Annotated in this window: 51 protein-coding genes and 1 other RNA gene (2 of these 52 only partly in view); 40 read left to right on the plus strand and 12 right to left on the minus strand. The window is 72.5% G+C overall.

The window, feature by feature from the left end; all coding sequences use genetic code 11:
* Positions 1-937: the 5' portion of an FHA domain-containing protein gene (locus AC3ET3_RS19035; protein ID WP_435612527.1), read on the minus strand. 3,221 nt of this gene lie to the left of the window's left edge; 937 of the gene's 4,158 nt are visible here — the first part of the coding sequence; the start codon lies at positions 935-937; its stop codon lies off the left edge, out of view.
* A gap of 400 nt (positions 938-1,337) precedes the next feature.
* On the opposite strand from AC3ET3_RS19035, the gene AC3ET3_RS19040 reads away from it, so the two are divergent.
* The 4 genes from AC3ET3_RS19040 (at position 1,338) to AC3ET3_RS19055 (ending at position 9,905) form a co-directional block, all read left to right on the plus strand.
* Entirely contained in the window at positions 1,338-3,077 is a 1,740-nt protein-coding gene (locus AC3ET3_RS19040; RefSeq protein WP_435612528.1) for a serine/threonine-protein kinase, read from the plus strand.
* A 136-nt stretch (positions 3,078-3,213) separates the two neighbouring features.
* Positions 3,214-4,461 carry a serine/threonine-protein kinase gene (locus tag AC3ET3_RS19045; RefSeq protein WP_435612529.1) on the plus strand — a complete coding sequence of 416 codons (1,248 nt, stop codon included), beginning with the start codon at positions 3,214-3,216 and terminating at the stop codon, positions 4,459-4,461.
* 622 nt (positions 4,462-5,083) lie between these two features.
* Positions 5,084-9,460 carry an RICIN domain-containing protein gene (locus tag AC3ET3_RS19050; RefSeq protein WP_435612530.1) on the plus strand — a complete coding sequence of 1,459 codons (4,377 nt, stop codon included), beginning with the start codon at positions 5,084-5,086 and terminating at the stop codon, positions 9,458-9,460.
* 10 nt (positions 9,461-9,470) lie between these two features.
* Positions 9,471-9,905 carry a hypothetical protein gene (locus tag AC3ET3_RS19055; protein WP_432157340.1) on the plus strand — a complete coding sequence of 145 codons (435 nt, stop codon included), beginning with the start codon at positions 9,471-9,473 and terminating at the stop codon, positions 9,903-9,905.
* A 12-nt stretch (positions 9,906-9,917) separates the two neighbouring features.
* Here AC3ET3_RS19055 and AC3ET3_RS19060 read toward each other — a convergent pair whose 3' ends face one another.
* On the minus strand, positions 9,918-10,544 hold the full coding sequence (locus AC3ET3_RS19060) for a DUF7848 domain-containing protein (protein WP_435612531.1): 627 nt from the start codon (positions 10,542-10,544) through the stop codon (positions 9,918-9,920).
* 113 nt (positions 10,545-10,657) lie between these two features.
* Here AC3ET3_RS19060 and AC3ET3_RS19065 point away from each other — a divergent pair, with 113 nt between their 5' ends.
* From AC3ET3_RS19065 to AC3ET3_RS19085, 5 genes are all read left to right on the plus strand, one after another.
* On the plus strand, positions 10,658-11,602 hold the full coding sequence (locus tag AC3ET3_RS19065; protein ID WP_432157338.1) for a helix-turn-helix domain-containing protein: 945 nt from the start codon (positions 10,658-10,660) through the stop codon (positions 11,600-11,602).
* Positions 11,565-11,678 carry a DUF397 domain-containing protein gene (locus tag AC3ET3_RS19070; protein WP_435612549.1) on the plus strand — a complete coding sequence of 38 codons (114 nt, stop codon included), beginning with the start codon at positions 11,565-11,567 and terminating at the stop codon, positions 11,676-11,678. Before AC3ET3_RS19065 ends, AC3ET3_RS19070 begins: the two co-directional genes overlap by 38 nt.
* Positions 11,675-11,869 (plus strand): DUF397 domain-containing protein, encoded by a 195-nt coding sequence (locus AC3ET3_RS19075; RefSeq protein ID WP_435612532.1) that lies wholly within the window; start codon positions 11,675-11,677, stop codon positions 11,867-11,869. The genes AC3ET3_RS19070 and AC3ET3_RS19075 overlap by 4 nt, the downstream gene beginning before the upstream one ends.
* A 52-nt stretch (positions 11,870-11,921) precedes the next feature.
* Positions 11,922-13,028, plus strand: coding sequence for a peptide chain release factor 2 (gene prfB, locus AC3ET3_RS19080; protein ID WP_432133316.1), 1,107 nt, complete (start codon positions 11,922-11,924; stop codon positions 13,026-13,028).
* 280 nt (positions 13,029-13,308) lie between these two features.
* Entirely contained in the window at positions 13,309-14,115 is an 807-nt protein-coding gene (locus AC3ET3_RS19085; RefSeq protein ID WP_435612533.1) for a hypothetical protein, read from the plus strand.
* A 124-nt stretch (positions 14,116-14,239) separates the two neighbouring features.
* On the opposite strand, the gene AC3ET3_RS19090 is transcribed toward AC3ET3_RS19085, so the two are convergent.
* On the minus strand, positions 14,240-14,425 hold the full coding sequence (locus AC3ET3_RS19090) for a hypothetical protein (protein WP_432133314.1): 186 nt from the start codon (positions 14,423-14,425) through the stop codon (positions 14,240-14,242).
* A 256-nt stretch (positions 14,426-14,681) separates the two neighbouring features.
* On the opposite strand from AC3ET3_RS19090, the gene ftsE reads away from it, so the two are divergent.
* The 5 genes from ftsE (at position 14,682) to ssrA (ending at position 18,853) form a co-directional block, all read left to right on the plus strand.
* Positions 14,682-15,371, plus strand: a complete 690-nt coding sequence (gene ftsE / locus AC3ET3_RS19095) for a cell division ATP-binding protein FtsE (RefSeq protein ID WP_399134684.1) — start codon at positions 14,682-14,684, stop codon at positions 15,369-15,371.
* Between the two features lie 61 nt (positions 15,372-15,432).
* Positions 15,433-16,350: a permease-like cell division protein FtsX gene (ftsX, locus tag AC3ET3_RS19100; protein WP_435612534.1), complete on the plus strand. Its 918-nt coding sequence runs from the start codon at positions 15,433-15,435 to the stop codon at positions 16,348-16,350.
* A gap of 67 nt (positions 16,351-16,417) precedes the next feature.
* Positions 16,418-17,623: a S41 family peptidase gene (locus AC3ET3_RS19105; protein WP_432133312.1), complete on the plus strand. Its 1,206-nt coding sequence runs from the start codon at positions 16,418-16,420 to the stop codon at positions 17,621-17,623.
* Positions 17,624-17,818: 195 nt separating this feature from the next.
* The gene (gene smpB, locus AC3ET3_RS19110) at positions 17,819-18,364 is read left to right on the plus strand and encodes an SsrA-binding protein SmpB (protein ID WP_435612550.1); all 546 of its coding nucleotides are present in this window, start codon (positions 17,819-17,821) and stop codon (positions 18,362-18,364) included.
* 102 nt (positions 18,365-18,466) lie between these two features.
* Positions 18,467-18,853, plus strand: a transfer-messenger RNA (tmRNA) gene (ssrA, locus tag AC3ET3_RS19115).
* A gap of 68 nt (positions 18,854-18,921) precedes the next feature.
* On the opposite strand, the gene AC3ET3_RS19120 is transcribed toward ssrA, so the two are convergent.
* Positions 18,922-19,791, minus strand: coding sequence for an NmrA/HSCARG family protein (locus AC3ET3_RS19120; RefSeq protein WP_432133311.1), 870 nt, complete (start codon positions 19,789-19,791; stop codon positions 18,922-18,924).
* Positions 19,792-19,918: 127 nt separating this feature from the next.
* On the opposite strand from AC3ET3_RS19120, the gene AC3ET3_RS19125 reads away from it, so the two are divergent.
* Positions 19,919-20,398 (plus strand): MarR family winged helix-turn-helix transcriptional regulator, encoded by a 480-nt coding sequence (locus tag AC3ET3_RS19125; protein WP_432133310.1) that lies wholly within the window; start codon positions 19,919-19,921, stop codon positions 20,396-20,398.
* Positions 20,399-20,650: 252 nt separating this feature from the next.
* Here AC3ET3_RS19125 and AC3ET3_RS19130 read toward each other — a convergent pair whose 3' ends face one another.
* A complete protein-coding gene (locus AC3ET3_RS19130) occupies positions 20,651-21,982 on the minus strand; it encodes an MFS transporter (protein WP_435612535.1) in 1,332 nt (443 codons plus the stop codon).
* Positions 21,983-22,093: 111 nt separating this feature from the next.
* On the opposite strand from AC3ET3_RS19130, the gene AC3ET3_RS19135 reads away from it, so the two are divergent.
* The 10 genes from AC3ET3_RS19135 to AC3ET3_RS19180 all read left to right on the plus strand — a co-directional run bounded on the left by AC3ET3_RS19135 (position 22,094) and on the right by AC3ET3_RS19180 (position 34,408).
* Positions 22,094-23,071: a LysR family transcriptional regulator gene (locus tag AC3ET3_RS19135; protein ID WP_432133308.1), complete on the plus strand. Its 978-nt coding sequence runs from the start codon at positions 22,094-22,096 to the stop codon at positions 23,069-23,071.
* Between the two features lie 444 nt (positions 23,072-23,515).
* Positions 23,516-24,397 carry a hypothetical protein gene (locus AC3ET3_RS19140; RefSeq protein WP_435612536.1) on the plus strand — a complete coding sequence of 294 codons (882 nt, stop codon included), beginning with the start codon at positions 23,516-23,518 and terminating at the stop codon, positions 24,395-24,397.
* Between the two features lie 165 nt (positions 24,398-24,562).
* On the plus strand, positions 24,563-25,948 hold the full coding sequence (locus AC3ET3_RS19145) for an MFS transporter (RefSeq protein WP_432133305.1): 1,386 nt from the start codon (positions 24,563-24,565) through the stop codon (positions 25,946-25,948).
* A 117-nt stretch (positions 25,949-26,065) separates the two neighbouring features.
* Complete coding sequence (locus tag AC3ET3_RS19150) at positions 26,066-27,217, plus strand: uroporphyrinogen-III synthase (RefSeq protein ID WP_432133304.1); 1,152 nt, start codon at positions 26,066-26,068, stop codon at positions 27,215-27,217.
* A gap of 283 nt (positions 27,218-27,500) precedes the next feature.
* The gene (locus tag AC3ET3_RS19155) at positions 27,501-28,109 is read left to right on the plus strand and encodes a CGNR zinc finger domain-containing protein (RefSeq protein WP_432133303.1); all 609 of its coding nucleotides are present in this window, start codon (positions 27,501-27,503) and stop codon (positions 28,107-28,109) included.
* 218 nt (positions 28,110-28,327) lie between these two features.
* On the plus strand, positions 28,328-28,909 hold the full coding sequence (locus tag AC3ET3_RS19160) for a sigma-70 family RNA polymerase sigma factor (protein WP_432133302.1): 582 nt from the start codon (positions 28,328-28,330) through the stop codon (positions 28,907-28,909).
* 50 nt (positions 28,910-28,959) lie between these two features.
* Positions 28,960-29,733 (plus strand): anti-sigma factor family protein, encoded by a 774-nt coding sequence (locus tag AC3ET3_RS19165; RefSeq protein ID WP_432133301.1) that lies wholly within the window; start codon positions 28,960-28,962, stop codon positions 29,731-29,733.
* A 64-nt stretch (positions 29,734-29,797) separates the two neighbouring features.
* Entirely contained in the window at positions 29,798-32,092 is a 2,295-nt protein-coding gene (locus AC3ET3_RS19170; protein ID WP_432133300.1) for a HelD family protein, read from the plus strand.
* Positions 32,093-32,418: 326 nt separating this feature from the next.
* Positions 32,419-33,834, plus strand: a complete 1,416-nt coding sequence (locus AC3ET3_RS19175; protein ID WP_432133299.1) for an NAD-dependent malic enzyme — start codon at positions 32,419-32,421, stop codon at positions 33,832-33,834.
* 292 nt (positions 33,835-34,126) lie between these two features.
* Positions 34,127-34,408 (plus strand): HU family DNA-binding protein, encoded by a 282-nt coding sequence (locus AC3ET3_RS19180; protein WP_004000874.1) that lies wholly within the window; start codon positions 34,127-34,129, stop codon positions 34,406-34,408.
* Positions 34,409-34,520: 112 nt separating this feature from the next.
* Here the strand turns inward: AC3ET3_RS19180 and murA are convergent, their stop codons facing one another.
* On the minus strand, positions 34,521-35,867 hold the full coding sequence (murA, locus tag AC3ET3_RS19185) for a UDP-N-acetylglucosamine 1-carboxyvinyltransferase (protein ID WP_432133298.1): 1,347 nt from the start codon (positions 35,865-35,867) through the stop codon (positions 34,521-34,523).
* A 302-nt stretch (positions 35,868-36,169) separates the two neighbouring features.
* On the opposite strand from murA, the gene AC3ET3_RS19190 reads away from it, so the two are divergent.
* The 8 genes from AC3ET3_RS19190 (at position 36,170) to AC3ET3_RS19225 (ending at position 47,699) form a co-directional block, all read left to right on the plus strand.
* Positions 36,170-36,742: a YqgE/AlgH family protein gene (locus tag AC3ET3_RS19190; protein ID WP_432133373.1), complete on the plus strand. Its 573-nt coding sequence runs from the start codon at positions 36,170-36,172 to the stop codon at positions 36,740-36,742.
* 29 nt (positions 36,743-36,771) lie between these two features.
* Positions 36,772-37,056 (plus strand): DUF3039 domain-containing protein, encoded by a 285-nt coding sequence (locus AC3ET3_RS19195; protein WP_432133297.1) that lies wholly within the window; start codon positions 36,772-36,774, stop codon positions 37,054-37,056.
* 108 nt (positions 37,057-37,164) lie between these two features.
* Positions 37,165-38,784, plus strand: a complete 1,620-nt coding sequence (locus tag AC3ET3_RS19200; protein ID WP_432133296.1) for a beta-N-acetylhexosaminidase — start codon at positions 37,165-37,167, stop codon at positions 38,782-38,784.
* A gap of 289 nt (positions 38,785-39,073) precedes the next feature.
* Positions 39,074-39,967, plus strand: coding sequence for an FAD binding domain-containing protein (locus AC3ET3_RS19205; RefSeq protein WP_432133295.1), 894 nt, complete (start codon positions 39,074-39,076; stop codon positions 39,965-39,967).
* Positions 39,964-42,225, plus strand: coding sequence for a 2Fe-2S iron-sulfur cluster-binding protein (locus tag AC3ET3_RS19210; RefSeq protein WP_435612538.1), 2,262 nt, complete (start codon positions 39,964-39,966; stop codon positions 42,223-42,225). Before AC3ET3_RS19205 ends, AC3ET3_RS19210 begins: the two co-directional genes overlap by 4 nt.
* A complete protein-coding gene (locus AC3ET3_RS19215) occupies positions 42,222-44,531 on the plus strand; it encodes a xanthine dehydrogenase family protein molybdopterin-binding subunit (protein WP_432133293.1) in 2,310 nt (769 codons plus the stop codon). Before AC3ET3_RS19210 ends, AC3ET3_RS19215 begins: the two co-directional genes overlap by 4 nt.
* A 374-nt stretch (positions 44,532-44,905) precedes the next feature.
* Positions 44,906-46,090, plus strand: coding sequence for an SUKH-4 family immunity protein (locus tag AC3ET3_RS19220; RefSeq protein ID WP_432157326.1), 1,185 nt, complete (start codon positions 44,906-44,908; stop codon positions 46,088-46,090).
* A 112-nt stretch (positions 46,091-46,202) separates the two neighbouring features.
* A complete protein-coding gene (locus AC3ET3_RS19225) occupies positions 46,203-47,699 on the plus strand; it encodes an MFS transporter (protein ID WP_432157325.1) in 1,497 nt (498 codons plus the stop codon).
* Positions 47,700-47,768: 69 nt separating this feature from the next.
* Here AC3ET3_RS19225 and AC3ET3_RS19230 read toward each other — a convergent pair whose 3' ends face one another.
* Both AC3ET3_RS19230 and AC3ET3_RS19235 read right to left on the minus strand, forming a co-directional pair.
* Positions 47,769-48,224 (minus strand): hypothetical protein, encoded by a 456-nt coding sequence (locus AC3ET3_RS19230; RefSeq protein ID WP_432157324.1) that lies wholly within the window; start codon positions 48,222-48,224, stop codon positions 47,769-47,771.
* A 107-nt stretch (positions 48,225-48,331) separates the two neighbouring features.
* The gene (locus AC3ET3_RS19235) at positions 48,332-49,051 is read right to left on the minus strand and encodes a GntR family transcriptional regulator (RefSeq protein ID WP_432157323.1); all 720 of its coding nucleotides are present in this window, start codon (positions 49,049-49,051) and stop codon (positions 48,332-48,334) included.
* A gap of 53 nt (positions 49,052-49,104) precedes the next feature.
* Between AC3ET3_RS19235 and AC3ET3_RS19240 the strand changes: the two genes are divergently transcribed.
* From AC3ET3_RS19240 to AC3ET3_RS19265, 6 genes are all read left to right on the plus strand, one after another.
* A complete protein-coding gene (locus AC3ET3_RS19240) occupies positions 49,105-49,920 on the plus strand; it encodes a class I SAM-dependent methyltransferase (protein ID WP_432157322.1) in 816 nt (271 codons plus the stop codon).
* Between the two features lie 97 nt (positions 49,921-50,017).
* Positions 50,018-50,218 carry a ribbon-helix-helix domain-containing protein gene (locus AC3ET3_RS19245; RefSeq protein WP_432157321.1) on the plus strand — a complete coding sequence of 67 codons (201 nt, stop codon included), beginning with the start codon at positions 50,018-50,020 and terminating at the stop codon, positions 50,216-50,218.
* The gene (locus tag AC3ET3_RS19250; RefSeq protein ID WP_435612539.1) at positions 50,215-50,589 is read left to right on the plus strand and encodes a type II toxin-antitoxin system death-on-curing family toxin; all 375 of its coding nucleotides are present in this window, start codon (positions 50,215-50,217) and stop codon (positions 50,587-50,589) included. The genes AC3ET3_RS19245 and AC3ET3_RS19250 overlap by 4 nt, the downstream gene beginning before the upstream one ends.
* A 149-nt stretch (positions 50,590-50,738) precedes the next feature.
* The gene (locus tag AC3ET3_RS19255; protein ID WP_432133282.1) at positions 50,739-52,541 is read left to right on the plus strand and encodes a DEAD/DEAH box helicase; all 1,803 of its coding nucleotides are present in this window, start codon (positions 50,739-50,741) and stop codon (positions 52,539-52,541) included.
* Between the two features lie 316 nt (positions 52,542-52,857).
* Positions 52,858-53,499: an IclR family transcriptional regulator gene (locus AC3ET3_RS19260; RefSeq protein ID WP_432133281.1), complete on the plus strand. Its 642-nt coding sequence runs from the start codon at positions 52,858-52,860 to the stop codon at positions 53,497-53,499.
* Positions 53,500-53,671: 172 nt separating this feature from the next.
* Positions 53,672-54,472 (plus strand): S16 family serine protease, encoded by an 801-nt coding sequence (locus tag AC3ET3_RS19265; RefSeq protein WP_432133280.1) that lies wholly within the window; start codon positions 53,672-53,674, stop codon positions 54,470-54,472.
* A 55-nt stretch (positions 54,473-54,527) separates the two neighbouring features.
* On the opposite strand, the gene AC3ET3_RS19270 is transcribed toward AC3ET3_RS19265, so the two are convergent.
* From AC3ET3_RS19270 to AC3ET3_RS19280, 3 genes are all read right to left on the minus strand, one after another.
* Positions 54,528-54,713, minus strand: a complete 186-nt coding sequence (locus AC3ET3_RS19270; protein WP_432133279.1) for a hypothetical protein — start codon at positions 54,711-54,713, stop codon at positions 54,528-54,530.
* Positions 54,714-54,725: 12 nt separating this feature from the next.
* Positions 54,726-55,313, minus strand: a complete 588-nt coding sequence (locus AC3ET3_RS19275) for an ArsR/SmtB family transcription factor (protein ID WP_432133278.1) — start codon at positions 55,311-55,313, stop codon at positions 54,726-54,728.
* 95 nt (positions 55,314-55,408) lie between these two features.
* Positions 55,409-55,885, minus strand: a complete 477-nt coding sequence (locus AC3ET3_RS19280) for an Lrp/AsnC family transcriptional regulator (protein ID WP_432133277.1) — start codon at positions 55,883-55,885, stop codon at positions 55,409-55,411.
* A gap of 121 nt (positions 55,886-56,006) precedes the next feature.
* On the opposite strand from AC3ET3_RS19280, the gene hppD reads away from it, so the two are divergent.
* Positions 56,007-57,152 (plus strand): 4-hydroxyphenylpyruvate dioxygenase, encoded by a 1,146-nt coding sequence (gene hppD, locus AC3ET3_RS19285; RefSeq protein WP_432133276.1) that lies wholly within the window; start codon positions 56,007-56,009, stop codon positions 57,150-57,152.
* A 36-nt stretch (positions 57,153-57,188) separates the two neighbouring features.
* Here the strand turns inward: hppD and AC3ET3_RS19290 are convergent, their stop codons facing one another.
* Positions 57,189-57,259, minus strand: the final stretch of a protein-coding gene (locus AC3ET3_RS19290; RefSeq protein ID WP_435612540.1) for a tetratricopeptide repeat protein. The gene runs 1,675 nt beyond the window's last position; the window shows 71 of its 1,746 coding nt (coding positions 1,676-1,746); its start codon lies beyond the right edge, outside the window; its stop codon occupies positions 57,189-57,191.

A 57,259-nucleotide genomic window follows, 5' to 3' on the forward strand; every position in this document is an offset into this window, starting at 1 on the left:
CGGGACGCGCGCCTGTCGGCGTACCGCCGGTGTCCGTGCCCGTCGCCGTGCCGCCGGGACGTCCGCCGGCCGGCGCGCCCGCGCTGCCGGAACCCGTCGCCGTACCGCCGGGGCGCGTACCCGCCGCCGTACCCCCGAGGTCCGCCTCGGCCCGCGTACCGCGGCCGCCGGGGCAGGCCCCGGTGCCGGCACCAGGGGCGCTCGCCCCCGCAGCCGTACCGTCGTTCCCCGCCGTAACGCCGTCCCCTGCCGTAACGCCGTCGCTCGCCGCGCCGCAGGGCACGCGTATGTGCCCCTCGCCGTCCGGGGCCGTCGGCACGCGGGCCTCCGGGCCGCCGGGGGAGGCCAGCCGCAGGGTCGATTCGCCGATCCGCAGGAGCGCGCCCGGCGGGAAGGGACGCGGGCGGTCGCGGACGGGGGTGCCGTCCAGGGTGGTGCCGTTGGTGGAGCCGAGGTCCACGACCGTGACCCGGCCGTCGGCGGCGAGGGTGACCGCGCAGTGCAGCCGGGAGACGTCGGGGTCGTCGAGCGGGACGTCGGCGTCGGCGGAGCGGCCGACCCGGACCTGCCCGCCGTGCAGCAGGTGGACCCCGCCCGCGTCCGGCCCCGCGACCACGTGGAGGCGGGCCGGGGCGTCGTCGACCTCGGGATGCGGCTCGGGGTCGGCGGGCGTGCCCAGGGACAGCACGGCGCCGTCGGTCAGCGGGGGCTCGCCGAGTGTGGCGCGCCGGGTGTCCAGCCGTTCCGCCCCCGCGTACAGCACCACCGCGCCGCCGCCGGACCCCTCGCCGCCGGCCGCCGCGGCGAGCGCCGTCGCCACCGCCGCCAGGGCCGTGCCCGCGGGCGCCGTCACGAGCACGTCCCGGCGCACTGCACGCCCCCGGGCCCGGTCCCCGGGCGGGCCCTGCGGGTCTACGACGGTCAGCCGGATCTGCATCGCCGTCAGCGGTCCCTTCTGCGCGGGCGGCGCGGAACTCCCCCCACCCCGCACGAGCACGTCGGCCAGTACTCCCCTACCCCCCGCATCCTCGCACCTGTCACCGACAATGCGCCCGCCGTCCGGTGACAAGTGATCTTGATTGGTCGGCTCTGCCCGTAAAAGTGCCTGACCGGGACCGCCCGGGTGATCGCTCAGGACCGGTGTTGAGATCGGTCACGTCCGTATCGGGCAACCGGCGGACCGACCCGAGCGTCTTTCCTCCGAACATGCCCGGGAGGCGGTTCGAACGTGAACGGGGGACGGTACGTAAGACGCACAGAATGACGACAGGCCGGTACGACGGTCTCCGGCACTACAGTGGTTCGGAACGTAGGGCAAGCAGCAGGGAGCGCATGACGTGCGGCCGGTAGGGAGCAAGTACCTCCTTGAGGAACCGCTGGGGCGCGGCGCCACGGGGACGGTGTGGCGAGGACGTCAGCGCGAGACGGCGGGCGACGAGGCGGCCGTCGCGGGCCGGCCCGGCGAGACCGTCGCGATCAAGGTCCTCAAGGAGGAGCTGGCCGGCGACCCCGACGTCGTGATGCGCTTCCTGCGGGAGCGCTCCGTGCTGCTCCGGCTGACCCACCCCAACATCGTCCGAGTGCGCGACCTGGTCGTCGAGGGTGACCTGCTGGCGCTGGTCATGGACCTCGTCGACGGCCCCGACCTGCACCGCTACCTGCGGGAGAACGGCCCCTTCACCCCGGTCGCCGCCGCCCTGCTCACCGCCCAGATCGCCGACGCGCTCGCCGCAAGCCACACCGACGGCGTCGTCCACCGCGACCTGAAGCCCGCCAACGTGCTGCTCCAGCAGCAGGGCGACCAGCTCCACCCCCTGCTGACCGACTTCGGCATCGCGCGCCTCGCCGACTCCCCGGGACTGACCCGCACCAGCGAGTTCGTCGGCACGCCCGCGTACGTCGCGCCGGAGTCCGCCGAGGGCCGCCCGCAGACCTCGGCGGTCGACGTCTACGGCGCCGGAATCCTGCTGTACGAGCTGGTCACCGGCCGTCCGCCGTTCTCCGGCGGCTCGGCCCTGGAGGTCCTGCACCAGCACCTGAGCGCCGAGCCCCGCCGCCCCTCCACGGTGCCCGACCCGCTGTGGACGGTGATCGAGCGCTGCCTGCGCAAGAACCCCGACGAGCGGCCCAGCGCGGTCAGCCTCGCGCGCGGGCTGCGCATCGTCGCCGAGGGCGTCGGCGTGCACGCCAACCCCATGCAGATCGCCGCCGCCGAGGGTGTGGGCCACGTCCTCGCCCCCGACCCGGCCCCGACCGCCGTCCCCGGCTCGGGCAGCGGCGCCGACGCCACCCAGGTGCTGCCGCACGGCTCGGCGGCGGGAGCGGGCGGACCGCAGGGGGCGTACGACCCGAACGCCGCGACCAGCGTGCTCCCGCACACCTCCGGCGGCCCCGGCGGGGCCGATCCGACGGCCGTCATGCCGCCCGTGCCGCCGCACCGGCCCGGCGGACAGCAGGACCAGTACGGCCAGGACCCGTACGGGCAGCAGGGCGGGGAGCCGGAGCAGCCGCACCCCTGGCAGACCCAGCTGCGTGCCGCCCGGGACCGCAACGAGCAGACCCAGATCCAGTACCTGGACCCGGACGAGGACCCCCTGCGCCGCCGACGCCCCCAGCGGCAGGTCGCCCGGCCGCAGCAGCCGCCCCAGGGCGGCTACGGCTATCCGCAGCAGGCCCCGCAGCGGCAGCCCCAGCGGCAGCAGTACGCGCCCCCCGAGCACCAGCAGCCGCACCAGCAGCCCCAGCGGTACGCGCCGCCGCCCGCTCCGGAGCCCCGGCCCCGCCAGGCGCAGCGCCCCGCCCCCGAGCCCCGGGAGCCGCGCGCGCCCCGGCAGCGCGGCGCCAACCCCATGAAGATCCCGGGGCTGGGCTGCCTGAAGGGCTGCCTGTTCTCGATCGTCATCATGGTCGTGGCCGGCTGGATGATCTGGGAGTTCACCCCGCTGCAGGACTGGATCGGCACGGGCAAGGGCTACTGGGAGCAGCTCGGCGACTGGTTCACCACCGTGACCGGCTGGATCGAGGACCTGGGCAGCAGCGTCTCCGACGGCGGCGGCGCGAGCACGGGGACGGGCTGACCAGCCCTCACCCGGGGTTCGATCCCGGCGAGTTTGCGGATTTGTCGACATCTGACGGGTGATTTACGTCCCCGCGGTGAAGGTTGGCTCGTCCGACGCGTACTTTTAACGACAACACGCGTCGGTAGGAGCAGCCTTGGCACGGAAGATCGGCAGCCGGTACACCGCCCACCAGATCCTCGGGCGGGGCAGCGCCGGCACGGTGTGGCTGGGCGAGGGCCCCGAGGGTCCCGTCGCCATCAAGCTGCTGCGGGAGGACCTCGCGTCCGACGAGGAGCTGGTGGGCCGCTTCGTGCAGGAGCGCACCGCGCTGCTCGGCCTGGACCACCCGAACGTCGTCTCCGTGCGCGACCTCGTCGTCGACGGCAACGACCTGGCGCTGATCATGGACCTGGTCCGGGGCACCGACCTGCGCACCCGCCTGGACCGCGACCGGCGCCTGGCCCCGGAGGCCGCCGTCGCGATCGCGGCCGACGTCGCGGAGGCCCTGGCCGCCGCGCACGCCGCGGGCGTCGTCCACCGCGACGTCAAGCCGGAGAACATCCTGCTGGACATGCAGGGCCCGCTCGGCCCCGGCGGCTCGCACCACGCCCTGCTGACGGACTTCGGCGTGGCGAAGCTCATCGACATCCCGAAGCGGACCCGCACCACCAAGATCATCGGCACGCCGGACTACCTCGCCCCGGAGATCGTCGAGGGCCTGCCGCCGCGCGCCGCCGTCGACATCTACGCCCTCGCGACCGTCCTCTACGAGCTGCTGGCAGGCTTCACCCCCTTCGGCGGCGGCCACCCCGGCGCCGTGCTGCGCCGCCACGTCACCGAGTCCGTCGCGCCCCTCCCCGGCATCCCCGACGAGCTGTGGCAACTGGTGATCCAGTGCCTCGCCAAGGCCCCCGCCTCCCGCCTGCGCGCCTCCGAACTGGCGGCCCGCCTGCGCGAACTCCTCCCCCTGCTGGCCGGCATCCCCCCGCTGGACGTCGACGAACCGGACCCCGAGGCCGACGACGACTCCGAGGACCCGGACCGCACCGCCGCACCCACACCCCCCTCCGCCCCCCGGGCACGCCGCGGCGCCGTCCCCCTCGTCCCCGGCGCCCGGCCGGACTCCAACCGCGACACCCACACCTCGATGCGGGTCCCGGCCCCCGACGAACTCGCCGGCGGCGCCCACGGCACCGCCCGCGTCCCCCGCCCCACCGGCGCCCCCCGCCCCGGCTCGGCCCGCGCCCGCGCCGCGGCCCGCCGTCGCCGGATCACCCTGACCGTGGCGGGCACCGCCCTGGCGGCGGCCCTGGGGGTGGGGGCCTGGCTGGCCACCTCGGACGACGGCTCCACCGACCAGCCCGAGAACGGGACGACCACTTCGGCCCCGGCACGGCCGTAGCGTGCGGCGCGTTGTTCCCCCTCGTCCCCGGCGTCGCCCTCGCAGCGGCCTTGGGGACGAGGGCGTGGCTGGCCCCTTCATGGACGACGCTTCCGACGACTCTCCACCGGCCCCCGCCACGACATCGGTCCCGGCCGCGCCGTAGCGGCCCTGGCGACGCTCAGTCACCTCACCGGGCCGACCGGCGTGAAAAACCCTTGCCCGCACTCGAACGTGTGTGCGTACGATGATCGCTGCGCTCGGCGGAGGAGCCTGACCACTCCCGCTGACGAGCGCGTCACCGGCGACCGGGGGAACACCGTCGCCAAGGGGGAATGCGTTGTCATGCCGTCACACCGATCAGCCCTGAGCCGGCCTGGATCCGGCCAGGCGCTGCTGACGTCTGCTCTTCCCACTCAAGGCCACAGGCAGTTCCCAAACGCTTCGTCGGGTTCAACACCCGTGTGCCAACGAAGGAAGGGGAGTCCTGTTGCGTCCGAAGCCGTGGCCGAGCAGGTCACGTTCACGAAGGCCTCAAGTCCTCACGTCTCTTGTCTCGTCCACCGTGGCCGTAGCGGTCCTGAGTACCTTGGCGGTCCAGTCCGGACCACGGGAAGGAAACTCGCAGGACGCCACTGTTCCGGTGGCGGACAGCTACGACGGCTACGACGTCAAGGCGGCCGAACAGCTCCGTCTGGACCAGTGCACGGCCGTCGACGCCATCCGCAAGGGCGGACCCAACCTGTCGGCTCTGGGCCGGAACGCCGTCGCGCTTCCGGCCAACCAGCTCCACGAGGCCCTCGGCTGGGACCCGTTCGACGGCGACAGCCCGATACACAGGGCCTTCGACGCGGATGACGACGCCAACTCGGCCTGGCTCAAGAAAATCAATGACACCTCGTACGACATCTCCAGCTCCGTCACCGGACTCGACGACTACCCCGGTGCCCCCGAGGGCGGAGACGAGACCTTCGACCGGATCGGTCTCCTGCCGTGGCTGTACCAGTCGTTCCTGAAGCCGGCCGACATGCTGTCCCTGTTCTACGACCCGTCGCCCCAAGCCGACCGGAAGACCAAGGACGCCGCCGTGGCGGTCGGCGACGCGCTGTACGCGTCGGGCGGGACCTCGCAGGAGCAGGCGGCGTGGAAGCTGTGGAAGAAGAACTCCGGGGAGATCGAACCGAACAAGCTTTTCGTCCCCCGGGTGTTCGCTGACGACGCCCGCATCTTCCTCGCCTCCGGAGGCTTTCCCCGCACCGCTGCTGCAACCGGCACTCCCGAGTTCCGTATCGCGGTGGAGGATCTCAAAGCCCGCTTCGCGTCCTGCAACTGGCATGACCCGATCGACCCGAACCGAGTCCTCGGCAAGGAGGTCGCTGCGGCGTCGGCGGAGTGGCAGCAGGAGATGGCCTCGCAGGCCGACCAGCGGCAGCAGATCCTCGATGCCGGCGCCACCGCTTCGAAGGCGCTGCAGGACGGTACGTTCGCTTTGGGGCAGTTGTTGGGCCAGGCATGGGTCGCCGATTACATCACTCGCTGGAAGGACTACTGGACTGAGGGCGGTCTCGGCTGGATCGGTGACGCGGACCTCGTGATCGAGGCCGCCGCCGACTCCGGGCAGTGCCTCGACGTCCAGGGCGGCAGGAGGAACAACGGCACCCCGGTGCAGCTCCACGCCTGCAACGGGTCGGCGGCTCAGAAGTGGCGGCTTTACCACCACGGCGGTGGCTTCGCCCTCTCCAACGTCAACTCCCAGAAATGCCTCGACGTCGGGGATGGCGGCAGCGCCAACGGGAACAAGGTTCAGATCTGGTCGTGCGACAGCGCGAAGGCGCCTCAGTGGGCCTTCGACGTACGCGCCGTGACCGCGTTGCGCAACGTAGACACAGGCAAGTGCCTGAATTTCGGGGCGCTGGCCGGCGGCCAGCTCGCCGAGCTCTACACCTGCAACAAGACGCAGGGACAACACCTTCGGATCGTCCCGCAGGGACACACTGGCACAGCTCCGTCGGCCGATCAGCTCTTCGGCGCCAACAGAAGACTCATCAAGGCGCGGACGAAGGCAACGGTGCACTTCGTCGCGCTGAAGAATCAGTTGGAGACGGCGAAGGAGGCTGCTGCCACTTCCGACACTGCTGTGCAGGCCGCCTACGCAATCGCCGACAGTAACGGCACGCCCCGCGGCCGGGGGCTGATCGCCGGACAGCAGAAGGCTCAGGTCACCAAGGGCACGGTCGCCGCACTGGAAGCGATGGTGAAGGCCGGCGAGACCGCCCAGGCAGCTGCCAGGGCCTCCGCCGCCGACAGCGAAGCCATCACACAGCGCGCTCGCGCGCAGGCCGCTCAAGTGCGTGCGGAGTTCCGCAGGGAGGCCGCCGAGGAGGCGGAGCGACAGGCCAAGGCCGCCCGTGACGCGGCGAAGCTGCACCGCGACAACGCCCAGAGGGACGCGGCGACGGCGAAAGCGAAGCTGAACGATGCCCTGAAGGCGGAAGCCGACGCGAAGGCGGCTGCCGCAGATGCTCACGCCAAGCGGCTCGCCGCCGAAGCGGAGGAGCAGACGGCCAGGGCCGAGAAGGAAACCGCCGCCGCCAGACAGGCGGAAGCGAACCAGCACAAGCAGAACGCCCAGGCCCAGGCGGCCAAGGCGAACGACGCGAGAGCCAAGGCAGAGGCCGCCGAGAAGACGGCCGCCGAGAAGCGTGACTCCGCGGTCAAGGCCCGCGACCACGCCCAGGCCATGCGCAACGACGCGTGGGACGCCGAGCAGAAGGCCAACGCCGCCCGCGCGAAGGCTGACGCCAAACAGGCGTACGCGGATTCACTCGACGCGGGGGAAGCGGCAGATGCCGCTCGCACGGCCGCGACCGACGCCGACAAACACGCGACCGATGCGGAGAACGCCGCCGTCACAGCGCGTTCCGAGGCGGACGCCGCCACCAGAGCCGCGGCCGAGGCGGACGCCGCCGCCACGAGGGCGGAAGCCGCGGCGAAGCGCGCACGGGCCGACGCGGACGCCGCGAACGCGGCGAAGCTCAGAGCTGATGCCGCTGTCGCGACCGCCACGTCCGCGGCCGCCGACGCGATCACGGCGTCGGAGCACGCCGCCCGGGAGGCCACGACGGCGGTGAAGCTCGCCGACGAGGCGGAGCAGCACGCCAAGGACGCGCAGAAGCAGGCCGACGGGGCCAACGCGGAAGCGGGCAAGGCCCGAGCCGCCGCCGCGAAGGCCGCCGGCTTCGCGTACAGCACCGCCCAGGCGGCGGCGGACGCGTCCACGGCAGCCGCCCAGGTAGCCAAGCCGGCTAACGACGCCATCGAGATCGGCGCTCCGTACGTGGACACCGACGCCGTCGCGGGTCTGGTCGTCCTCACAGGGCAGGGGGCGAAGACGGTCGCCGAACGGCAGCAGGCCGTCGCGCAGGCGCATGCAGCGAATGCCAAGGCCGAGGCAGAGGCGGCGCAGCACCTAGCCGACCAGGCCGCCGGTGACGCGAAGCAGGCGTACGTCCATGCGGCGACCGCAGCGAGTTACGCGGCGACTGCCCGCCAGTATGCCAAGGAAGCCCTCGCCTACTCGGCCGAGGCGGCAGGCTACGCGGCACAAGCCGCCACCAGTCTTGCCCGCGCCGTCGAGTACGACCGTCAGGCAGCAGCGGACGCCGCAGCGGCGGACAAGGCAGCCGGCCGTGCCGAGGGCTACGCCAAGGATGCCCGCGCCTCCGCCGACCAGGCCGCCCTTGATGCTGAGGCCGCCCGCACAGCGGCATCCCAGGCCGAGCAGGCGGCGAAGGACGCCCGTGCTGCGGCGGACCGTGCGGCCACCTTGGCTACCGAGGCCGAGCAGGCTGCGAAGGACGCTGACAAGTACGCCGAGCAAGCGCAGGAAGCGTACGAATCGGCATTGAAGAAGGAGGCCAACCGACAGGTCGCCACAGGAGGGGCCACGGGCGTCGGAGGCGTGTTCTATGTCCTCGACGAGGACACAGCCGAGATGGTCAACGGCAAGCAGATCGGTACATGCCCGTCCAACGCCGTCATTGTCGGTTGCGACGCCAGGTACGAATTCATTCTGGACGTCACCGCCGACTTCTATCTGTGCAGCGACGTGGCTGCTCTAGCCACGGCTGAGGGCTGCCCGAAGGCCGCCTGGACTTACCTGACCACCGAGCGGATCCGGACTGACCCCTTCGAGTGGGACCACCACTTCACGGGCCAGGACATCATCAAGGCCGGATGGCAGGCGTTCTTCGGCGACAAGCTCGGCGCCGTCCTGTTCGAGATCGTCCTTGGTGACGTCTTCGCATGCTGGCACGGCAGCAAGAAGGCGTGCGCCTGGACTGCGGCGATGTTCCTCCCCCTCGAAAAGCCGCTCGGCGCCCTCGCCGACGCTGTCAAGGCCCTCGACGCCGCCGCCAGAACAGGCATCGGCTTCGAAGACGCCTGGAAGGGCTTGCGCGCCCTCAGCCTGTCCGATGAAGCCCTTGCTGGCATCGGAACCAAGGCTCTCAGTGACCTCGAAGAGGCATGCGCGAAGGGGAGTATTCGTACTGCCGCCTTCAGCGTACGTGTCGCAGCTTCCGGTGCGCGCGTCTGCCCCAACTGGGCTCAGCTAGGAGGTCCGGGAAGATGGAGGTGGGAGAGGGAGGCAATGAAGTCTGATGCCCCAGAATTCCTGTACCAGTACGAGGTCACGGGCAAGGTCCCGTATGGTTTCGTGTACAAGGTCCCCGCAAAAACCCCGAGCGGATATGTCAAGTTCGACGGCTTCCAGAACGGAACTCTCATCGATGCCAAATACCAGGGCTTCGGCAAAATCATCGACGACAGTACCGGAAAGTTCAAACCGTTCGTAACGAAGCCGATCAACGAAATGAAGAAGCAGGTCGAAGCAGCAGGGGGTATTCCCGTCGTGTGGTATGTGGCTACACAGAGAGGTGCCACCGCTCTTCAGCATGCGGTCGCCGACCACGGGATCAAGGGGATCAAGATCGTGTACCGGCCCGCCTCATGGCAATAGGGGAACATCCGTGAGCTACCAAGTGTGGATTTACAAGTTCGTCGATGGGGCAGCAGACCCTGTCCCGGTTGACAAGGACAAGGTGCGGGAAGTCCTTGCACCGTACGATGCGGGGGTGCAGGGTCTCACGGTCGACGAGGATGGAAACCTGCAATTCTGGGTCCGTGCTGCCGACGGAAGCTCCGCCGACGTCACCACTGACGAGTACTGCGTTTCCTTCGACCGCCCAACTCGTGGCGAAAGCGGCAGCGTGACAGGCGTCTTCGGCATCGTTGCTGAAGTGGTGAACAGGCTGGGAGCCGTGATTCTCGACCTGAGTGCCGGCAGAGCCTTGTGCCGGGAGGAAGAATTGACTCATCTCCCTTCGGACATGCGGGAGGACGCCGTTGTCATAGAAATGACAGGCGAGCATGTCGAGGCGGCCCTGGTCGGATCCTCGCGCTGACTTCGCCGTTGATCACCGGAAGCCTGGTACCTCTTCCTGAGGTTCCAGCACCGCGTAGTCACCGAAGGTGCGGCGGTAGCGCAGGTGCCGTGTTTGTTGGGAGTGCCTGCGCTGCCACTCCTCCACCTGGGACGGATCGTGGTGTACGCCGGACCCGGCGCCGCAGTCCTTCTCGTCGCCGGAGACGCAGCGGGCCTCGTACTCGGGCATCGCCGCGGGGTCCTGGACGATCGAGTACGGGACGTAGCGGAAGACGCGGCGGGTCCGCGTGGCCGGGTGGGCCTGCTCCTGGTGGCGGCGGATCAGGACGTTCGCGTCCGTCACTGCGCTGGCATCGTGGCGGGCGCGGGCCTCGTCGCGCCGGGCGGCGAGTCCCGCGCACGTCTCGCAGCCGGGGGAGGGGATGGGAGGGCCGGCCGGGTCCTCCTGGCCCGTGCGGCGGTTCGCCGCCCGTACGCCGGCCCGGATCCGCTCCTCCTGCGTGGCCGGGCGGACCCGCGCCGGATCGGCCTCCCACTCCCGGCCGCCGCCGACCGGCCGCAGCATCACGTACGGGCCCGCCTGCCCGCGGTACTCCCCGACCTTCCGCGCCACCGGGTCGAAGACCTGCATACCGGGCTCGAATGCCGTCGTTTCCATCCTGGCTCCACACCTTGCCAATTACTCTGTGTATATCGAGCGTTGCTCAGTGCGGCGTCCGGTCGCAAGGGCGGACGAGTGTCATTGATCGACTGACACAGGGGGGGCGGGGCATGAGCCGACGCAACGCGGACGGGGGCGCCGGGGTCACCACGGCAGCCGTCTTCGGTGAGGTGCTGAAACATTTCCGGGAGGCTGCCGGTCTCACGCAGGGCGCGCTGGCCGCGCAGATCCCGTGCGACCGGTCCCACGTGGCCCGTATCGAGGCGGGCACTCGCGTACCGACGGACACGTTCGCCAAGCAGTGCGATGAGTTGCTGGGCACGGGCGGGGTGTTGGGGCGTCTCTGGGGGAAGATCGACTGGTATCCGGAGGTGCAGCATCCGGACTGGTTCCAGCGGCGGGCTGATATGGATGCGGAGGCGGTGGAGCTGCGTGCGTACCAAGAGCGGGTTGTCCCGGGCCTGCTGCAGACGCCTGACTATGCGTGGACGCTGTTCTCGCGTGTCTTGAGCGATGACCAGGCCGAGGTGCGCGTCCGTGCTCGGCTGAGTCGGCAGCAGCGCTTCTTGTCCGGCGACGGTCCGCTGTACGTCGTGCTGCTGGACGAGAGCTGCCTGCGCAACATGGTGGGAAGCGCAACAGTCATGTGGGACCAGTACGCACACCTGCTGGAGGCCGGGCGATGCCCCAACATCTGCATCCAAGTGGTTCCGCCGGATGCCCCGGACATCCGGCGCCCCAACGGCTCCATGTCGCTGATCACGCTGCCGAAGGGTGAGCGCTGGGTCTACTCGGAGTCGCTCGACCGTGGCCACTTCAACAACGATCCGGCCGTCTACCTGCGTCACCTCCGGGCCTATGATGTGCTCAGGGCGGACGCTCTGTCAGCCCGCGATTCCGCCGCTCTGATCAGTGACGCAATGGAGAGGTGCGAGCATCATGAACAGGCCCGGACTCGGCGCGGCGACCTGGATCAAGAGCAGCTACAGCGGGGACAACGGCGGCGACTGCATCGAAATCGCCCCCGGTATCCCCGGCGTCGTCCCCGTCCGTGACAGCAAGTGTCCCGACGGCCCGGTGCTCGTTGTTGGCCGGTCGGCATGGTTGGCGTTCGTTCGGGCCGCTCGGTGAACAGGCCCGAGCGCGGCGCGGCGACCTGGATCAAGAGCAGCTACAGCGGGGACAACGGCGGCAACTGCGTCGAAATCGCCCCCGCTATCCCCGGCGTCGTCCCCGTCCGTGACAGTAAGAATCCCGGCGGCCCGGTGCTGACCGTCAGCCGCGCGGCCTGGGTCGCGTTCGTGGCGCGTTACGGAGCGTGACCGAGGGCGACGTCGGGGCACGCCGGTTGGCGGAGCCGTTACGCTGGGAGGCGTGGCAGTCGTCGATGTATCCGAAGAGCTCAAGTCCCTCTCCTCGACCATGGAGTCGATCGAGGCCGTTCTGGACCTCGACAAGCTGAGGGCAGATATCGCCGTGCTCGAGGAGCAGGCGGCCGCGCCGTCCCTGTGGGACAACCCGGACGAGGCGCAGAAGATCACCAGCAAGCTGTCCCACCTCCAGGCCGAGGTGAGGAAGGCCGAGGCCCTGCGCTCGCGGATCGACGATCTCGCCGTGCTCTTCGAGATGGCCGAGGAGGAGGACGACCCGGACACCCGTGCCGAGGCCGAGTCCGAGCTGGCCGCCGTGAAGAAGGCGCTGGACGAGATGGAGGTCCGGACCCTGCTGAGCGGTGAGTACGACTCCCGCGAGGCGCTCGTCAACATCCGCGCCGAGGCCGGTGGCGTGGACGCCGCCGACTTCGCCGAGAAGCTGCAGCGGATGTACCTGCGGTGGGCGGAGCAGAAGGGCTACAAGACCGAGCTGATCGAGACGTCGTACGCGGAGGAGGCCGGCATCAAGTCGACCACCTTCTCCGTGCAGGTGCCGTACGCCTACGGCACGCTGTCCGTGGAGCAGGGGACGCACCGGCTCGTCCGCATCTCGCCGTTCGACAACCAGGGGCGGCGGCAGACCTCATTCGCGGGTGTCGAGGTGCTGCCCGTGGTGGAGCAGTCCGACCACGTCGAGATCGACGAGTCCGAGCTGCGCATCGACGTCTACCGGTCCTCCGGGCCGGGCGGTCAGGGCGTCAACACGACCGACTCCGCCGTGCGCATCACCCACCTGCCCACCGGCATCGTCGTCTCCTGCCAGAACGAGCGGTCGCAGATCCAGAACAAGGCCACCGCGATGAACGTCCTCCAGGCCAAGCTGCTGGAGCGGCGCCGCCAGGAGGAGCAGGCCAAGATGGACGCCCTCAAGGGCGACGGCGGCAACTCCTGGGGCAACCAGATGCGGTCGTACGTCCTGCACCCGTACCAGATGGTCAAGGACCTGCGGACCGAGTTCGAGGTCGGCAACCCCGAGGCCGTCTTCAACGGCGAGATCGACGGCTTCCTGGAGGCCGGCATTCGCTGGCGCAAGCAGCAAGAGAAGTAGCTTTGTCGACATGGCAACCGCCCCCAACTCGGGGGCGGTTGTTGTGTGTCTGGGTTTTACATCACACTCACAGGCCGGAGATCCGGCATAGTGACCGGACCTGGACATTGCGCACGCAACGGCCTTGACGATCCTTTGAAAACTCGGAAGGGTGAAGGCTGGCATGCGTATCTCTGGGGCGCATGTGAACCGGGGGGATTCGCTTCATCTCAGCTACCTCCGTTGATCACGGCCCCGAGCGCTGCCTCTTCGACGAACAGCTACTGGGGGTAGCAACCATATGACCAAGAAGACGCGGATCCGGGTCGCGCGCATCGCCGCCGGCGCCGTGATCGCCGCGGGTGCCTCGCTGACCGTGGCCGGCGTGGCCCAGGCCGTCGACGGCAACGAGGGTGGCGAGAGCGGGCTTGTCTCCACCCTGGACGGCGAAGAGCCCGGCGATGTCTGCGAGCTCTTCCCGACCAACCCTGAGTGCACGGACGACGGCGAGAACCCGGACAACCCGGGTGGTGAGAACCCCGACAACCCGGGTGGTGAGAACCCGGACAACCCCGGTGGTGAGAACCCCGACAACCCGGGCGGTGAGAACCCCGACAACCCGGGTGGTGAGAACCCGGACAACCCCGGTGGTGAGAACCCCGACAACCCGGGCGGTGAGAACCCCGACAACCCGGGTGGCGGTTCCGGCAACGGCGGCAACGGCAACGGCAACGGCAACGGCGGCAACGGCAACGGCGGCTCTGGCAACGGCGGCTCGGACAACGCCAACGGCGGCGGTTCCGGCAACGCCAGCGGCGGCTCGAACAGCAACTCCGGCGGTGGCAACTCCAACACCGACACCAACGGCGGCGGCAACGACAACTCCGCCCAGGAGGCCGGTACCTCCGCGCTGACCGACACCTCCGAGACCTCGGGCTCGGGCGGCGGCTCCTCCAACACCAACGCCCAGGGCGGTGGCAAGGAGCTCGCCGAGACCGGTGCCGGTGAGACCACCTTCCTGATCATCGGTGCCGCCACCATGATCGCCGGTGGCGTCGGCTTCCGTGTCCTCCCGCGCCTCGCCGCGGGCCGGGGTGCCGCCGCCTGACGGTCGACGTACCGTAGGCGGTCCCTTACGGGACGTAGACGCGCCTCAGTGTGAAAGACATGAAAGAAGAGGCCCGGAGCAGCCGGCTCCGGGCCTCTTCAGCGCTCTTGCGTGGCCGTGGGCGTCACACGTGCGCCAGCAGGGCCACCGCCGCCACCAGCACCGCCAGCAGCGCGATCAGGGCCATCGGGTTCAGCCCCGCGAAGAAATTCTCCTGCTGCAGCCGCTCGCGGTTCGCACGGCACACCGGGCACCGGCCCTCGCTCACGGGCGCCGCGCAGTTCGCGCACACCAACCGGTCGTACGTCATGCGCCTCGCCCTCCTCGCACCGGTTCTGCTCCGTACAACGCCGACGGAAACCCGAACGTTCCCCTACCACTGTGCCAGGTTCCCGCGGAGCGTGCGCGGGGCCTCGGTCAAGGGGGCGAGGGGCCTTCCTCACCCCGGACGGGTACCCCGCCGACAAATGCGCACAACCCGCCCCCAACCCCGTACGGCGCCTGCGCTCGCGTGCCCAGGTCGCGTATGGTCACGCCATCTACCCCCGGCGACCCGTGGTGCACCCGTGATCCGATTCGACAACGTCTCCAAGGTCTACCCCAAGCAGACCCGTCCAGCCCTCAGGGATGTCTCCCTGGAGGTCGAGAAGGGCGAGTTCGTGTTCCTCGTCGGGTCCTCCGGCTCCGGAAAGTCCACCTTCCTGCGGCTGGTCCTCCGCGAGGAGCGGGCCAGTCACGGGCAGGTGCACGTCCTGGGCAAGGACCTCGCCCGCCTCTCCAACTGGAAGGTGCCGCAGATGCGCCGCCAGCTGGGGACCGTCTTCCAGGACTTCCGGCTGCTGCCGAACAAGACGGTCGGCGAGAACGTCGCCTTCGCGCAGGAGGTCATCGGCAAGTCCCGCGGTGAGATCCGCAAGTCCGTGCCCCAGGTCCTCGACCTCGTCGGGCTCGGCGGCAAGGAGGACCGGATGCCGGGCGAGCTCTCCGGTGGTGAGCAGCAGCGTGTCGCCATCGCGCGGGCCTTCGTCAACCGGCCGAAGCTGCTGATCTGCGACGAGCCGACCGGCAACCTCGACCCGCAGACCTCCGTCGGCATCATGAAGCTGCTGGACCGGATCAACCGGACCGGCACCACCGTGGTGATGGCGACGCACGACCAGAACATCGTGGACCAGATGCGCAAGCGCGTCATCGAGCTGGAGAAGGGCCGTCTCGTGCGTGACCAGGCGCGCGGCGTCTACGGCTACCAGCACTGAGACCGCCCGCCCCCCTCCCGCACCTGTGCACCTGTTCCACGGAAAGGCTTGATCCGTCGCCATGCGCGCCCAGTTCGTACTGTCCGAGATCGGTGTCGGTCTCCGCCGCAACCTGACGATGACGTTCGCCGTCATCGTCTCCGTGGCCCTGTCCCTGGCGCTCTTCGGTGGGTCGCTGCTGATGAGCGACCAGGTCAGCACCATGAAGGGCTACTGGTACGACAAGGTCAACGTCTCGATCTTCCTCTGCAACAAGAGCGACGCCGCGTCCGACCCGAACTGTGCCAAGGGCGCCGTCACCGAGGACCAGAAGAAGGAGATCCTCGGTGACCTGAAGAAGATGACGGTCGTCGACACGGTCTCCTACGAGTCGCAGGACGAGGCCTACAAGCACTACAAGGAGCAGTTCGGCGACTCCCCGCTGGCCGCCTCCCTCACCCCGGACCAGATGCAGGAGTCGTACCGGGTCAAGCTGAAGGACCCGGAGAAGTACCAGGTCATCGCGACCGCCTTCGACGGGCGCGAGGGCGTGCAGTCGGTGCAGGACCAGAAGGGCATCCTGGACAACCTCTTCCAGCTGCTCAACGGCATGAACTGGGCCGCGCGCGCGGTGATGGCCCTGATGCTCGTCGTGGCGCTCATGCTGATCGTCAACACGGTGCGCGTCTCGGCGTTCAGCCGCAGGCGTGAAACCGGGATCATGCGCCTGGTCGGTGCCTCGGGCTTCTACATCCAGGCACCGTTCATCGCCGAGGCCGCGGTCGCCGGCCTCATCGGCGGCACCGTCGCCTGCGGATTCCTGGTGATCGCACGGTACTTCATCATCGATCACGGACTCGCGCTGTCGGACAAGCTGACGCTGATCAACTTCATCGGCTGGGACGCGGTGCTGAAGTACCTGCCCCTCATCCTGATGACCAGTCTCCTGATGCCCGCCCTGGCAGCGTTCTTCGCGCTGCGCAAGTACCTCAAGGTGTGACGCTTGCCAAGAGGGCCGTACGGGCAAGTCGCCGTACGGCCCTTTTCGTTCCCCTAGACTCACCGCCATGTCAGGTCGTGACCTGTTCTGCCAGCCCCGCCGTCTCGGCCGCGGGGCTCTCCTGACGTTGGTGTTCGCCGGGGTGCTGGCGGCCGGGGCGGCCACCGGGTCGCTGCCGGGGGACACCGGGCAGGGCCGGGACGCGGCGGAGGGCGAGGCGCGGCAGGCGGCCGCGCCGACCGCGCGGCACGCCGAGGTCGCCGAGGCCGCCGCCGAGGCGCTGGCCGACGGGAAGTCGCCCGCCGAGGCCGCCGAGCGGGCCGTCAGCCGCAGCGGGGACCGGTGGGGTGCGGTGTACTCCGAGGGCGAGTACGAGGAGTTCGAGCAGGCGCTGGACGGGCGCTACACCGGCGTCGGGCTGTGGACCCGCCAGGAGGGCGACGGACGGATCGAGGTGATCCGGGTGAGCGGCGGGTCGCCCGCGGCGCAGGCCGGGCTGCGCGCCGGGGACCGCCTGGTCAGCGTCGACGGCCGCAAGGTCGACGGGCTGCCCGTCACGGAGGTCGTCTCCCTGCTGCGCGGCGACGCCACCGAGGCGGGCGCCGGTACGGCCGTCACCCTCGGTGTGCAGCGCGGCACGCGCGCGTGGCGCGAGACGCTGCGCCGGGCCAGCCTGTCCACCGAGTCCGTCACGGTGCGGCAGCTCGCCGACGGGGTCACCGTGATCCGGCTCGGCGCGTTCACCAAGGGCGTCGGCAGGACCGTACGGACCGCCGTGCGCGAGGCACCGGCCGGCGCCGGGATCGTGCTCGACCTGCGCGGCAACTCGGGGGGCCTGGTCACCGAGGCCGTCACCGCGGCGTCCGCCTTCCTGGACGGCGGGCTGGTCGCCACCTACGACGTCGACGGCGACCAGCGCGCCCTGCACGCCGACACCGGCGGCGACACCGACCGGCCCCTGGTCACGCTGGTCGACGGCGGCACCATGAGCGCGGCCGAGCTGCTCACCGGCGCGCTGCAGGACCGGGGCCGCGCGGTCGTCGTGGGGTCGCGGACCTTCGGCAAGGGCTCGGTGCAGATGCCGAGCCGGCTGCCCGACGGCTCCGTGGCGGAGCTGACCGTCGGCCACTACCGCACCCCGTCCGGCCGGGCGGTCGACGGCAGGGGCATCACCCCCGACCTGGACACGGACGGGTCGGACACGGCGGCGCTGCGGCAGGCGCGGACGGTGCTCAGCGGGCTGGGCGGCAAGGCCGCGGAATCCGCCCGCTGAGCCGGCCGAGCGGCCGTTGAGCGGCCGTTGAGCACCCGCTGAGCAGCCGTTGAGTGACTGCCGGGCGGCCGGTGGGCGGCCGGTGGGTGACGGGTGAGCGGCTGCCGAGCGGCCGTCGCCGCCGCCGAGCCCGTTAATCGGCTTCCCGCCGACCCCCTGCCTGGTGCCAAAATGGACGGCACTATGAGCAAGGGAATGTACGTACCCAAGGAGTCCCAGCCCAAGCAGGGCGGCGGGACGGCCGCGAAGGCCAAGGACGGCGAGAAGGGCGGCGGCCGCAAGATCGTCGCGCAGAACAAGAAGGCGCGGCACGACTACGCGATCATCGACACCTACGAGGCCGGTCTGGTGCTCACCGGGACCGAGGTGAAGTCGCTGCGGCAGGGCCGGGCGTCGCTGGCCGACGGGTTCGTCCAGGTGGACGGGGGTGAGGCGTGGCTGTTCAACGCGCACATCCCCGAGTACAGCCAGGGCAGCTGGACCAACCACTCCGCGCGCCGCAAGCGCAAGCTGCTGCTGCACCGCGAGGAGATCGACAAGCTGGCGGTCAAGGCGGAGGAGACGGGTCACACCATCGTGCCGCTCGCCCTGTACTTCAAGGACGGCCGGGCGAAGGCCGAGATCGGGCTCGCGCGCGGCAAGAAGGAGTACGACAAGCGGCAGACGCTGCGCGAGCAGCAGGACCGGCGCGAGGCGGCCCGCGCGATCGCGGCGGCGAAGCGCAGGCAGCGGGGCGCGTAGCGGGGGCGGGCCGGCCGGGGAATACGCTGGCATCGGCCCGCGTTGGTCACGTACGATGGCACCTGCACCTCACAGCGGGTGCGCGGTTTGAAAAAACAACATGGGGATGATCGGTTTCGACAGCGGATGTCGAAGCAGGGGAAGCGTGTCGAGGAAGCGGCCATGATCTCGTAAACCACAGGCCGAAACCAATAATCGCCAACACCAAGCGCGATTCCTCCTCGTTCGCCCTCGCTGCCTAATCAGCAGCTGAGCGAACTCTCATAGGAGTGTCAGCCCGGGGCTGTTCCCGACCCGGATCCTGGCATCAGCTAGGGGACTAAACCTTGATCCCGGTCACGGGGTGAAGAGGGAAACCAAACAGTGACTGGGCCCGTCGGCGACTTGTTCGCGTGATCGCCGGGGCCGAGAAAAGCACAGCGAACTGCACACGGAGAAGCCCTGGTTCCGCACCGTTGGACGCGGGTTCGATTCCCGCCATCTCCACAATCTCCATGTAGCCGAGGGCCCGGTGGTCGCACAGACCGCCGGGCCCTCGGCGTTGTCCGGGCGCCCGCTCACCGGGGGCCCAGCAGCGCCGGCCAGTCCTGCCGGCTGGCCCAGTCGTCGAAGCCGTGCCAGCGGACCTCGGGATGGGCGCGGCGCAGTCCGGCGACATCGACGTCGAGGCCGGCGGTGGTGAAGTACGCGAACATGGCGGCCAGATCCTCGGAATGGCCGCGGACCTCCCGCAGGGGCACCTCCCGGTGGACGACCGGGCGGCCGGTGGTGGCGGTCAGCACCTCTGCCATCTGCCGGGGTGTGCGGGTGTCGGAGGCGATGTCGATGCGGCGGCCGGTGAACTCGGCGCGGCGGCGCAGGGCGAGCGCGGCGAACGCGCCGATGTCGGCGGCCGGGATCAGGGTGAGGGGCAGGTCGGCGGGCATCGGCCAGGCGAAGGTGCCCTCGCGCAGCTCTGCGAGGGCCCAGCCGGAGGCGTAGTTGTCCATGAAGGCGGCGGGGGCGATCACGGTCCAGGGCACGCCGGACGCGCACAGGTACCGCTCGACGGCGTGCTTGCTGTCGTAGTGCGGGACGCCGGTGCCGCGGTCGGCGTGGGCGGCGGAGGTGAGGACGACATGGCCGAGGCGGGCGGCCGCCGCGGCGTCGACGAGGGTCATGCCCTGGCGTGTCTCGGTGGCGGTGTCGGTGCCGAAGGGGGTGGTGACCGCGAACAACGCGTCCGCGCCGGTGAGGGCGGCGTCGAGGGAGGCGCGGTCGTCGAAGTCGGCGTGCCGGACGTCGGCGCCGAGGCCGCGCAGGGCGTCGGCGGCGGGGGAGCCGGGGTGGCGGGTCAGGGCGCGGACCCGGTGGCCGGCGGCCAGCAGGGCGCGGGCGGTGGCTCCGCCCTGGGCGCCGGTGGCTCCGGTGACGGCGACGGTGGGCATGAGGTCTCCTGGGAGGACGGTCCCCGGTGGGACGTTAGAATTACTGCGTAACGCATTAGCTGCGTCGCGCAGCAGAATAGCCCGGGATTGCTGCGCCGCGCAGCGAATTAGGAGGGTGAGCCGTCCCGTGACCGATCCGTGCCGAGCCCGGCTGCACGAGGAGCTGTCCAAGGAGTCACGCCGCTATCTCGCGGTGTGCGTCCTGTTCAACCAGGCCGTCGCCGACCACCTGGGGCTCCATCCGACCGACGTCCAGGCCCTGAGCCTGCTGACCGCCGAGCCCGCACCCCTCACCGTGCGGCAGATCGCCGACCTGACCGGCCTCACCACCGGCTCCGCCACCCGCCTGGTCGACCGCCTCGAACGCGACGGCTACGTCTCCCGCACCCCCGACCCGCACGACCGCCGCCGGGTCCTGGTCACCCCCGTGCCCGCCCGCCTCGCCCGGGTCGCCGCGCTCTGGGACGACCTGGGCCGCACCTGGCAGCTCCTCACCGACGACCACACCGACGACGAACTCGAGGTCGTCATCCGCCACTTCCGCAAGGCGAACGCCCTCAGCCGCACCCAGCTCGCCCACCTGCGCTCCCGGCCGCGGCCGGAGTGACGTGCCGACGGGGGTGGGGCGTCCGGGGGGCACCCCGGCCCGCTGCGGCCACATCGGTGATCTTGACCAGCAGTCCCACCGCCAGCAGTCCCACCGCCATGCCCTCGGCGAACCGGGGGGTGCTGCGCGATGTACGGGTTGATCACACGCACACCCGCGGGCCGCGCGCGTGCAGCCGGGCCAGCATGCCCTCCGGGCCGGTGAGCGCCCGCTCGGGGAACTCGCGTTCCCGGATGCCGTCGATGAATGAGGTCACCGTCTCCTCGTCGCGCCGGACGGGACCCGTGCGGCCGGTACGGAGATGACGAGCGCCACGGCCGCCGCCGTGACCGGCACGCCGTATCCGACCGTGGGGGACAGATGCTCGGCCACCCAGCCGCCGAGCGCGCTGCCGCCCGCGATGCCGCCGAGGAGGCCGGTCACCGCGAGCGTCATGCCCTCGTTGAGCCGCCCCTCGGGGGTGCGCTGCTGGACCAGCGTCATGTTGGTGATCATCGTGGGGGCGGTCGCCATGCCCGCGACCAGCACGGCCGCGGCCAGCACCGGCAGCGAGCCGGTCAGTGACGCGGCGAGCAGCGGCAGCGTCAGCAGCGCCGCCATCGCCGCCACACACCACGGGTAGCGGCGCTCGGCGGGCCCGGCCGGCTTCACCGCCCCGTACACCAGCCCCGCCCCACACGACCCGGCGGCCTGCAGCGCGAGGATCGGACCCGCCGCCGTGCGGTGGCCGAGCCCGTCGGCGAAGGCGATGGTGACGACCTCCGTGGCGCCGAACACCGCGCCCATCGTGAGGCAGACGGCCAGCAGGGGCCGCATGCCCGCGGCGCGCAGCGGCGAGTCCCGGCGCCGCTCCCCGCGCGGCGCGGGCCGCACCGGCGGCTGAGTCGAGCGCTGGGCGGTGAACAGCACCACCCCGGTCACCAGCAGGACCACCCCGACGAGCGTGCCCGCCTCCGGGAAGAACGTCCCGCACAGGAACGCCGCCAGGACCGGGCCCAGCATGAAGCACAGCTCGTCGACGGCCTGCTCGAAGGAGTTCGCGGTGTGCAGGGCGGCGGCGTCGCCCCGCAGCAGGTGCCGCCAGCGGGCGCGGGACATCCCGCCGGTGTTGGGGGTGGTCGCGGTGGCGGCGTACGCGGCGAACAGCGTCCAGTCGGGGGCGCCGTGGCGCACGCAGAGCAGCAGGGCCAGCGAGCCCAGCGCCGCGAGGAGCGCGGCGGGCAGGGCGATCCGGGCCTGGCCGTACCGGTCGACCAGCCGCGCGGTCCACGGGGCGACCAGCGCGGTCGCGGCGAGCCCGGTGGCGGTGACGGCGCCCGCGAGGGCGTACGAGCCGCGGCTGCCGGCGATCATCACGATCGCGCTCACGCCGAACATGCCCATGGGGAGCCGGGCGATCAGGTTGCCGGCGGTGAAGGCGCGGGCGCCGGGGGTGGCGAGGAGACGGCGGTACGGGCCGGGGCCGCGGGCGGGGCGGCGGGTCCTGGGGGCCAGGTCGACGGTGACCAGGGCGTCGGCGGTGACGGTGTGGAGGCGCTGCGGAGGGGAGGGGGCGGACGGGGGACGTGCGGGTGTGGGCGGCATGGGGCAACCGTCCCGCCGCGGCGATCACCGCGTCCAACACCTGAAAGCGCCCGATTCACGCACCTGGATTGTCAATGGCGGAGCGCCGCACCCGCGTTGTAGTTTCGCCCGGTGCCCGCCCACCTCGACCCCCGCCTCCTGAGCGCCTTCCTCGCCGTCGCCGAGGAACTGCACTTCACCCGTGCCGCCGCCCGGCTGTATGTCGCCCAGCAGGCCCTCAGTCGCGACGTGCGGCGCCTGGAGCGGGAGTTGGGCACCGAGCTGTTCGTACGGACCACCCGGCAGGTGACACTGACCCCCGACGGACAGCGGCTCGTCCCGTACGCCCGCCGTGTGCTGTCGGCGCAGGAGGACCTGCTCACCGCCTTCGGCCAGGCCCGCCCGCTCCTCGTCGACCTGAACTCCCCCGGCCTGGCCACCGGACGCCGGGTGCTGGCGCGGGCCCGGCAACTCGTGCCCGAACTGGAGCTGATGGCCCGCTACGAGAGCGGGCTGACCGGCGCGGCGGTCGAGATCCTGGCGGGGCGCCTGGACGCGTCGTTCGGCCGGTTCGCCGGCCTGGACCCGGCGCTGCGGTCCGGGCTGGAGCACCAGCCGCTGCGCTGGGAGCCGATGGCGGTCATGCTGCCCGAGGACCACCGGCTGGCCGGGCTCGCGCGGGTGCCCCTGTCGGCGCTCGCGGGGGAGCGCGTGTACGCCGGGGCCGGGAACCCGCGCACCCCGGAGTGGACCGACCTCGCGCACCGGCTGTTCGACGGCCGGGGCATCGAGGTCGCGCCGCCGGCGCCGCTGGCCGTGGGGGACGAGGAGTTCCGGCGGCTCATCGAGAAGAACGGGACGTCCGTGCTCGTGGTGGTGGGCTTCCCGGCCCTGCCGGGCACGGTGGTCCGGCCGCTCGTCGACCCCGTCCCGCTGTCCCCCGTGTCCCTGGTGTGGCGCAGGGGGCTGATCCACCCGGCGCTCGCCGCGCTGCGGCGGGCGGCGGCCGAGCTGACGGAGGCGGAGTCGTGGCTGGGGGTGCCCGGCGGAGCGTGGCTTCCCGATCTCGACATGGACACGATGTCCGGCCGGGCTCGTGACCTCGGGTGAGCCCGTCCGAGGGCCTCGGCCACGGCAACGGCTCCTTCGCGCCGCGCGTCCGCATCGGCGCCGGCTGGAACACCTCCGACCACCTCGCCGCCCTCGGCGACGCCGACCGCGAGGGCCGCCCCGACCTGTATGCGACCCGGCTGGGCGACGAGGGCCACGAACCCTACCTCTACCGGGGCACCGGAGCCTGGCGCGCCCCGTTCGCCCCCCCGGGCCCAGATCGGCATGCTCTTCCTGCGTCTGCGCCCGTACGACCTGTTCGTCTGAAACGAAGGAAACCCGCCCCTTGCGTGCCTCGTCGGCGCGCCGGAGAACCGCTGTGGGGCGAGCCACGCGCGGAGGCCGGAAGGAACCGTGCCGTGCGGGTGGGGCGTGGAGACTGGCGAGGCATGTGGTCCACACAGTGCCGCCGGTCCGCAGGGACCCGACAGGAGGACACCACCGATGACATACCCTCCCGCGCAGCCGCCGCAGGACGGACAGGGCCCTGGAGACGGATACGGAGCAGGGCCGTACGGGCCGCCGCCGCAGAGGCCGGACGGTGCGGGACATCAGCCGAACCCGTACGGGACGACCCCGGTCGGCGGGCAGCCGACGGCACCGATACCGGGGCCGTACGGGACCCCGCCGGGGCCCGGGGCGCAGCCCCCGTACGGTACGACCCCGCCTCCCGGGGGGCAGCCGCCGTACGGACAGACCCCTTACCCGCAGGCCCCGTACGGGCCGACGGGGTACCCGCCCGCGCCGCCCGGCGGCGGGAGCGGGAAGCGGCGTACGGCGCTGATCGTCGGCGCGGCCGTCACCGCCGTCGTCCTGGTCGTGGGCGGGGTGTTCCTGGCGACGAGGGGGGACGACGGGGACGGGGGGACGGCCAAGGGCGCCGAGAGCACGTCCGCCGCGCCGACCGTGTCGGACAGCCCTACCGACGAGCCGACCGAGGAGCCGACGGCCGAGCCCACCGACGAACCGAGCGACGACCCGCTCGACGAGCCGACCGAGGAACCCGCCGACGACCCCGGACCGGCCCCCGCCACCGGCTTCGTCGGGCAGTGGCGGGAGCCCGGCGGCGCGCTGCTCACCGTCGGGCAGCAGTACACGTCCGGCGAGTACAAGGGGAAGTACCCGCTCAACATCCTCGGCGGCGAGGAGGGCATCCTCATGGGCATGGGCGCGGACGCCGGCGGCGGGACCTTCCGCATCGCCGTGGCGCCGTACGGCAGCACCGACAAGAGCGAGCTGCGGGCGGGGACCTGCACGCGCGTCGGCGACTCCGTGAAGATCGCCTGGGACAAGGGCGGCACCGACACCCTGGAGTGGACCGGCTGACGCGGGACACCGAGCCGCCGCACCTCTCACCCGGCCCGGGGCCGTGGTGAGAGCAACGTTCCCTTCCGGTCACCCACAGCCACAGCGTCGAAACGCGGTCTTCCTACCTTCGGGACTCAGCCACTCGTAGCGCGATGCGAGTCCCGGAGACCGTGGAGGCCTGACATGACAGCCCCGACCAGTGCCGGCGCACCCCACAAGGGGTCCCGCTGGATCGAGCAGTGGGACCCCGAGGACGAGACGTTCTGGGAGTCGCAGGGCAAGCACATCGCCCGCCGCAACCTGACCTTCTCGGTGATCTCCGAGCACATCGGCTTCTCCGTGTGGAGCATGTACTCCGTCCTGGCCCTGTTCATGGGCCCGGAGTACGGCATCGACCCGGCCGGCAAGTTCTTCCTGGTCGCCGTGGCCTCCCTGGTCGGCGCCGTGCTGCGGGTGCCGTACGGCTTCGCGGTGGCCCGGTTCGGCGGCCGGAACTGGACGATCTTCAGCGCGGGCCTGCTGCTGGTGCCGACCACGGCCCTGCTGCTCGTCATGGAGCCCGGCACCTCGTACACCACCTTCATGATCGTCGCGATCCTGACCGGTGTCGGCGGGGCCAACTTCGCCTCCTCCATGACCAACATCAACAACTTCTACCCGCTGCGCCTGAAGGGCTGGGCGCTCGGCATGAACGCGGGCGGCGGCAACATCGGCGTCGCCGTGGTGCAGCTGCTCGGTCTGCTGGTCATCGGAGTCGCCGGCGCCGGCCACCCGCGGGTGCTGCTGTCGGTCTACCTGCCGCTCATCGTGCTGGCGACCGTCCTCAGCGCCCGCTCCATGGACAACCTCGCGCCCGTGCGCAACGACACCGGCGCCGCCAAGGAGGCCGTGCGCAGCCCGCACACCTGGATCATGTCCGTCCTCTACATCGGCACCTTCGGCTCCTTCATCGGCTACAGCTTCGCCTTCGGCCTGGTCCTGCAGAACCAGTTCGGGCGGACCCCCCTGCAGGCGGCCTCGCTCACCTTCATCGGCCCGCTGCTGGGCTCGCTGATCCGGCCCGTCGGCGGCCGGCTGGCGGACCGGCTCGGCGGGGCCAGGGTCACCCTGTGGAACTTCGGGCTGATGGCCGTCGCCGCGGCCGGTGTCGTCATCGCCTCCGTGCAGGAGTCGCTGCCGCTGTTCATCGGCTCCTTCATCGTGCTGTTCATCCTGACCGGCATCGGCAACGGCTCGACGTTCAAGATGATCCCGGGCATCTACCGCGCCAAGGCCGCCGCGATCGGCCTGACCGGCGAGGCCGCGGACGTCTACGGGCGGCGGCTGTCCGGGGCGTCCATGGCGCTCATCGGCGCGGTCGGCGGACTCGGCGGACTCGGCATCAACCTCTCGCTGCGCCAGTCCTTCCTCTCCGTCGGCTCCGGCACCGGTGCCTTCGCCGGCTTCCTCGCCTACTACGGTGTCTGCTTCGTGGTCACCTGGGCCGTATACCTTCGCCGGCCCGCGGCCACCACCGAGGCGATCTCCGCCAAGGAGACGAAGCCGCAGCTCAGCTATGCCGAGGTGTGACGTAACACCGGCGACATGAAGCCGATCCGAGCCTGTCACGGACCGTTGACAGGCTCGATCGGCATGTGGGCACGCCGTGCCTCCTGCAGGACACGACTCAAGCGCGGGACGAGAGTTATGTACGACGAACGACAGCGACCGGAACACGGGCCCCTCGCGGGATTCACCGTGGGCGTGACGGCCGCGCGCCGCGCCGACGAGCTGGGGGCGCTCCTCCAGCGGCGCGGTGCCGCCGTGCTGCACGCGCCGGCCCTGCGCATCGTGCCGCTCGCGGACGACGGCGAGCTGCTCGCGGCCACCAAGGGCCTCATCGACCAGGCGCCGGACGTGGTGGTGGCGACCACCGCGATCGGGTTCCGGGGGTGGGTGGAGGCCGCCGACGGCTGGGGACTCGGCGAGGCGCTCCTCGACCGGCTGCGCGCGGTGGAGCTGCTCGCCCGCGGGCCCAAGGTCAAGGGCGCCGTCCGCGCCGCGGGGCTGACCGAGGACTGGTCGCCGTGCAGCGAGTCCATGGCCGAGGTGCTGGACCGGCTGCTCGCCGAGGGCGTCGCCGGGCGCCGGGTCGCCGTCCAGCTGCACGGCGAGCCGCTGCCCGGCTTCGTGGAGGCGCTGCGCGCGGCCGGGGCCGAGGTGGTGGGTGTGCCGGTGTACCGCTGGATGCCGCCGGAGGACATCGGGCCGGTGGACCGGCTGCTGGACGCGACCGTCTCGCGTGGCCTGGACGCGGTGACCTTCACCAGCGCCCCCGCCGCCGCGTCACTGCTCTCCCGCGCGGAGGAGCGCGGCCTGCTGCCGGAGCTGCTGTCCGCCCTGCACCACGACGTCCTGCCGGCCTGCGTCGGCCCCGTGACGGCCCTGCCGCTGCAGGCCCGCGGGGTGGACACCCTGCAGCCGGAGCGGTTCCGGCTCGGCCCGCTGGTGCAGCTGCTGTGCCAGGAGCTGCCGGGCCGGGCACGGTCACTGCCGGTCGCCGGGCACCGGGTGGAGATCCGGGGCCACGCGGTCCTGGTCGACGGCGACCTCAAGCCGGTGCCCCCGGCCGGGATGTCCCTCCTGCGGGCGCTCTCCCGCCGCCCGGGGTGGGTCGTGCCCCGCGCCGACCTGCTGCGCGCCCTCCCGGGCACCGGCCGCGACGAACACGCCGTCGAGACGGCCATGGCCCGGCTGCGCACCGCCCTCGGCGCCCCCAGACTCATCCAGACCGTCGTCAAACGCGGCTACCGCCTGGCCCTGGACCCGGCGGCGGACGCGAAGTACGCGGACGCCTGAGGGAGTTCGCGGTACGCGGTTCCTGGTACGCGGTTCCTGGTACGCGGTTCCTGGTACGCGGTTCGCGGTACGTGGGTCCACGACCACGACCACGACCAGGACCAGGACCAGGCCCACGTCCACGTCCGCGTCCCGGTTCGCCGACCGGTGACCGGTGACGTCCCACCGGAGACGGAGGCGGAGAGGGCGCGGCGGCGGACGCGGGTGCCGGGGGGTTTCGGGAGACGGAGCGGGCAGGCACTGTGGGAGGGGTACTCGCTCCTACCTAGGCGGTGACGGGCGCATGACACTGGGTGCGGCCACGGGACGGTACGAGCTGCGGTTCGACACGGGCCGGGTCTGTCTGGACCTGCTGGCGACCGCGCACCCCGTCGAACGGCTCGACTCCCCGGCCGCGCTGCGCGCCTGGATCACCGGCAGCGGCCTCGTCCCCCGCGCGACGCAGCTGCCGGCGGCCGACGCCTCCTGGCTGCACGGCTTCCGGGAACTGCGCGCCCAGGTGGGCCGGTTGGTGCACGCCTGGCTCGGCGGCGACGGCCGCGACCCGTACGGCCCCGCGCTCGCCCGCGTCAACGACCTCGCCCGCCCCGCGCCCCCCGCCCCCCGTGCCGTACCCGCGGAAGACGGCACCCTGGTGCGCGAGTTGGCCGCGCCGCCGGAGTGCGCCGCGCTGCTCGCGGCCGTCGCCCGGGACGCCATCGCGCTGCTCACCGACCCCGACGCCCGGACCGGCCTGCGCCAGTGCGCCGGGGACAACTGCCCCGTGGTGTACGTCGACACCTCGCGCGGGCGGCGCAGGCGCTGGTGCTCCAGCGAACTGTGCGGCAACCGCGAGCGCGTGGCCCGCCATCGGCGCCGTTCCGCCCTCACCTCCGGCGTGTTGCCGGAGTGATTTCGGCAACACCCGGTTTCCGTGCGGCGCTTCGCGGGCAGCCCGGCCGCCCTTGACGATGTGGCGGAAATGTAAAGAGGCTGGTGGGGGAATGTGCGCTCATGTCCTGTCTCGTCAGGTCACCCCGAAGAAAACTGTCGTCTCGGTTTGAACACGCAACCGGCCCGCTGCGTACGGGTGGTGGAGCGACCGAGTGGGGGAACCCCCGGACACCGGAGGTGGGCGTGCGCAAGGATGCGGCCGTGGCCAATGAACGTGGAACGAGGGCCCGACATCGCATGTCCGCACCCTCGGAACCTGACGAGGACCTGATGCGTGCGCTCTACCGGGAGCACGCCGGACCGCTCCTCGCGTATGTCCTGCGCCTGGTCGCCGGAGACCGGCAGCGTGCCGAGGACGTCGTGCAGGAAACGCTCATCCGTGCCTGGAAGAACGCCGGCCAGCTCAATCGAGCGACCGGATCTGTACGCCCCTGGCTGGTGACGGTCGCGCGCCGCATCGTCATCGACGGCCACCGCAGCCGGCAGGCCCGGCCGCAGGAGGTCGACCCGTCGCCGCTGGAGGTCATCCCCGCGGAGGACGAGATCGACAAGGCGCTGTGGTTGATGACGTTGTCGGACGCGCTGGACGACCTGACCCCGGCCCACCGGGAGGTGCTCGTCGAGACGTACTTCAAGGGGCGTACGGTCAACGAGGCGGCCGAGACCCTGGGTATCCCCAGCGGCACCGTCCGCTCACGGGTCTTCTATGCCCTGCGGTCGATGAAGCTGGCTCTGGAGGAGCGGGGGGTGACGGCGTGATGAGTATGTACGGGGGATTCGGCACGGGTGGTTCGGGTATGTCTGGCCCCATGCAGGGAGCCGCACAGGGATCGCCGACCCCGAGCGAACACGAGACCGTCGGCGCCTACGCCCTCGGGATTCTCGACGACGCCGAGGCAACCGCTTTCGAAGCGCATCTGGCGGGCTGCGAGTGGTGCGCCCAGCAGCTCGACGAGCTGGCCGGGATGGAACCCGTGCTCGCCGCCCTCGCGGACCTGCCGGGCTCCGGCACACCCGCCATCGGCGAGTCCCTGTCCGCCAGGCCCGGCCCCCGGCTGGTGGAGCGGCTGGTCGACGAGGTCTCCGAACGCCGCGCCCTCAAGCGCCGCCGCTCCTTCTACATGGTGGCCGCCGCGGCCGCGCTGATCATCGCCGGCCCGCTGGCCGTCATGGCGACCGGCGGCGACGGCGGTACCTCGGAGCAGCCCACGGTGCTCGCCAGTTCCGCCAAGCAGACCTTCGACAAGATGCCCGACAAGGTGACCGGCACCGACCCGTCCACCCAGGTCAGCGGCACCGTCGCCACCGCCCCCAAGGCGTGGGGCACCGAGGTCGTGCTGGAGCTGAAGAACGTCAAGGGCCCCGAGCGCTGCTCCGTGATCGCCGTCGGCAAGAACGGCGAACGCGACACGGCCGCCTCCTGGACCGTCCCGGAATGGGGCTACGGCATCCCCGGCGCCACCTCCGAGAAGGCCAAGAACCCCCTGTACATCCAGGGCGGCACCTCCTTCGACGCCAACGACATCGACCACTACGAGGTCATGACCTTCGACGGCAAGAAGCTGGTGGAGATCGACGCGTAGCTTCCGCGCACGGGTCCCCTTCGCGTACGGTTGACGGCTGCCCAGCACGTCAGAAGGGGGCCCGGTGGCCGTTCAGGCTCAACAGGAAACCGCGGTCGAATCGGTTCGGGACCGAGAGATCCGCGTCGAACAGGAACACCTGGACCGGGTGTACCGGCGCCTGGAGGAGAAGATCCACGAGGCCGAGTTCCTGATGAACGACGCTGCCCGGCGCGGCCAGGTCGGCACGCCGGGCGCGCTCGCCGAGCGCGACGCGCAGGTCTTCCGCGCGGGCGTCCACCTCAATCGGCTCAACAACGAGTTCGAGGACTTCCTCTTCGGCCGGATCGACCTCCTGCTCGGCAAGGACGGCAAGAAGGGCCCGGACGGCGCCTACACCGCCGTCGAGCCGGCCGAGGGCGCGGTCCGCGAGGACGGCACCGCCGACATCGCCGAGACCCTGCACATCGGCCGCATCGGCGTCCTCGACGAGGAGTACGCCCCGCTGGTCATCGACTGGCGGGCCCCCGCCGCCGCGCCCTTCTACCGCTCCACGCCCGTCGACCCCGGCCGGGTCGTGCGCCGCCGGGTCATCCGCTCCAAGGGCCGCCGGGTGCTCGGCGTCGAGGACGACCTGATGCGCCCCGAGCTCACGGCGCGGCTCGACGGCCGGGAGCTGGCGGTCATCGGCGACGGCGCCCTGATGGCCGCACTCGGCCAGGCCCGCGGCCACACCATGCGGGACATCGTCGCCTCCATCCAGGCCGAGCAGGACCTGGTCATCCGCGCCCCCGCCGCCTCCGTGACCTACGTCGAGGGCGGACCGGGCACCGGCAAGACCGCCGTGGCCCTGCACCGCGCCGCCTACCTGCTCTACCAGGACCGGCGCCGGTACGCGGGCGGCATCCTGATCGTCTCCCCGACCCCGCTGCTGGTGGCGTACACCGAGGGCGTGCTGCCCTCCCTCGGCGAGGAGGGCCAGGTCGCCATCCGCGCCATCGGCTCCCTGGCGAGTGACACGGCCGGCGCCGAGGCCACGCTGTACGACTCCCCGGCGGTGGCCCGCGCCAAGGGCTCGTACCGCATGCTGAAGGTGCTGCGGAAGGCCGCCCGGGGAGCCCTGGAGCTGAACGATTCTCCCCAGCGTCTGCGCGTCGTCGCCTTCAACCGCCGGCTGGAGCTGGAGGCCGACGCGCTGGACCGGGTCCGCCGCATCGCGCTCGGCGGCACCGCGCCGGTGAACCTGCTGCGCCCCCGCGCCCGCAAGCTGCTGCTGGACGCCCTGTGGGAGCAGTCCGGCGCCGCAGCCCGGCACACCGACCCGGAGCTGGCCGCCGAGCTGCGCTCCTCCTTCGACGAGGACGTCACCGGCGAGGACGCCTTCCTCGCGTTCCTCGACGCCTGGTGGCCCGAGCTGGCCCCGAAGGACGTCCTCACCGCCATGGCCGACGAGCGGCGCCTCGGCCGCTGGGCCCGCCGGATCCTCAACCCCGGCGAGGTCCGCAAGGTCGCCCGCTCCCTGCGCCGCGACGGCTACACCGTGCACGACATCGCCCTGCTCGACGAGCTGCACGCGATCCTCGGGACCCCGGCCCGCCCGAGGAAGCGGCGCGAGCTGGACCCGCTGGACCAGCTCACCGGCCTGGAGGAGCTGATGCCCGTGCGCGAGGAGTCGCAGCGCGAGCGGGCCGAGCGGCTGGCCGCCGAGCGCGTCGAGTACGCGCACGTCATCGTGGACGAGGCGCAGGACCTCACGCCGATGCAGTGGCGCATGGTGGGCCGCCGCGGCCGGCACGCCACCTGGACGGTCGTCGGTGATCCCGCCCAGTCCTCCTGGTCCGACCCGGACGAGGCCGCCGAGGCCCGCGACGAGGCCCTCGGCACCCGGCCCCGCCGCCGCTTCCGGCTCACCGTGAACTACCGCAACCCCGCCGAGATCGCCGACCTCGCGGCGAAGGTGCTGGCCCTGGCCCTGCCCGGCGCCGAGTCCCCGACCGCCGTGCGCTCCACGGGCGTCGTGCCGCGCTTCACCGTCGTTGGGGAGTCGCTGGGCGAGAGCGTGCGCGCCGAGGCCGCCCGGCTGCTCGGCCGGGTGGACGGCACGGTGGGCGTGGTCGTCGCCATGAACCGGCGCGAGGAGGCCCGGCGCTGGCTGGCCGGGCTCGGCGACCGCGTCGTCGCCCTCGGCAGCCTGGAGGCCAAGGGCCTGGAGTACGACGCGACGGTGGTCGTCTCGCCCGCCGAGATCGCCGACGAGAGCCCGGCCGGCCTGCGCGTCCTGTACGTGGCGCTGACCCGGGCCACCCAGCAGCTCACCGTCGTCTCCGGCGACCGCGACGAACCGGACGCGACGGGCGTCCCGGACCTGCTGCGGGACTGATTCCGAAGGAACCCTCCGGAGGGAATGGCCTGACGGGATCCGTTTGTTAGCCTGGACGTGGCACCGGCCCGATCCAAGCCCCCGGGCCCAACCTTCGTCGCTACGAGCGACCACTTGCCGCGAGGCGAGCATGGCGGGCCGGTGTCATGAACGTCGGGAAGGCCCACGTCACCCTGTGTGACGTGGGCCTTCCTTCGTGCCCGCGCGGTGCGCACGGTGTGGCGAACAAAACGTTCGCAATCCCTGAGCGGCTAACCCCTACTCGCTGGTAGGTGCGACGATCTGTGGGCATACCAAGCGTCACACGGTGAAAGAGGAAGTCGGCCATGGCAACGGCGCCCAGCGTCTCCTACTCGATGACGATCCGGCTGGAGGTGCCCGCCGGCGGAACGGCGGTCTCCCAGCTCACCACCGCCGTCGAGTCCCACGGAGGCTCCGTCACCGGCCTCGACGTCACCGCGTCCGGCCACGAGCGGCTGCGCATCGACGTCACCATCGCGGCCACCTCCACCGCCCACGCCGACGAGATCGTCGAGCAGCTGCGCACCATCGAGGGCGTCACCCTCGGCAAGGTCTCCGACCGTACGTTCCTGATGCACCTCGGCGGCAAGATCGAGATGGCGTCGAAGCACCCCATCCGCAACCGTGACGACCTCTCCATGGTCTACACGCCCGGCGTCGCCCGCGTCTGCATGGCCATCGCCGAGAACCCCGAGGACGCCCGCCGCCTCACCATCAAGCGCAACTCCGTTGCGGTCGTGACGGACGGCTCCGCCGTGCTGGGCCTCGGCAACATCGGCCCCAAGGCCGCGCTGCCCGTGATGGAGGGCAAGGCCGCCCTGTTCAAGCGGTTCGCCGGCATCGACGCCTGGCCGCTCTGCCTCGACACCCAGGACACCGACGCGATCGTCGAGATCGTCAAGGCCATCGCCCCCGGCTTCGCCGGAATCAACCTGGAGGACATCTCCGCGCCGCGCTGCTTCGAGATCGAGGCCCGGCTGCGCGAGGCCCTCGACATCCCCGTCTTCCACGACGACCAGCACGGCACCGCCATCGTCGTGCTCGCCGCCCTCACCAACGCCCTGCGCGTCGTCAACAAGGGCATGGGGGACGTCCGGGTGGTCATGTCCGGCGCCGGCGCCGCGGGTACCGCCATCCTGAAGCTGCTGCTCGCAGCGGGCGTGAAGAACGCCGTCGTCGCCGACATCCACGGCGTCGTGCACGCCGGCCGCGAGGACCTGGTCGGCGCCCCCGCCGACTCCCCGCTGCGCTGGATCGCCGACAACACCAACCCGGAGAACCTGACCGGCACCCTCAGGGAGGCCGTGCGCGGCGCCGACGTCTTCATCGGCGTCTCCGCGCCCAACGTCCTGGACGCCGGCGACGTGGCCGCCATGGCCGACGGCGCGATCGTGTTCGCGCTCGCGAACCCCGACCCCGAGGTGGACCCGGCGGTGGCCCGGCAGACCGCCGCCGTGGTCGCCACCGGCCGCTCCGACTTCCCCAACCAGATCAACAACGTGCTGGTCTTCCCGGGCGTCTTCCGCGGCCTGCTGGACGCCCAGTCCCGCACCGTCAACACCGAGATGATGCTCGCCGCGGCGAAGGCCCTCGCGGACGTCGTCACCGAGGACGAGCTGAACCCGAACTACATCATCCCCAGCGTCTTCAACGACAAGGTCGCGGGCGCCGTGGCCGGCGCGGTGCGCGACGCGGCGAAGGCCGCCGGGGCCACCGCCTGACCCGCACGGGGCCGCCCATGGCTGTGAGGCTCGCCACGGCGGGCCGGGAAACCGGCGCGTCGTGGAACCCCCCGCGCCCGGGCGCACTCTATGGTGGGCGGCCGAGCAGGTGCTTTTCGTGTGACTCCCCAGGGTGTTCCCACGAGCTCCATGGGCGCCGGATTGGCTTTCCCGCCGCAGGTGGGGGCAGGATGCGTCCCTGGGCGCGAGCGCATCGGCATCTCGCAGTGCCTACTATGCGGCTCCGCCGCGTGGGGCGCCCCAACGGCAAGAAGAACACGGGAGTAACAACATGAACCGCAGTGAGCTGGTGGCCGCGCTGGCCGACCGCGCCGAGGTGACCCGCAAGGACGCCGACGCCGTGCTGGCCGCGTTCGCCGAGGTCGTCGGCGACATCGTCTCCAAGGGCGACGAGAAGGTCACCATCCCCGGCTTCCTGACCTTCGAGCGCACCCACCGTGCCGCTCGCACCGCGCGCAACCCGCAGACCGGTGACCCGATCCAGATCCCGGCCGGCTACAGCGTGAAGGTGTCCGCGGGCAGCAAGCTCAAGGAAGCCGCCAAGGGCAAGTAAGCGTTCCGCCGCTCAGGGCGCGCTGACAACGCCGATGGGGCGGTCACCCGGACTCCGGGATGACCGCCCCATCGGCGTCTGTGTGCGGCCGCAGGCCGGCGCTCCGGTCAGGTCAGCCGAGGGCCTTGCCCGGGAGTTCGACCTTCGCGCCCAGCTCCATGAGCTTCTCCATGAAGTTCTCGTAGCCGCGGTTGATCAGCTCGATGCCGTGCACCCGGGAGGTGCCCTGCGCGGCCAGCGCCGCGATCAGGTACGAGAAGCCGCCCCGCAGGTCCGGGATGACCAGGTCGGCGCCCTGGAGCCGCGTCGGGCCCGACACGACCGCCGAGTGCAGGAAGTTGCGCTGGCCGAACCGGCAGTCCGAGCCGCCCAGGCACTCGCGGTACAGCTGGATGTGGGCGCCCATCTGGTTCAGCGCGGAGGTGAAGCCGAGCCGCGACTCGTACACCGTCTCGTGGATGATCGACAGACCCGTGGCCTGCGTCAGGGCGACCACCAGCGGCTGCTGCCAGTCGGTCTGGAAACCGGGGTGCACGTCCGTCTCCAGCGCGATCGACTTCAGCTGCCCGCCGGGGTGCCAGAACCGGATGCCCTCGTCGTCGATCCGGAAGGCGCCGCCCACCTTCCGGTAGGTGTTCAGGAACGTCATCATCGAGCGCTGCTGGGCGCCCCGGACGTAGATGTCGCCCTCGGTGGCCAGCGCCGCGGATGCCCAGGAGGCGGCCTCCAGGCGGTCCGGCAGGGCCCGGTGGTCGTAGCCGCCGAGCTTGTCCACACCGGTGATGCGGATGGTGCGGTCGGTGTCCATCGCGATGATCGCGCCCATCTTCTGCAGCACGCAGATGAGGTCCTCGATCTCGGGCTCCACCGCCGCGTTGGACAGCTCGGTGACGCCCTCCGCGAGCACCGCCGTCAGCAGCACCTGCTCGGTGGCGCCGACCGACGGGTAGGGCAGCCGGATCTTGGTGCCGCGCAGCCGCCGCGGAGCCTCCAGGTACTGGCCGTCCGCCCGCTTGTCGATCTTCGCGCCGAACTGGCGCAGCACCTCGAAGTGGAAGTCGATCGGGCGGCCTCCGATGTCGCAGCCGCCCAGGCCCGGGATGAAGGCGTGCCCGAGGCGGTGCAGCAGCGGCCCGCAGAACAGGATCGGGATACGGCTGGAACCCGCGTGGGCATCGATGTCGGCGACGTTCGCGCTCTCGACGTAGGTCGGGTCGAGGACCAGCTCGCCGGGCTCCTCGCCCGGGCGCACCGTCACACCGTGCAGCTGCAGCAGACCGCGGACGACCCGCACGTCACGGATGTCCGGAACGTTGCGCAGCCGGCTCGGCTCACTGCCCAGCAGTGCGGCGACCATGGCCTTGGGTACGAGGTTCTTCGCACCCCGGACACGGATCTCGCCCTCCAGCGGGGTTCCGCCGTGGACAAGCAGTACGTCATCAGCGCCGTTGACGGTCATGTAACTCGCGTTCCGTGGAGTGGGGCAGGGGCCAGAGGAGACAGAGTAATGGCCGCCCACCCCCCTGAAGTAGGCGAAGAGGAGACCCAGCCACGTCATGGCTGTGTCACAACACGAACCGCTCCCGCGCGGGCACGGGGGGTCACCGCGGCGGGGGTGTGCGCCGGGGGCGCACCGGGGAACCCGCCCGTCGCCGCCACCTGCCGGTCCGTGGTCCCGTGGGCCCCTTCTGATTCGGCCGCCCTCGCCGCCGTCCCCGCTTTGCCTCCCCCCGCGGGGCAAGATGCGGGATCATGTCTGGCATGACCGAGGTGTCCTCGCTCACAGGGCGGCTGCTCGTGGCCACGCCCGCCCTGGCGGACCCGAACTTCGACCACGCGGTGGTGCTCCTTCTCGACCACGACGAGGAGGGCTCGCTCGGTGTCGTCCTCAACCGGCCCACCCCGGTGGACGTGGGCGACATCCTGGAGGGCTGGGCCGACCTCACCGGGGAGCCCGGCGTCATCTTCCAGGGCGGCCCGGTCTCCCTCGACTCGGCGCTCGGTGTGGCGGTGATCCCCGGGGGCGGCTCCGGTGAACGCGACCCGCTCGGCTGGCGCCGGGTGCACGGCGCGATCGGCCTGGTCGACCTGGAGGCCCCGCCGGAGCTGCTCGCCTCGGCCCTCGGCTCCCTGCGCATCTTCGCCGGTTACGCGGGCTGGGGGCCGGGCCAGCTGGAGGACGAGCTCGTCGACGGCGCCTGGTACGTCGTCGAGTCCGAGCCCGGCGACGTCTCCTCCCCGTCCCCGGAACGCCTGTGGCGCGAGGTACTGCGCCGCCAGCGCAACGAGCTGGCGATGGTGGCCACGTACCCGGACGACCCTTCCCTCAACTGATACGGGTGGGCTTCAGTACTCTTGGCGGTATGAGCACTCTTGAGCCCGAGCGTGGAACCGGTACGGGGACTCTCGTAGAGCCGACGCCGCAGGTGTCGCACGGTGACGGTGACCACGAGCGCTTCGCCCACTACGTCCAGAAGGACAAGATCATGGCGAGCGCCCTCGACGGGACGCCCGTCGTGGCGCTGTGCGGCAAGGTGTGGGTGCCGGGCCGCGACCCGAAGAAGTACCCCGTGTGCCCCATGTGCAAGGAGATCTACGAGTCCATGGGCTCCGGCGGGGACGACAAGGGCAAGGGCGACGGCAAGTAGCCGTCCCGCCTCTTCCCCGTCTTCCGCCTCTTCCACGTCTTCACGGCCTCCGGGACCGTCGCCCGCGGTGGATCCCGGAGGCTTTCGTGCCGTCCGCCCGGGAGCGACGTGAGCGATCTGATTCCGGCACCGCGGGTGATCGAGGGACCCGGGCCGGGCGAGGTGGTGCTGGACGGCTCCACCACGCTGTGGGCCGCGCCCGGCACGGAGGGCACCGAGCGCTGGCTGCGCGCCACGCTCGCCGTCCACGGTCTGCCGCTGCCGCCGGGCCCGCCGGACGGCAGCCCCGGCGTGCGGCTGGTGCTGGACGACGCGCTGGGCCCGGAGGCGTACCGGCTGGCCGTGACCGCCGGCCGCGGTGTGGAGATCCGCGGCGGTGACCCGGCCGGCGTGTTCTGGGGCGCCCAGACCCTGCGCCAGCTGCTCGGGCCGGAGGTCTTCCGCCGCGCCGCCGTCCGGCCCGGCCGCCGCCACGTCCTCGCGCGGCAGGTCGTCGAGGACGCGCCCCGCTTCCGCTGGCGGGGGCTGTTGCTGGACGTGGCCCGGCACTTCATGCCCAAGGACGGGGTGCTGCGCCACCTGGACCTGATGGCCACGCACAAACTCAACGTGCTCCACCTGCACCTGACGGACGACCAGGGCTGGCGGGTGGAGATCCGGCGCCACCCGCGGCTGACCGAGGTCGGCGGCTGGCGGTCCCGGACCAAGATCGGGCACCGGGCCTCCCCGCTGTGGGACGAGCGGCCGCACGGCGGCTACTACACCCAGGACGACCTGCGCGAGATCGTCGCCTACGCCGCCGAGCGGCACGTCACCGTCGTGCCCGAGATCGACGTGCCGGGGCATTCGCAGGCGGCCATCGCCGCCTACCCGCAACTCGGCAACACCGATGTCGTCGACACCGCGGCCCTGTCCGTCTGGGACACCTGGGGCGTCAACCCCAACGTGCTCGCCCCGACCGAGACCGTGCTGCGCTTCTACGAGGGGGTGTTCGAGGAGGTCCTGGACCTCTTTCCGGGGGAGTTCGTGCACATCGGCGGCGACGAGTGCCCCAAGGACCAGTGGCGGGCCTCGCCGGCCGCGCAGGCCCGCATGCGGGAGCTGGGACTCGCGGACGAGGACGCGCTGCAGTCTTGGTTCGTGCGGCACTTCGACTCCTGGCTCGCGGCCCGCGGCCGGCGGCTGATCGGCTGGGACGAGATCCTGGAGGGCGGCCTGGCACCCGGCGCCGCCGTGTCGTCCTGGCGGGGGTACGCGGGCGGCGTCACCGCCGCGCGGGCCGGCCACGACGTCGTCATGTGCCCCGAGGAGCAGGTGTACCTGGACCACCGTCAGGCGCCCGGCGACGACGAGCCGGTGCCGATCGGCTGGGTGCGCACCCTGGAGGACGTCTACCGGTTCGAGCCGGTGCCGCCGGAGCTGACGCCCGAGCAGGCGCGGCGGGTCCTGGGCACGCAGGCCAACGTGTGGACCGAGGTGACGGAGGACCAGGCGCGCGTGGACTACCAGGCGTTCCCGAGGCTGGCCGCCTTCGCCGAGGTGGCCTGGAGCGCCCTGCCGCCGCCCGCCGAGCGGGACTTCCCCGGGTTCGAGCGGCGGATGGCCGTGCACTACGAGCGGCTGGACGCCCTGGGCGTCGCCTACCGGCCGCCGGGCGGGCCGAAGCCGTGGCAGCGGCGGCCGGGGGTGCTCGGCCGGCCGAAGGAAGGGCCGCCGCCGCAGCGGTAGGCCGCGCACAGCGGCAGGTCGCGCACAGCGGTAGGACACGTATACGGAATTCCGAACAAGTACGGGGAAAACCCCCGGCGGAATCACCGAAGAGAGGCAATTCGCGCGGATCGGCGATGCTGTGCGAAAACGGACCACCTGCCCGGTGAGGTGCGCGAACGCCTCCTGGTGGACCCCCGTCCTCGGGAGCCGCGAAGATGTGCCAGAGTTGCCACGTCCGCCCTGTGAGCACGTACCGTACGGCGCAACAGGTGGGACCAGGTGGGGCAGCGGGAAGGGGCAGCCGGTTTTGACCACGCACGCACCGCAGGCGGCGCAGGCCGTCACGTTGCCCACGACACTGGACGAGGCCGTGGCGGCCCTCACGGCCATGCCCGCCGCCGTACCCGTCGCGGGCGGTACCGACCTCATGGCCGCCGTCAACTCCGGACAGCTGCGGCCCACCGCCCTGGTCGGCCTCGGCCGGATCAGCGAGATCCGCGGCTGGCAGTACCAGGACGGCCACGCCCTGCTCGGCGCCGGCCTCACGCACGCGCGCATGGGCCGCCCCGACTTCGCCGCGCTCATCCCCGCGCTCGCCGCCGCCGCCCGCGCCGCCGGACCGCCGCACATCCGCAACGCGGGCACCCTGGGCGGCAACATCGCCTCGGCGGCTGCCACCGGCGACGCACTGCCCGTGCTGGCAGCCCTGGAGGCGACCCTGATCGTCGCGGGCCAGGGCGGTGCCCGCCGCGAGATCCCCGTCTCGCACCTGCTGGCCGGCATGGCGATGCTGCGCGCCGGGGAACTCATCGGCTACGTGCGCGTGCCGCTGCTGCACGCCCCCCAGGTCTTCCTCAAGGCGACCGGCCGCACCGGCCCGGGCCGCGCCGTCGCCTCCGTCGCGCTCGTGCTCGACCCCGCCCGGCGCGGGGTGCGGTGCGCCGTCGGCGCCATAGCGCCCATGCCGCTGCGGCCCCTGGACGCCGAGCAGTGGGTCGCCCGGCTCATCGACTGGGACAACAACCGCGCGATCGTCCCCGAGGCCCTGACCGCCTTCGGGGAGTACGTGGCCGCGGCCTGCATCCCCGACCCGGTCCCCGGCGAGGACGGCTTCGTGCCCGAGCTGCCGCCCGCCGTACTGCACCTGCGGCGCACCGTCGCCGCGCTGGCCCGACGAGCACTGGGGAGGGCGCTGTCGTGACCGACGACCAGCACGACCGGCACGAACACCAGGGACGGCACGGACAGCACGGAGACCGGGAGCGGGCAGGGGAGGGCACGCCGGCCGGCGGTGGCCGCTGGGACCCCCTGCCCCAGGGCGACTACGACGACGGTGCCACCGCCTTCGTGCAGCTCCCCGAGGGCGGCATCGACGCGCTGATGGCGGGCGACAGCCCGCTCGCCGCGCCCGGTCACGGCTATGTGCCGCCGCAGATAACGGCGTCCCCGGACGCGCCCGACCCCGGCGCCACCGGCACCGCGTCCTGGCCCCTGCCCGCGGGCGGCGGGGAGTGGCCCGAGCCGGGCGCGGGCGGACAGCACGGCGGCCGGCCGGCCGGTGACGACGGCTTCACGTACAACCCCGGTGAGACCGGCCAGTGGACCTTCGAGGCGCCCGCCGCCCCCGTCCCCGGCCAGGACGTCACCGGGCAGTGGTCCATCCCCGTCGCCGGGGGCGACCTCCCGGACGAGTCGGGCGAGTTCACCACGTCGGCCCTGATCGACCAGTGGGGCACCGCGCCCGCCACCCTGCCCGGCGGCGCGCCCGCCCCGTGGGCCACCGAGGCGCCCGGCGGACCCTGGACCCCGGAGGCGGCCGAGCAGCGGCCGGCCGAGGGCCACGGCGACGCGGCCGGCCCCGGCACCTCCGGCGGCCACCCCGGCGAGACCCCGTACGGGGCGCCCCCCGGCGGCGACGGGGCGTCGCGGAACGAGCCCGGGGCGCTGCCTGACACGGACGGCGCCCTGCACCCGGGCGACGGAGCTCCGGGCGAGGCGGGCTCCCCGCACCCGGACGACGTGCCTCAAGCGGGCGGCGCGGGCCACGCGGGTGAGGTGACCTACGCGGGCGATGCGACTCCGGCGGGGGGCGTCCCCCTCGCGGGTGAGACGGCGCGGCCCGGCGGGGCCCACCCCGGCGAGGCGGCCCACCGAGCCGAGCACGGGCGGTCGACCGCGCCGCACGCGCCGTACGGCGTGGGCGAGCCGTACGACTCGGGCGAGCGGCGGCACCCCGGTGCGCCGCTTCCGGCCGGTGACGTACCGCACCCCGGTGCGCCGCACCAGGCCGGAGACGACGTACCGCACCCCGGTGCGCCGCACCCGGCCGGTGACGCCTCACAGGGCGCGGAAGGGCCGCGGCACCCCGGCGTGCCCGGACCGGCGGCCGGTGACGACCCCCGGCCCCCCGGCCCCCCGTACCCTCCGCAGGACTCCCCACGGCCCGGCGAGTCGTCGTACGACCCCACCGGTGCCGCCGGGAGCGCGTCCTCGCAGGCTCCGGCGGCCGGTGACGCCGTCGGCGCCGACCAGGGGGCCCACGGGCCCGGCGAGTCCACCGAGGAGCCCCGGCCGGCCGACGGAACCACGGCCCCGGGGGCCTCACCCGGCCCCGCGGCGGAAGACCCGGCCTCCGGTGCGACGGGCCCGGACCAAGCCCCCGGCGCGGACGAGCCCGGCGCCCAGGAGCCGCCCGCCGGCCCCGGGGGCCCGCAGACCGCGGCTCCCCCCACCCCCGAAGCGCCCGCTGACGCCCTTCACGCGCGCGTGGCGGACGCCCCCGGGGACGACACCCGGCCGGGCACGACGGCGGCCGAAACCCAGGCGGACGCCCCGCCTCCGCCGCCGGCCGACGAGCACCCCCTCGCCTCCTACGTCCTGCGGGTCAACGGCTCCGACCGCCCCGTCAACGACGCCTGGATCGGCGAGTCGCTGCTCTACGTGCTGCGCGAACGGCTCGGCCTGGCCGGCGCCAAGGACGGCTGCTCGCAGGGCGAGTGCGGCGCGTGCAACGTGCAGGTCGACGGCCGGCTCGTCGCGTCGTGCCTGGTGCCGGCGGTCACCACGGCCGGCAGCGAGGTCCGTACCGTGGAGGGCCTGGCCGCCGACGGGCAGCCCTCCGACGTGCAGCGGGCGCTCGCCCGGTGCGGCGCCGTGCAGTGCGGCTTCTGCGTGCCGGGCATGGCGATGACCGTGCACGACCTGCTGGAGGGCAACCCGGCGCCGACCGAACTGGAGACCCGCCAGGCGCTCTGCGGCAACTTGTGCCGCTGCTCCGGGTACCGGGGCGTGCTGGAGGCCGTCAAGGAGGTCGTCGCCGAGCGCGAGGCGCACCGTACGGCGGCCGGCGAGGGCGAACCGGACGGCGACGCGCCGCGCATCCCCCACCAGGGCGGCCCGTCCCTCTTCGAGGCGCCGGGCGCCATGGACAGCCATGACCAGGACGGAGGCCAGGCGTGAGCAACGAAGCCGCGACCGCGTCGACCGCCGCGGCGGCCGCCCCCGCCCCCGAGCCGATCCCGCACGGGCTCGGCTCCCCCCTGCCACCCGCCGACGCCCGCGCCAAGACCGAGGGCACCTTCCCGTACGCGGCGGACCTGTGGGCCGAGGGCCTGCTGTGGGCGGCGGTGCTGCGCGCGCCGCACCCGCACGCGCGCATCGTGTCCATCGACACCTCCCACGCGCGCGAGATGCCCGGCGTGCGGGCCGTCGTCACCCACGAGGACGTCCCGGGCACCCCGCGCCACGGGCGCGGCACCCCCGACCGGCCGGTGTTCGCCTCCGACGTCGTGCGCCACCACGGCGAGCCCATCGCCGCCGTCGCCGCCGACCACCCGGACACCGCGCGCATGGCGGCGGCGGCCGTCATCGTCGAGTACGAGGTGCTCGACCCCGTCACCGACCCCGAGCAGGCGTTCGAGGCGGAGCCCCTGCACCCGGACGGCAACCTGATCCGGCACATCCCGCTGCGCCACGGCGACCCGGAGGCGGTCGGCGAGGTCGTCGTCGAGGGCCTGTACCGGATCGGCCGCCAGGACCCGGCGCCGATCGGCGCCGAGGCCGGACTCGCCGTGCCCCGCCCCGACGGCGGGGTGGAGCTGTACCTGGCCTCCACCGACCCGCACGCCGACCGCGACACCGCCGCCGCGGTCTTCGGGCTTCCGCCGGAGCACGTGAAGATCGTGGTCACCGGGGTGCCCGGGGCCACCGCCGACCGCGAGGACCAGGGCTTCCAGCTCCCGCTCGGCCTGCTGGCGCTCAGGACCGGCTGCCCGGTGAAGCTGACGGCGACCCGCGAGGAGTCCTTCCTCGGCCACGTCCACCGCCACCCCACCCTGCTGCGCTACCGCCACCACGCGGACGGCGAGGGCCGGCTGGTCAAGGTCGAGGCGCAGATCCTGCTCGACGCGGGCGCGTACGCCGACACCTCGTCGGAGGCGCTCGCCGCCGCCGTCTCCTTCGCCTGCGGCCCGTACGTGGTGCCGAACGCCTTCATCGAGGGCTGGGCCGTGCGCACCAACAACCCGCCCTCCGGCCATGTGCGCGGCGAGGGCGCGATGCAGGTCTGCGCCGCCTACGAGGCCCAGATGGACAAGCTGGCGAAGAAACTCGCCCTCGACCCGGCGGAGCTGCGCCTGCGCAACGCGCTGGCCACGGGCGACGTCATGCCGACCGGCCAGACCGTGACCTGTCCCGCCCCGGTCGCCGAACTCCTCCAGGCGGTGAGGGACTTCCCGCTGCCGCCGCTGCCGAAGGACACCCCCGAGGAGGAGTGGCTGCTGCCGGGCGGGCCCGAGGGCGCGGGCGAACCGGGCGCGGTGCGCCGGGGCGTGGGCTACGGCCTGGGCATGGTGCACATGCTGGGCGCGGAGGGCGCCGACGAGGTCTCCACGGCGACGGTGAAGGTGCAGGACGGCGTGGCGACGGTGCTGTGCGCCGCCGTCGAGACCGGCCAGGGCTTCTCCACGCTGGCCCGCCAGATCGTCCAGGAGACGCTGGGCATCGACGAGGTGCACGTCGCACCCGTCGACACCGACCAGCCGCCGGCCGGCGCCGGCTGCCGCGGCCGGCACACCTGGGTGTCGGGCGGCGCCGTCGAGCGGGCCGCCAAGATGGTGCGCACGCAGCTCCTGCAGCCGCTGGCCCACAAGTTCGGGATGTCCACCGAGCTGCTGCAGATCACCGACGGCAAGATCACCTCGTACGACGGTGTCCTGTCGACGACGGTGACGGAGGAGCTGCACGGCAAGGAGCTGTGGGCGACCGCGCAGTGCCGTCCGCACCCGACCGAGCCGCTGAACGAGCAGGGGCAGGGCGACGCGTTCGTCGGCATGGCGTTCTGCGCGATCCGCGCGGTGGTGGACGTCGACATCGAGCTGGGCTCGGTGCGGGTGGTGGAGCTGGCGGTCGCCCAGGACGTCGGCCGGATCCTCAACCCGGCGCAGCTCGCGGCCCGTATCGAGGCCGGCGTCACCCAGGGCGTGGGCATCGCCCTCACCGAGAACCTGCGCACCCCGCGCGGCGTGATCCGCCACCCCGACCTGACCGGTTACGCCCTGCCCACGGCCCTCGACGTGCCGGACATCCGGATCGTGAAACTGGTGGAGGAGCGCGACGTGGTGGCCCCGTTCGGCGCGAAGGCGGTCAGCGCGGTTCCCGTGGTGACCTCCCCGGCGGCCGTCGCCTCGGCCGTGCGTGCCGCGACCGGCCGCCCCGTCAACCGCCTGCCGATCCGCCCGCAGGCGGCCGTGGTCACGCCCCGCTGAACCGCGGTCGCGGCCCGGGGCGGGAACGCGCGCCGGGCGGCCCCGGACGTCTCCCCGGTAGGGGACGGCCGGTGTTGTCATGCTGATGCTGCCTTCCAGCCGAAGGTAGGCGCCGGCCGGGTGGCGCAGACAGGACATTGAGGGGGCTTCTGACCAAGCTCCTATCAGGTCATGTTCCGCCCGGCCGGAGCCATGAGAACGGGTCCCGGCAGCCGGACAGAACAACACGAAGACAGCCCAGCAGGGCGTCAGTCAGTGGTCGAGCCACGACCACCGGGACCTGAGTATCAGCATCAATGTCAGTGGTGCCGCGTAGTGTTCCGGGCAGTGGGAGAACCTGCCCGGGACGGGTGAACGGCATGCACGGGGGAGCGATGGGCGCGACGGACACGGCCGGTACGAGTGTGATCACCCTGACCGAGACCGACCTGGACCCGTACGTCACGCACGGGCCGACCCGCCGCTGGCTGACCGGCCCCGGACTGCCGGGCGTGGGCGCCCTGGTCACCTTCGAGGCGCTGCGCGCGGACGGGCTGCGCACGGTCGCGGACGCCACCGGCGACCACCCCGCCGACCTGCTGCCCGCCGGGCTGCGCGACCAGCTGGTGATAGGCGGCCTGATCGGCGCGGAGGGGCCGCGGACCGAGTCGGTGCTGCTGGACGGCGCGACCGGCGAGGTCACCACCACGTACTTCCTCCACGACCGCCCCGGCCTGATGGACCGCCGCCGACTCGCGCCGTCGCTGGAGAAGCTGGTGCGGTTCGCCACGGCGGCCGACGAACTGGCGGCGCTGCGCGGCCAGTTCGCGGCCTACGCGGGCCGCTTCGGACCCGAGGTGGTGGACCGGGCGTCGGCCCAGCTGCTCGCGCTGTACGAGGCGGGGTCCGACGGCGGCGAGGTGCCGCCGTTCTGGCGGCTGACGGCGGTGATCCGCCCGCTGGCGCTGATGGCGGGCCCCGGCACCCGCTCCGAGCTGGCCCTCGACCTGCCGCCCCGGCTGCTCGACGAGGAGTTCGGCGCCCGTGCCGTGGTCCGTTTCGAGGACGTCGACTTCCCGGCCGCGCTCACCCACGAGCCGACCCGCCGCTTCCTGCGGGAGGCCGGGCTGCCGGAGGAATGCGTCTGGTTCTTCCTCGACACGGACGCGCCACTGCCCACGATGGCCGAGCACGTGGCGGACGACCCGGCCGCCGCGCTCCCGCCGCGGGCCGACAGCCTGATCCGCCTCGGGTACCTGCTGGAGGACACCAGCCTGGTCGTCGACGGCGCGACGGGCGCGGTCCTCGCGTGGAGCGAGGCCGAAGCGGTGCTGCGGCCCCTGAACGCCGACGTGTCCACCCTCGCCTTCACCCTCTGGCTGATCCACCGCGAGCGCTCCCTCGACGCCGTGCACGACCTCACGGAGGCCTACGACCAGCTGGCCGACGCCATGTCCCGCACCCTGGCCGCCGTCGACCGCACGGCCTGCGACCCCGCCCCGGTCGGTCCCACGGACGACGGCCGGCGCTACTGGCCGCAGATGTTCGAGGACGAGGCGGGCGGCGGACTGTACGCGTAGCCGCCGGGTCTGTGGCCGAGCGTCGTAGGCCCCGGCCCTACGACCGACGACGGAGGCGCTGACCGACCTCCGACAGGGGTCAAACGCGGGTTCGCGCCTTACTCTGGCGGGCGTGACTGTCCTCAAGCCCCCTGCCGCCGCTGTCGGCGGCGATCGCGCCGACACCGTGCTCGGACGCTCCTACCGGTCCCTCAGCATCGGCATCGTCTCCGTCGTCCTGCTGATCGCCTTCGAGGCGACGGCCGTCGGGACCGCCATGCCGGTGGCGGCGCGGGAACTGCACGGGGTGCCGCTGTACGCGTTCGCGTTCTCCGGGTTCTTCACGACGAGTCTGCTCGGCATGGTGCTGTCCGGGCAGTGGTCCGACCGGCGCGGCCCGCTCGCCCCGCTGGCCTGGGGCATGGTCGCCTTCGCGGGCGGTCTGCTGCTGTGCGGCACCGCCGGTGCCATGTGGGTCTTCGTCGCCGGCCGGGCGGTCCAGGGCCTCGGCGGCGGCCTGGTCATCGTCGCGCTGTACGTGGTCGTCGGCCGCGCCTACCCGGAGCGGCTCCGCCCCGCCATCATGGCGGCCTTCGCGGCGAGCTGGGTCGTCCCGTCGGTCGTCGGGCCGCTGGCATCCGGCGCGGTCACCGAACACCTCGGCTGGCGCTGGGTCTTCCTCGGCATCCCGCCCCTGGTCGCCTTCCCGCTGGCCCTCGCCCTGCCGCGGATACGGCAGCGGGCGGCCGGCCCGGCGGAGACCGGCCCCGGCGACGGCGACCGCTCCGGCTCCCTCGACCGGCGCCGCATCCGGCTGGCCTTCGCCGTCTCCCTCGGCGCGGGACTCCTCCAGTACGCCGCCCAGGAGCTGCGCCCCCTCTCCCTCCTCCCGGCAGCCCTGGGCGCCGCCCTGCTCGTGCCCGCCGCGCTCGGGCTGCTGCCGCGCGGCACGCTTCGGGCGGCCCGCGGTCTGCCGTCGGTCGTGCTGCTGCGCGGCCTGGCGGCGGGGTCCTTCATCGCCGCCGAGTCCTTCGTGCCGCTGATGCTGGTCACCCAGCGGGGGCTGTCCCCGACACTCGCCGGGTTCTCCCTCGCGGCGGGCGGGGCGACCTGGGCGCTGGGCTCCTGGGTGCAGTCGCGGCCGCGGGTGATGCCGTACCGGGAGCGGCTGATGACCCTGGGCATGCTGCTCACCGCCACCGCGATCACCACCGCGCCGGGCGTGCTCGCCGACTCGGTACCGGTGTGGACAGTGGCCGTCGCCTGGGCCCTGGGCTGCTTCGGCATGGGCCTGGTGATCTCCTCCTCCAGCGTCCTGCTGCTCCAGCTGTCCGCCCCCGAGGAGGCCGGTGCCAACTCCGCCGCCCTCCAGATCTCCGACGCCCTCTCCAACGTCCTCCTCCTCGCCGCCGGCGGCGCCGCCTTCGCCGCGCTGGGCGGCGGCTCCACCGCCCACCCGACCGGGGACACCGCCGTCACCGGCTCCCACCCCGCCGCGTACCTCGCGGTGTTCCTGCCGATGGCGGGCGTGGCGCTGCTGGGGGCGTGGGTGACCCGGCGGCTGCGGGACCGCACCCCGACGACCGGCACCCCCGTACCCGAGGAACACCCCGCCCGCATGCTGCCCTGACGGCACCGGGCGGCGCGACCGGACCGGGCGCGCCGCCCGGGGGCGGAACAGGCCCCGCCCGGCCCCGCGTCACCGCCGGCGGACCGGCTCCGCCCCGCACGGTTCCCGGTGCAGGTGGACCGCGGGCGGGAAGCCGCTGCCGGACTCGGGGAGGAACGCGTCGTAGGGCTGCCCCGGTTCGATGCGCCGGCCGCAGCGGTCGCAGGTCACCCAGTGGCGCAGGGTGAGGCGGTGCAGCAGACGGCCGGTCCCGCACAGCTCGGAGTGGTTGGCGCACCGCTCGCAGGCCGTGGCGTGCGGGAGGAACGCGGAGTGCGCGCGGGCGCCGACACAGGGGCGGCACGCCCGCGGGAACCATCGCTCCGGCGGCGCCTGTTCCCCGAGGTCGACGGCCGACTCGCCGTCCAGCCCGTGCCCGCACCACACGCAGGCGGCACCCCGCCGCCGCTCGTCGTCCAGGGCGTCCCGCGCGGGCAGCCGTAGGACGGCGAGTGCCTCGGGGGTGATCTCCGCAGTTCTGGTCACCTGGGCCTCCTTCGGGGCACTGAACATGCGCAGTTCCCGTGGAGTGGGTCCTGCACCACAGAGATTGGACCGGTGGACCGGTCCAGTCAAGCGGCTGATGGTCTGCGCTACCCCATCGGGTACCTCTCGGTTTCCTCGAACACATGCGAGGCCGTGACGCCCTCCTCGCACACCAGCGGACGTCGCTCCTGGTCGTACGCCGCGTGGAGCACCACGGCGACCGCCACGGGCTGTTCGACCTCCAGCAGACGCGCCTCCTCGGCGGTGGCCAGGCGAACCGTCTTCACATCGACGCCTTCGGAGGGTGAGCGGCCGGTTTCCCGGCGCACGTAATGCGTCGTTCCCTCGGAGATCGGGCCCGCCATCGACAACCGAGGAGCGGCGTCCGTGATGTCCGGGGGAAACCAGGCGGTGACGAGCGTGCCCGGGGCTCCGTCGTCCAGCAGGACCAGCCGAGCCCGCCGCAGGGCCGTCTCACCCGCCTCCAGCCCGAGAGCATCGCTCACGTGATCCGGCGGAACGACGCGGTCGGGCGTCCCCAGACGTCGGAACGGCGCACCGCCGGACACCCGAGCCGTCCCGGCGCGGCGGCCACCCGCGGGGCGCGCGAGCGGCGTGTCCACGACGGTGAACCCCGCACCCTGCCGCGCTACGACCACGCCGTCACCGCGCAGCACGTCGTACGCCTTGACGACCGTCGCCCGGGACACGCTCCACTGTTCGGCCAGGTCACGTCCGGACGGCAGCAGCTCACCGGGTCCGAACTCACCGTTCGCGATCCGCGACCGCAGATCCTCGGCGATCTGCTCGTACTTCAGCAAAGGCATGGGCACTGTTCCGATCACTGGACTGGTCCACCGGTGAGCCCCAGAATGCCCCCATGACGAACGTTGAGCCAGCGCCGGAGATCGTGAGGTTCTACACCGAGACCATCGACGAGGCCGACCGGCTGAGCACGACGGCCGACGGGTGCCTGGAGATGGTGCGCACCCAAGAACTGCTGCGCCGGTACCTGCCGCCACCGCCCGCCCGGATCCTCGACATCGGCGGCGGGCCCGGCGCCCACGCCCGATGGCTCGTCGCCGACGGCTACACCGTCCACCTCGTCGATCCGGTCCCCCGCCACGTCGAGCAGGCCGAACGGACCGGCGCCACCGTCGAACTCGGTGATGCCCGTCAACTCTCCGCCGACGACGCCACCTACGACGTGGTGCTCCTGCTGGGACCGCTCTACCACCTGCTCGACCGCGCCGACCGCGACCGCGCCCTGGCGGAGGCGTACCGGGTCCTGCGCCCGGTCGGCCTGCTGGCTGCGGCCGGTATCAACCGATACTCCAGCCTGTTCGAGCACGCCGCCTTCGGGCACCTCCACAAGGAGCCGATGCGGGAGAGCATCGGCGGCATCCTCGCCTCCCAGATCCATGACGGGAAGAAGGCGTTCACCGCCGCCTACTTCCACAGCGGCGGGCAGTTGCGCGACGAGGTGTCGGCGGCGGGCTTCGACGGTGCGGAGGTGTTCGGCATCGAGGGCCCGGCCTGGTCCATGCTCGCGGCGGCCGAGCGCAACACGGGCGGCGACTTCCGGGACTCCCCGCTCTTCGCGTCGGCGTTGACCGCCGCCCGCATGGCCGAGCCGTATCCGGAACTCATGGCCGCCAGCTCGCACCTGCTCGCCGTCGCCCGCCGACCTGCCTGACGCCCTGGGGCCGCGGCGAGGCCGGCCCCGGGGAACGCAGGCCGTCCGGCCCGCAAAGCGTTCGCGGCGGGCCGGGCGGGCCGCCTACGCTGCGGTCATGTCCGAGCTGACTCTCCGCCTCCCGCCCGATCTCCGCCAGGCCCTCGACGACCTCGCCGACGCCACCGGGCGCGGTGCGGAGGACGTCGTCCTGGACGCCGTACGGGAGCGGGTGGCGCGGGAGGCGGCAGGCGTGCGGGGCGTCGCCGAGGGGCTTGCCGTCGCGCACGCCGAGTTGCTGCGGAGGCTGGGCGAATGACGCGGCACCTCACCGTCGCGGAGGTCACGGACATCGCCGCGCTCGCGTTCGGCGGGCGGGAGCCCGAGGTGCGGGAGCCGGGGCTGCTGGCGTCCGCCGTGCACCGGTCGCGGGCGCGGATGTTCGGGGCGGCGGCCTACGAGGACCTCCACGAGCAGGCCGCCGCGCTCCTGCACGCCCTGGCCGCCAACCACCCCCTCGTGGACGGGAACAAGCGGACCGCGTGGCTGGCCGCCGCCACCTTCCTGGCGGTCAACGGCGTCGATCTGACCGACTGCGACCAGGATGTGGCGTACGCGCTGGTCATCGATGTCGCGGCGGGGGAGGAGACGGAGATCGCCGGGATCGCCGGGCGGTTGCGGGCGTTGTGATGTGGGTCCCACCCGGCGGGGGCGGCGGGGCGGGTGCGGCGTGTGGGGGCCGGGGCGCCGGTAGGGTGGCCCGGTTGTCGTACGCAGCCGAGAGCCACTGTCGTTCGTAGCCGAGAACCGGCCCACCGAGAGCACCGAACCCGGAGACCGTGACTACCACCGCCGCTTCCTCCTCGCACTCCCACCACCTCTCCCCGGCCTTCCCGGGCCGCGCTCCCTGGGGCACCGCCAGCAAGCTGCGGGCCTGGCAGCAGGGGGCGATGGAGAAGTACCTCCAGGAGCAGCCGCGTGACTTCCTCGCCGTCGCCACGCCCGGCGCCGGCAAGACGACCTTCGCGCTCACCCTGGCCTCCTGGCTGCTGCACCACCACGTCGTCCAGCAGGTGACCGTGGTCGCGCCCACCGAGCACCTGAAGAAGCAGTGGGCGGAGGCCGCGGCCCGGATAGGAATCCGGCTCGACCCGGAGTACAGCGCCGGGCCGCTGAGCAAGGAGTACCACGGCGTCGCCGTGACGTACGCGGGCGTCGGCGTGCGGCCGATGCTGCACCGCAACCGCAGCGAGCAGCGCAAGACGCTGGTGATCCTCGACGAGATCCACCACGCGGGCGACAGTAAGTCCTGGGGCGAGGCGTGCCTGGAGGCGTTCGAACCGGCGACGCGGCGCCTCGCGCTCACCGGTACGCCGTTCCGCTCCGACACCAACCCGATCCCCTTCGTGACGTACGAGGAGGGCCAGGACGGGATCCGGCGCTCCGCCGCCGACTACACCTACGGCTACGGCTCCGCGCTCGCCGACCACGTCGTGCGGCCGGTCATCTTCCTCTCCTACAGCGGCAACATGCGCTGGCGGACCAAGGCCGGCGACGAGATCGCGGCCCGGCTCGGCGAGCCGATGACCAAGGACGCGATCAGCCAGGCGTGGCGTACGGCCCTCGACCCGCGCGGCGAGTGGATGCCGAGCGTGCTGCGCGCCGCCGACCAGCGGCTGACCGAGGTGCGCAAGGCCATACCGGACGCCGGCGCCCTCGTCATCGCCTCCGACCAGGACTCGGCGCGCGCCTACGCCAAGCTGATCCGCGAGATCACGGGCAGCAAGGCGACGCTGGTGCTGTCCGACGACGTGGGCGCGTCCAAGCGGATCGACGAGTTCAGCAGCGGCACCGACCGGTGGATGGTCGCGGTGCGGATGGTGTCGGAGGGCGTCGACGTGCCGCGCCTCGCGGTCGGGGTGTACGCGACGACGATCTCCACGCCGCTGTTCTTCGCGCAGGCCGTCGGCCGTTTCGTGCGGTCGCGGCGGCGCGGCGAGACCGCGTCGGTGTTCCTGCCGACCGTCCCCGACCTGCTCGGCTTCGCCAACGAGATGGAACGCGAGCGCGACCACGTCCTCGACAAGCCCAAGAAGGGCGGCGAGGACGAGGACCCCTACGCCGAGTCCGAGAAGGAGATGGACGAGGCGAACCGGGAGCAGGACGAGGACACCGGCGAGCAGGACATGCTGCCCTTCGAGGCGCTGGAGTCCGACGCCGTCTTCGACCGGGTCACCTACAACGGCGCCGACTTCGGCATGCAGGCCCACCCCGGCAGCGAGGAGGAGCAGGACTACCTCGGCATCCCGGGCCTGCTGGAGCCCGACCAGGTGCAGCTGCTGCTGCAGAAGCGGCAGGCCAAGCAGATCGCGCACAGCCGGAAGAAGCCGGCCGAGGAGGCCGACCTGCTGGAGCTTCCCGCCGAGCGGCGGCCGGTGGTCTCCCACAAGGAGCTGATGGAGCTGCGCCGCCAGCTCAACACGATGGTCGGCGCGTACGTCCACCAGAGTGGCAAGCCGCACGGGGTGATCCACACCGAGCTGCGCCGGGTGTGCGGTGGGCCGCCGAGCGCGGAGGCGACGGCAGGACAGCTGCGGCAGCGCATCGCCAAGGTGCAGGAGTGGGCGACGCGCATGAAGTGACCGGCGGGGTGGTGCGGGGGCGGGCACGCCGTCGGCGCGCGCCGTACGTATCGGGGCAAATGCAGGTAGTCCTGTCGAGCTGTTGACCGGATTCTGGACGGAGCCTTCCGCTCAGCGAACCGGTGCGGCTACTGTCCCGCTACGCACACGCCCCGTGGCAGTGCCGCCGCGGAGCGCAGCCGTGAAGCGACTGTTGCCCGGAACGACCCGGGCCGTCATCGATCGGCGGCCTCTGACGCGCGTCACGCGACGGGACTCGATGACGCATCCGCCGCGCGGGGGTCTGCCGACCTCACCAGTTGGAGGAGTGGGCGTCGTGACCGCGGAGACCTCTCAGACGCTCGACCGGGGACTGCGTGTCCTCAAGCTGCTGGCCGACACGGACCACGGACTGACCGTCACCGAGCTTTCCCAGAAACTGGGCGTGAACCGGACCGTGGTGTACCGGTTGCTCGCCACGCTGGAGCAGCACGCGCTCGTCCGGCGTGATCTCGGCGGCCGTGCCCGGGTGGGGCTCGGGGTGCTGAGGCTGGGGCGCCAGGTGCACCCGCTGGTGCGGGAGGCGGCGCTGCCGGCGCTTCGGTCGCTCGCCGAGGACATCGGGGCGACCGCCCACCTGACCCTCGTCGACGGCGCCGACGCGCTGGCCGTGGCGGTGGTCGAGCCCACCTGGACCGACTACCACGTGGCCTACCGGGCCGGTTTCCGGCATCCGCTGGACCGGGGCGCGGCGGGGCGGGCGATACTCGCGGCCCGCCAGCGGACGCTGTCCGAGCCCGGCTACACCCTCACCCACGGCGAACTGGAGGCGGGCGCCTGCGGGGCCGCCGCACCGCTGCTCGGGGTGACGGGCGTCGAGGGCAGCGTCGGTGTCGTCATGCTGGCCGACGCGGTGCCGGAACGCGTAGGCCCTCGGGTCGTCGACGCGGCCCGTGAGGTCGCCGAAGCGCTGCGCTAGCCGGGCGGCGCACGCCCTGGCGGCCCGGCGAGGTCGCCGAAGCGCTCCGTCGGCCGGGTCGCGCGCTTCGGGCAGGCCGAGAGAGGCCGCCGAAGCGCTGTGTCAGGCGGACCGCACGCCCTACGGCCGGGCGGCGGGCGGGCGCCCGCGCCGGACCACGTACATTGAGGCCGTGTTCTCTCGGTTGTCTCGTCTCAGCAGGCCCCGGGCCGTCGCCCTGTACGCGGTGCCGTTCGTCGCGCTGCTCGCCACCGCCGGTCTGGCGCCGTTGCCGTTCTCGGTGGCGCAGCCCGGTATGACGGCGAACGTGCTGGGGGCGGACAAGGGCACCCCGGTGATCACCATCTCGGGTGCGCCGACCCGCGAGACCTCCGGCCAGCTGAGGATGACGACGATCGAGGCGACGAATCCGGACACCCGGATCACGCTCCCCGAGGTGCTCGACGGCTGGTTCCGTACCGACCGTGCCGTCATGCCCCGGGACTCGGTCTACCCGAGCGGGGACAGCGTCGAGGAGATCCAGCGGCACAACACCGCGCAGATGGAGGAGTCGCAGAACGACGCGACCGAGGCGGCGCTGGCGTACCTGAAGCTGGACTCCGACGACGTCAAGGTCGACCTGGAGCTCGCCGACGTCGGCGGGCCCAGTGCCGGTCTGCTGTTCTCGCTCGGCATCGTCGACAAGCTCGACGGTGACGGCGTCGGCGGCGACCTCACCGGCGGCCGGGTCATCGCCGGTACGGGCACCATCGACGCCGCCGGCCGGGTCGGCGCGGTCGGCGGCGTCGCCCTGAAGACGCAGGCGGCGCGCCGTGACGGGGCGACCGTCTTCCTGGTCCCGAAGGCGGAGTGCTCCGACGCGAAGGGCGAGCTGCCCGAGGGCCTGAGACTGGTCCCGGTGACCACCCTCAGGGGCACGGTGGCCGCCCTGAAGGCACTGGCGTCGGGCAAGGGCTCCGTCCCCGCCTGCTGAGCCGGGGACGGTCCTCCCACCGGGCGGGCACGACGCGCGGCGTGGACACCAGCCCCTACTGCGCCGGAAGGACGCGCGGCGTGGACACCAGGCGCAGGCCGACTTCCACCAGCGTCCAGCCGACCTTCGTCCGGAGCTGTCGCGCGGGCCTGGATCCGGCGGCGGCCGCGTCCCGGCCGGCCTCGGCGCGGAGCTCGGCGGCGCGGGTGTGGTGCAGGGCGAGATGGGTCTCGGGATGCATCGGGCGGGCCTCTCAGTCCGTTCGGTCCGTGCGGGTGGGGAAGACGTGGGTGTGCAGGCGTACCTGCTCGGCGCCGGGTGAGCCCTCGGGCAGCGCCCGGGCGCGGTAGCTCTCGATCAGGTCGTGCATCCGCTCGCCGAGCTCACCGGCGAGTTCGGGGGTGAGGCGCAGCGTGAAGTCGCTGATGTCCGAGGCGGCGAACCACTCCTCGCCCCACTCGTGGATCGTGCCGACGTAGGTCGACAGCTCCTGGGCGTGGACGCCGGCGACCTCGTGCATGAACACGCTGGCGGCGCCCCGCACCGCCGGGTCCGGGTCCGTCAGCAGTTCGTCGTCGAACCGGACGCCCTCGTCGACCGCCCGCCACCAGCGCTCCCGGCCCTTGCCGTGCTCCGGGGCGTCCTCGACGAAGCCGTAGGCGGCGAGCTGGCGCAGGTGGTAGCTGGTGGCCCCGCTCGACTCGCCCAGCTTCGCCGCGAGCCGGGAGGCGGTGGCGGGGCCGCCCCGGCGCAGCGCGGACAGCAGCCGCATCCGCAGGGGGTGGGCGAGGCCGCGCAGGGTGCGGGCGTCGAGCACATGCAGCTTGGGGTTCTCGGGCATGCATGCAAAGGTAGCGTTGCAAAGAGAGCTTTGCAAGCAGTTCTTTGTAACCTTGGGCCGGTTCCGTCGTGCCTGGCGGGTCCCGTTGCGTGCCGTCAGGCCGGCTCCGTGCCCGCCGCCTGCTCCACCAGCGGGATGATCCGCAGCGGCACCGGGTTCTCCATCACGATCGCGGTCGACGCCCGCACGATCCCGTCGATGCCGACGACCCGGTCGATCACCCGCTGCAGGTCCGCGTTGGACCGGGCCACCAGCCGGCACAGCATGTCCCCGCTGCCGGTCGTGGTGTGCAGCTCCAGCACCTCCGGCACGGACGCCAGGTGGGCCCGGACGTCGGCCCCCTGGCCCTGCCGGATCTGCAGCGTGGCGAACGCGGTGACCGGGTAGCCGAGCGCCGCCGGGTCCACCTGGGGGCCGAAGCCGCGGACGACCCCGTTCGACTGGAGCCGGTCCAGCCGCGCCTGCACCGTCCCGCGGGCCACGCCGAGGCGCCGGGACATCTCCAGGACGCCGATCCGCGGCTCCCGTGCGAGCAGCACGATGATCCGCCCGTCCAGATGATCGATCGCCATACCGGCCTCCCGGTGGTCATCCTGTACAGAGAGCCCGCCGATCCGGGCCCGCTGCTGGGCATATTGCCCAGTGAAAGAAGAAACTATTGCGCACTCTGCCGAGTCGGGTGAGGCTGCGCCTATGACGCAGACCACACACCACACTCCCGACACCGCCCGGCAGGCCGACCCCTTCCCGGTCAAGGGAATGGACGCGGTCGTCTTCGCCGTGGGCAACGCCAAGCAGGCGGCGCACTACTACTCCACCGCTTTCGGCATGAAGCTGGTCGCCTACTCCGGACCGGAGAACGGCAGCCGCGAGACGGCGTCGTACGTCCTGGAGAACGGCTCGGCCCGCTTCGTGTTCACCTCGGTCGTCAAGCCCGCCACCACCTGGGGCCACTTCCTCGCCGAGCACGTGGCGGAGCACGGCGACGGCGTCATCGACCTCGCCATCGAGGTCCCGGACGCGCGCGCCGCGTACACGTACGCCCTCGAACACGGCGCGACCTCGGTCGCCGAGCCCTACGAGGTGAAGGACGAGCACGGCACGGTCGTGCTGGCCGCCATCGCCACCTACGGCAAGACCCGCCACACCCTCGTCGAGCGTTCCGGCTACGACGGCCCCTACCTGCCCGGCTACGTCGCCGCCCGGCCGATCGTCGAACCGCCCGCGCAGCGCACCTTCCAGGCGATCGACCACTGCGTCGGCAACGTCGAACTCGGCCGGATGAACGAGTGGGTCGGCTTCTACAACAAGGTCATGGGCTTCACGAACATGAAGGAGTTCGTGGGCGACGACATCGCGACCGAGTACAGCGCGCTGATGTCCAAGGTCGTGGCCGACGGCACGCTCAAGGTCAAGTTCCCGATCAACGAGCCCGCCGTCGCCAAGAAGAAGTCCCAGATCGACGAGTACCTGGAGTTCTACGGCGGCGCGGGCGTCCAGCACATCGCGCTCAACACCAACGACATCGTGCAGACGGTCCGTACCATGCGCGCCGCCGGCGTCCAGTTCCTCGACACCCCCGACTCGTACTACGACACGCTCGGCGAGTGGGTCGGCGACACTCGGGTGCCGATCGAGACGCTGCGCGAGCTGAAGATCCTCGCCGACCGCGACGAGGACGGCTACCTGCTGCAGATCTTCACCAAGCCGGTCCAGGACCGTCCGACCGTGTTCTTCGAACTCATCGAGCGGCACGGCTCGATGGGCTTCGGCAAGGGCAACTTCAAGGCGCTCTTCGAGGCGATCGAGCGGGAACAGGCCAAGCGCGGCAACCTGTAGGCGGCGGCCCCCCGGCCGGCCCGGGGGAGTGCCGGCTCACCGCGGCGCCCGGACGTCCGGCGGCTCGCCCAGCGCAGTCAGCGCGGCCCGGGCCGCCGGGGCGTGCA

The organism is Streptomyces sp. bgisy159 (assembly GCF_057707805.1).

What these genes read in the sequence shown, in the direction of transcription:
- AC3ET3_RS19275 (WP_432133278.1), bottom strand. Translation starts at nt 55,313, where the DNA reads ATGCCCGAGAACCCCAAGCTGCATGTGCTCGACGCCCGCACCCTGCGC.
- AC3ET3_RS19065 (WP_432157338.1), top strand. Translation starts at nt 10,658, where the DNA reads ATGAGCCGACGCAACGCGGACGGGGGCGCCGGGGTCACCACGGCAGCC.
- AC3ET3_RS19150 (WP_432133304.1), top strand. Translation starts at nt 26,066, where the DNA reads ATGTACGACGAACGACAGCGACCGGAACACGGGCCCCTCGCGGGATTC.
- AC3ET3_RS19220 (WP_432157326.1), top strand. Translation starts at nt 44,906, where the DNA reads ATGGGCGCGACGGACACGGCCGGTACGAGTGTGATCACCCTGACCGAG.
- AC3ET3_RS19240 (WP_432157322.1), top strand. Translation starts at nt 49,105, where the DNA reads ATGACGAACGTTGAGCCAGCGCCGGAGATCGTGAGGTTCTACACCGAG.
- AC3ET3_RS19140 (WP_435612536.1), top strand. Translation starts at nt 23,516, where the DNA reads ATGACATACCCTCCCGCGCAGCCGCCGCAGGACGGACAGGGCCCTGGA.
- AC3ET3_RS19190 (WP_432133373.1), top strand. Translation starts at nt 36,170, where the DNA reads ATGACCGAGGTGTCCTCGCTCACAGGGCGGCTGCTCGTGGCCACGCCC.
- hppD (WP_432133276.1), top strand. Translation starts at nt 56,007, where the DNA reads ATGACGCAGACCACACACCACACTCCCGACACCGCCCGGCAGGCCGAC.
- AC3ET3_RS19175 (WP_432133299.1), top strand. Translation starts at nt 32,419, where the DNA reads ATGGCAACGGCGCCCAGCGTCTCCTACTCGATGACGATCCGGCTGGAG.
- AC3ET3_RS19235 (WP_432157323.1), bottom strand. Translation starts at nt 49,051, where the DNA reads ATGCCTTTGCTGAAGTACGAGCAGATCGCCGAGGATCTGCGGTCGCGG.
- AC3ET3_RS19085 (WP_435612533.1), top strand. Translation starts at nt 13,309, where the DNA reads ATGACCAAGAAGACGCGGATCCGGGTCGCGCGCATCGCCGCCGGCGCC.
- murA (WP_432133298.1), bottom strand. Translation starts at nt 35,867, where the DNA reads ATGACCGTCAACGGCGCTGATGACGTACTGCTTGTCCACGGCGGAACC.
- AC3ET3_RS19120 (WP_432133311.1), bottom strand. Translation starts at nt 19,791, where the DNA reads ATGCCCACCGTCGCCGTCACCGGAGCCACCGGCGCCCAGGGCGGAGCC.
- AC3ET3_RS19145 (WP_432133305.1), top strand. Translation starts at nt 24,563, where the DNA reads ATGACAGCCCCGACCAGTGCCGGCGCACCCCACAAGGGGTCCCGCTGG.
- smpB (WP_435612550.1), top strand. Translation starts at nt 17,819, where the DNA reads ATGTACGTACCCAAGGAGTCCCAGCCCAAGCAGGGCGGCGGGACGGCC.
- AC3ET3_RS19195 (WP_432133297.1), top strand. Translation starts at nt 36,772, where the DNA reads ATGAGCACTCTTGAGCCCGAGCGTGGAACCGGTACGGGGACTCTCGTA.
- AC3ET3_RS19090 (WP_432133314.1), bottom strand. Translation starts at nt 14,425, where the DNA reads ATGACGTACGACCGGTTGGTGTGCGCGAACTGCGCGGCGCCCGTGAGC.
- AC3ET3_RS19280 (WP_432133277.1), bottom strand. Translation starts at nt 55,885, where the DNA reads ATGGCGATCGATCATCTGGACGGGCGGATCATCGTGCTGCTCGCACGG.
- AC3ET3_RS19165 (WP_432133301.1), top strand. Translation starts at nt 28,960, where the DNA reads ATGCAGGGAGCCGCACAGGGATCGCCGACCCCGAGCGAACACGAGACC.
- AC3ET3_RS19270 (WP_432133279.1), bottom strand. Translation starts at nt 54,713, where the DNA reads ATGCATCCCGAGACCCATCTCGCCCTGCACCACACCCGCGCCGCCGAG.
- AC3ET3_RS19180 (WP_004000874.1), top strand. Translation starts at nt 34,127, where the DNA reads ATGAACCGCAGTGAGCTGGTGGCCGCGCTGGCCGACCGCGCCGAGGTG.
- AC3ET3_RS19060 (WP_435612531.1), bottom strand. Translation starts at nt 10,544, where the DNA reads ATGGAAACGACGGCATTCGAGCCCGGTATGCAGGTCTTCGACCCGGTG.
- AC3ET3_RS19250 (WP_435612539.1), top strand. Translation starts at nt 50,215, where the DNA reads ATGACGCGGCACCTCACCGTCGCGGAGGTCACGGACATCGCCGCGCTC.
- AC3ET3_RS19130 (WP_435612535.1), bottom strand. Translation starts at nt 21,982, where the DNA reads ATGCCGCCCACACCCGCACGTCCCCCGTCCGCCCCCTCCCCTCCGCAG.
- AC3ET3_RS19105 (WP_432133312.1), top strand. Translation starts at nt 16,418, where the DNA reads ATGTCAGGTCGTGACCTGTTCTGCCAGCCCCGCCGTCTCGGCCGCGGG.
- ftsX (WP_435612534.1), top strand. Translation starts at nt 15,433, where the DNA reads ATGCGCGCCCAGTTCGTACTGTCCGAGATCGGTGTCGGTCTCCGCCGC.
- AC3ET3_RS19245 (WP_432157321.1), top strand. Translation starts at nt 50,018, where the DNA reads ATGTCCGAGCTGACTCTCCGCCTCCCGCCCGATCTCCGCCAGGCCCTC.
- AC3ET3_RS19155 (WP_432133303.1), top strand. Translation starts at nt 27,501, where the DNA reads ATGACACTGGGTGCGGCCACGGGACGGTACGAGCTGCGGTTCGACACG.